At 71.2% G+C, this 57671-nt stretch carries 42 protein-coding genes, 1 other RNA gene and 1 pseudogene (1 of these 44 running past the window's edge); 21 read left to right on the top strand and 23 right to left on the bottom strand.

The window, feature by feature from the left end; genetic code table 11:
* The 5 genes from ssrA to ftsE all read right to left on the bottom strand — a co-directional run.
* Positions 1-136, bottom strand: a transfer-messenger RNA (tmRNA) gene (gene ssrA, locus AQJ54_RS38310); it reaches 251 nt to the left of the window's first position.
* Positions 137-231: 95 nt separating this feature from the next.
* Positions 232-774, bottom strand: coding sequence for an SsrA-binding protein SmpB (gene smpB / locus AQJ54_RS38305; RefSeq protein WP_062031572.1), 543 nt, complete (start codon positions 772-774; stop codon positions 232-234).
* A gap of 114 nt (positions 775-888) precedes the next feature.
* On the bottom strand, positions 889-2061 hold the full coding sequence (locus AQJ54_RS38300) for a S41 family peptidase (RefSeq protein ID WP_211278627.1): 1173 nt from the start codon (positions 2059-2061) through the stop codon (positions 889-891).
* A gap of 68 nt (positions 2062-2129) precedes the next feature.
* Complete coding sequence (gene ftsX / locus AQJ54_RS38295; RefSeq protein WP_062031577.1) at positions 2130-3047, bottom strand: permease-like cell division protein FtsX; 918 nt, start codon at positions 3045-3047, stop codon at positions 2130-2132.
* Between the two features lie 40 nt (positions 3048-3087).
* A complete protein-coding gene (gene ftsE / locus AQJ54_RS38290; RefSeq protein WP_007382424.1) occupies positions 3088-3777 on the bottom strand; it encodes a cell division ATP-binding protein FtsE in 690 nt (229 codons plus the stop codon).
* A 236-nt stretch (positions 3778-4013) separates the two neighbouring features.
* Here ftsE and AQJ54_RS38285 point away from each other — a divergent pair, with 236 nt between their 5' ends.
* Positions 4014-4205: a hypothetical protein gene (locus AQJ54_RS38285; RefSeq protein WP_028809874.1), complete on the top strand. Its 192-nt coding sequence runs from the start codon at positions 4014-4016 to the stop codon at positions 4203-4205.
* A gap of 141 nt (positions 4206-4346) precedes the next feature.
* On the opposite strand, the gene AQJ54_RS38280 is transcribed toward AQJ54_RS38285, so the two are convergent.
* The 4 genes from AQJ54_RS38280 to AQJ54_RS38265 all read right to left on the bottom strand — a co-directional run bounded on the left by AQJ54_RS38280 (position 4347) and on the right by AQJ54_RS38265 (position 9863).
* A complete protein-coding gene (locus AQJ54_RS38280) occupies positions 4347-5000 on the bottom strand; it encodes a hypothetical protein (protein ID WP_062245658.1) in 654 nt (217 codons plus the stop codon).
* Positions 5001-5292: 292 nt separating this feature from the next.
* Positions 5293-6396: a peptide chain release factor 2 gene (prfB, locus tag AQJ54_RS38275; protein ID WP_020139054.1), complete on the bottom strand. Its 1104-nt coding sequence runs from the start codon at positions 6394-6396 to the stop codon at positions 5293-5295.
* Positions 6397-6770: 374 nt separating this feature from the next.
* Complete coding sequence (locus tag AQJ54_RS38270; RefSeq protein ID WP_062245655.1) at positions 6771-8027, bottom strand: serine/threonine-protein kinase; 1257 nt, start codon at positions 8025-8027, stop codon at positions 6771-6773.
* 105 nt (positions 8028-8132) lie between these two features.
* On the bottom strand, positions 8133-9863 hold the full coding sequence (locus AQJ54_RS38265; protein ID WP_062245653.1) for a serine/threonine-protein kinase: 1731 nt from the start codon (positions 9861-9863) through the stop codon (positions 8133-8135).
* Between the two features lie 341 nt (positions 9864-10204).
* Between AQJ54_RS38265 and AQJ54_RS38260 the strand changes: the two genes are divergently transcribed.
* The 5 genes from AQJ54_RS38260 to AQJ54_RS38240 all read left to right on the top strand — a co-directional run bounded on the left by AQJ54_RS38260 (position 10205) and on the right by AQJ54_RS38240 (position 20604).
* Entirely contained in the window at positions 10205-14311 is a 4107-nt protein-coding gene (locus AQJ54_RS38260; protein WP_062245874.1) for an FHA domain-containing protein, read from the top strand.
* Positions 14312-14486: 175 nt separating this feature from the next.
* Positions 14487-15869, top strand: coding sequence for an ABC transporter substrate-binding protein (locus tag AQJ54_RS38255; RefSeq protein WP_062245651.1), 1383 nt, complete (start codon positions 14487-14489; stop codon positions 15867-15869).
* 4 nt (positions 15870-15873) lie between these two features.
* Positions 15874-17217, top strand: a complete 1344-nt coding sequence (locus AQJ54_RS38250) for a carbohydrate ABC transporter permease (protein ID WP_207917496.1) — start codon at positions 15874-15876, stop codon at positions 17215-17217.
* Complete coding sequence (locus tag AQJ54_RS38245; protein WP_062245649.1) at positions 17214-18122, top strand: carbohydrate ABC transporter permease; 909 nt, start codon at positions 17214-17216, stop codon at positions 18120-18122. The genes AQJ54_RS38250 and AQJ54_RS38245 overlap by 4 nt, the downstream gene beginning before the upstream one ends.
* A 139-nt stretch (positions 18123-18261) precedes the next feature.
* Entirely contained in the window at positions 18262-20604 is a 2343-nt protein-coding gene (locus AQJ54_RS38240) for a bifunctional glycosyltransferase/CDP-glycerol:glycerophosphate glycerophosphotransferase (protein WP_062245647.1), read from the top strand.
* 128 nt (positions 20605-20732) lie between these two features.
* Here AQJ54_RS38240 and AQJ54_RS38235 read toward each other — a convergent pair whose 3' ends face one another.
* A complete protein-coding gene (locus AQJ54_RS38235; RefSeq protein ID WP_020139062.1) occupies positions 20733-21146 on the bottom strand; it encodes an organic hydroperoxide resistance protein in 414 nt (137 codons plus the stop codon).
* Positions 21147-21249: 103 nt separating this feature from the next.
* Here AQJ54_RS38235 and AQJ54_RS38230 point away from each other — a divergent pair, with 103 nt between their 5' ends.
* The 4 genes from AQJ54_RS38230 (at position 21250) to AQJ54_RS38215 (ending at position 25419) form a co-directional block, all read left to right on the top strand.
* A complete protein-coding gene (locus AQJ54_RS38230) occupies positions 21250-21729 on the top strand; it encodes a MarR family winged helix-turn-helix transcriptional regulator (RefSeq protein WP_062031601.1) in 480 nt (159 codons plus the stop codon).
* A 114-nt stretch (positions 21730-21843) separates the two neighbouring features.
* Positions 21844-23064, top strand: a complete 1221-nt coding sequence (locus tag AQJ54_RS38225) for a glycosyltransferase 87 family protein (protein WP_169808268.1) — start codon at positions 21844-21846, stop codon at positions 23062-23064.
* A gap of 39 nt (positions 23065-23103) precedes the next feature.
* Entirely contained in the window at positions 23104-24108 is a 1005-nt protein-coding gene (galE, locus tag AQJ54_RS38220; RefSeq protein WP_062245644.1) for a UDP-glucose 4-epimerase GalE, read from the top strand.
* Positions 24109-24327: 219 nt separating this feature from the next.
* Complete coding sequence (locus tag AQJ54_RS38215) at positions 24328-25419, top strand: endonuclease/exonuclease/phosphatase family protein (RefSeq protein ID WP_079070206.1); 1092 nt, start codon at positions 24328-24330, stop codon at positions 25417-25419.
* Positions 25420-25616: 197 nt separating this feature from the next.
* On the opposite strand, the gene AQJ54_RS38210 is transcribed toward AQJ54_RS38215, so the two are convergent.
* Complete coding sequence (locus AQJ54_RS38210) at positions 25617-26255, bottom strand: TetR/AcrR family transcriptional regulator (protein WP_020139067.1); 639 nt, start codon at positions 26253-26255, stop codon at positions 25617-25619.
* Between the two features lie 323 nt (positions 26256-26578).
* On the opposite strand from AQJ54_RS38210, the gene AQJ54_RS38205 reads away from it, so the two are divergent.
* A complete protein-coding gene (locus AQJ54_RS38205) occupies positions 26579-27496 on the top strand; it encodes an ABC transporter permease (protein ID WP_062031609.1) in 918 nt (305 codons plus the stop codon).
* A complete protein-coding gene (locus AQJ54_RS38200) occupies positions 27489-28316 on the top strand; it encodes an ABC transporter ATP-binding protein (protein ID WP_062245640.1) in 828 nt (275 codons plus the stop codon). Before AQJ54_RS38205 ends, AQJ54_RS38200 begins: the two co-directional genes overlap by 8 nt.
* Positions 28317-28387: 71 nt before the next feature.
* Here AQJ54_RS38200 and AQJ54_RS38195 read toward each other — a convergent pair whose 3' ends face one another.
* Entirely contained in the window at positions 28388-33343 is a 4956-nt protein-coding gene (locus AQJ54_RS38195; protein WP_062245638.1) for an NAD-glutamate dehydrogenase, read from the bottom strand.
* Positions 33344-33964: 621 nt separating this feature from the next.
* Between AQJ54_RS38195 and AQJ54_RS38190 the strand changes: the two genes are divergently transcribed.
* On the top strand, positions 33965-34531 hold the full coding sequence (locus AQJ54_RS38190) for a DJ-1/PfpI family protein (protein WP_062245636.1): 567 nt from the start codon (positions 33965-33967) through the stop codon (positions 34529-34531).
* Between the two features lie 337 nt (positions 34532-34868).
* Here the strand turns inward: AQJ54_RS38190 and AQJ54_RS38185 are convergent, their stop codons facing one another.
* A complete protein-coding gene (locus AQJ54_RS38185; protein WP_062031620.1) occupies positions 34869-35534 on the bottom strand; it encodes an HAD family hydrolase in 666 nt (221 codons plus the stop codon).
* A 77-nt stretch (positions 35535-35611) separates the two neighbouring features.
* The gene (locus AQJ54_RS38180; protein ID WP_062245634.1) at positions 35612-36127 is read right to left on the bottom strand and encodes a DUF6912 family protein; all 516 of its coding nucleotides are present in this window, start codon (positions 36125-36127) and stop codon (positions 35612-35614) included.
* A gap of 321 nt (positions 36128-36448) precedes the next feature.
* Between AQJ54_RS38180 and AQJ54_RS38175 the strand changes: the two genes are divergently transcribed.
* On the top strand, positions 36449-37138 hold the full coding sequence (locus AQJ54_RS38175) for an Rv3235 family protein (protein ID WP_062245632.1): 690 nt from the start codon (positions 36449-36451) through the stop codon (positions 37136-37138).
* A 193-nt stretch (positions 37139-37331) separates the two neighbouring features.
* Here the strand turns inward: AQJ54_RS38175 and secA are convergent, their stop codons facing one another.
* Positions 37332-40172 carry a preprotein translocase subunit SecA gene (gene secA, locus AQJ54_RS38170; protein WP_062031628.1) on the bottom strand — a complete coding sequence of 947 codons (2841 nt, stop codon included), beginning with the start codon at positions 40170-40172 and terminating at the stop codon, positions 37332-37334.
* Positions 40173-40443: 271 nt separating this feature from the next.
* On the opposite strand from secA, the gene AQJ54_RS38165 reads away from it, so the two are divergent.
* Both AQJ54_RS38165 and AQJ54_RS38160 read left to right on the top strand, forming a co-directional pair.
* Entirely contained in the window at positions 40444-41016 is a 573-nt protein-coding gene (locus AQJ54_RS38165; RefSeq protein WP_062245631.1) for a GNAT family N-acetyltransferase, read from the top strand.
* 65 nt (positions 41017-41081) lie between these two features.
* Positions 41082-42275 (top strand): winged helix-turn-helix domain-containing protein, encoded by a 1194-nt coding sequence (locus AQJ54_RS38160; protein WP_062245629.1) that lies wholly within the window; start codon positions 41082-41084, stop codon positions 42273-42275.
* Here the strand turns inward: AQJ54_RS38160 and AQJ54_RS38155 are convergent.
* From AQJ54_RS38155 to mtnA, 8 genes and pseudogenes are all read right to left on the bottom strand, one after another.
* Positions 42261-43007 carry a response regulator gene (locus AQJ54_RS38155; RefSeq protein WP_020139078.1) on the bottom strand — a complete coding sequence of 249 codons (747 nt, stop codon included), beginning with the start codon at positions 43005-43007 and terminating at the stop codon, positions 42261-42263. The genes AQJ54_RS38160 and AQJ54_RS38155 overlap by 15 nt on opposite strands.
* A gap of 200 nt (positions 43008-43207) precedes the next feature.
* Complete coding sequence (gene hpf / locus AQJ54_RS38150) at positions 43208-43900, bottom strand: ribosome hibernation-promoting factor, HPF/YfiA family (RefSeq protein ID WP_020139079.1); 693 nt, start codon at positions 43898-43900, stop codon at positions 43208-43210.
* Between the two features lie 311 nt (positions 43901-44211).
* Positions 44212-44346, bottom strand: coding sequence for a hypothetical protein (locus AQJ54_RS47490; protein WP_279389316.1), 135 nt, complete (start codon positions 44344-44346; stop codon positions 44212-44214).
* Positions 44347-44906: 560 nt separating this feature from the next.
* Positions 44907-45564, bottom strand: a pseudogene (locus AQJ54_RS47025) (ComF family protein); the annotation flags it as partial.
* A 329-nt stretch (positions 45565-45893) separates the two neighbouring features.
* Entirely contained in the window at positions 45894-47768 is a 1875-nt protein-coding gene (locus AQJ54_RS38140) for an LpqB family beta-propeller domain-containing protein (RefSeq protein ID WP_062245625.1), read from the bottom strand.
* Complete coding sequence (gene mtrB / locus AQJ54_RS38135; RefSeq protein ID WP_062245623.1) at positions 47758-49824, bottom strand: MtrAB system histidine kinase MtrB; 2067 nt, start codon at positions 49822-49824, stop codon at positions 47758-47760. The genes AQJ54_RS38140 and mtrB overlap by 11 nt, the downstream gene beginning before the upstream one ends.
* 1 nt (position 49825) lies before the next feature.
* On the bottom strand, positions 49826-50515 hold the full coding sequence (gene mtrA, locus AQJ54_RS38130) for a two-component system response regulator MtrA (RefSeq protein WP_187283109.1): 690 nt from the start codon (positions 50513-50515) through the stop codon (positions 49826-49828).
* Between the two features lie 124 nt (positions 50516-50639).
* A complete protein-coding gene (mtnA, locus tag AQJ54_RS38125) occupies positions 50640-51788 on the bottom strand; it encodes an S-methyl-5-thioribose-1-phosphate isomerase (protein ID WP_062031644.1) in 1149 nt (382 codons plus the stop codon).
* Positions 51789-51928: 140 nt separating this feature from the next.
* Between mtnA and AQJ54_RS38120 the strand changes: the two genes are divergently transcribed.
* The 5 genes from AQJ54_RS38120 to AQJ54_RS38100 are packed head-to-tail and all read left to right on the top strand — an operon-like array spanning position 51929 to position 57575.
* Positions 51929-53308, top strand: coding sequence for a DUF7847 domain-containing protein (locus AQJ54_RS38120; protein WP_062245621.1), 1380 nt, complete (start codon positions 51929-51931; stop codon positions 53306-53308).
* 4 nt (positions 53309-53312) lie between these two features.
* Complete coding sequence (locus AQJ54_RS38115) at positions 53313-54077, top strand: DUF4129 domain-containing protein (protein WP_062245619.1); 765 nt, start codon at positions 53313-53315, stop codon at positions 54075-54077.
* Positions 54074-55276, top strand: a complete 1203-nt coding sequence (locus AQJ54_RS38110) for a DUF4350 domain-containing protein (RefSeq protein WP_062245617.1) — start codon at positions 54074-54076, stop codon at positions 55274-55276. The genes AQJ54_RS38115 and AQJ54_RS38110 overlap by 4 nt, the downstream gene beginning before the upstream one ends.
* The gene (locus AQJ54_RS38105; RefSeq protein WP_107121234.1) at positions 55276-56265 is read left to right on the top strand and encodes an AAA family ATPase; all 990 of its coding nucleotides are present in this window, start codon (positions 55276-55278) and stop codon (positions 56263-56265) included. Before AQJ54_RS38110 ends, AQJ54_RS38105 begins: the two co-directional genes overlap by 1 nt.
* Positions 56265-57575, top strand: coding sequence for a DUF58 domain-containing protein (locus tag AQJ54_RS38100; protein WP_062245613.1), 1311 nt, complete (start codon positions 56265-56267; stop codon positions 57573-57575). Before AQJ54_RS38105 ends, AQJ54_RS38100 begins: the two co-directional genes overlap by 1 nt.
* Positions 57576-57671: the final 96 nt, after the last annotated feature.

Genomic DNA, 57671 nt, shown 5'->3' with positions numbered 1-57671 from the left:
GCAGCGAGGGCGAAGGCGCGGGAATCGCTCTTGGAATTGGCGATTATTGGTTGCGACATATGGTTAACGAGATCATTGCCGCTTCCTCGACACGCTTCCCCTGCTTCAACAGCCGCTGTCGAAACCGATCATCCCCATGTTGTGTTTTCAATGCTCACACCCGCGCGGGGTGCGGTACCCATCGTACGTGACCAACGCGCGCCGATGCCACCGTATTCCGGCGGCCTCGCCCTACTGGCCCCGCTGCCTGCGCTTCGCCGCCGCGATCGCCCGGTCCGACTCCCGCCGGTCCTGCTTCTCCCGCAGCGTCTGCCGCTTGTCGTACTCCTTCTTGCCTCGCGCGAGCGCGATCTCGGCCTTCGCGCGGCCGTCCTTGAAGTAGAGGGCGAGGGGCACGATGGTGTGACCCGTCTCCTGCGCCTTCGACTCCAGCTTGTCGATCTCCTCGCGGTGCAGCAGCAGCTTGCGCTTGCGGCGCGCGGAGTGGTTGGTCCAGCTGCCCTGGTGATACTCCGGGATGTGGGCGTTGTGCAGCCACGCCTCGCCCCCGTCGATCTGGACGAAGCCGTCGGTCAGGGAGGTGCGGCCCTCGCGCAGCGACTTGACCTCGGTACCCATGAGCACCAGGCCGGCCTCGTAGGTGTCGATGATCGCGTAGTCGTGCCGGGCCTTCTTGTTCTGGGCGACGATCTTGCGCTTGCCGCCCTTCTCGCCGTCCCTGGCCTTCGCGGCCGCCCCACCCGGCTTGGGCTGGGACTCCTTCGGTACGTACATTCCCTTGCTCATAGTGCTGCCATTTTCGCACTAGTGAGGGGGTGCGGGGCCAGCCCTTAATGACGTGGCCATCGACAATGACGTGGCCGTCGACCGGCAGCCGAACGACGACCTCTAGTCGCCCAATCCCTCGAGCACCGTCTCGGCCTGCCCCAGAGCCCCTTCGTCGGCCTCCAGGTCGGGCGTGATCCCCCGCCCGTCGACCCCCCGCCCCGACGGGGTCCGGTAGTGCCCCACGGTCAGCTCCGCCACGGACCCGTCCGGCAGCCGGGTGGGCATCTGCACCGATCCCTTGCCGAAGGTGCGGGAACCGACCACCACGGCCCGCCCCCGGTCCTGGAGCGCCCCCGTCAGCAGCTCCGCCGCACTCATCGTCCCGCCGTCGACGAGAGCGACCAGCGCCCGGGTCGTGTCCCCACCGGGCTCCGCGTGCAGTGCCTGCTGCGATCCGTCCACGTCATAGGTCGCGACCAGCCCTCCGTCGAGGAAGACGGACGCCGTCGTGACGGCCTCGGTGACCAGGCCGCCGGAATTGCCGCGCAGGTCGAGGACGATCCCGCCGCCGGCCGGAGCGGCCCTCACGGCGTCGCGGACCTCGTCCCCGACACCCTTCGTGAACGAGTCGATCTTGATGAGGGTGATCGAGCCGGCGAGCTCCCGGACGCTGACCGAGTCCGTGGACAGCCGAGCGCGCCGCAGTGTCTCGCTCCACGCGCGTGTGCCGCGCTGAAGGCCCAGCCGGACCATGGTCCCGGCGGCCGCGTCCTGGGCGTCCCCGCGCAGTAAGGAGACCACCTCGGTGACCGGCCGCCCGTCCGCGGAGGTCCCGTCCACGCTGCGCAGCAGATCACCGCGGCGGATCCCGGCGGCGGCCGCGGGCGAGTGGGAGCTCACCCTGGTCACTTCGATACGGCCGTCCTGCTCGCGCCGCGCCCACAGCCCGACGCCGGTGTACTGGCCGGCCAGGGCCTCCTCGAACTCCTCGTACTCGCCACGGGAGTAGACGGCGCCCCAGCGGTCCCCGCTGCGGCTGACGGCGCGCTGGGCGGCCTCCGTGGGGGACTTGCCGTCGGCCATGGCCTCTTCGGCCGCCCTGGCCACGTCCTCGTGGGCCCCCGCGAGCGCGGTCGAACGGGCCGTGTCGGACGAGGACTTCCGGTCACCGCGGTCGCCCTCGGGGAGCGAGCCGGTGGCCGCGCCGGCCACCAGGACGCTCGCGAACACCAATGTCAGGGCGGCCCCGCGGCGGATGCGGCGGGGCTGACAGAACAGGTCACGGCCTGACATGCCGGTGAGTCTAGGACAACGCAAGAGGGCCGCACGGCCGGTTGACCGTACGGCCCTCTTGGCGTGCGTCACACCTTCAGGTACTTGCGCAACGCGAAGAACGCGGCCAATGCGGGCATCAGCACACTCGCGGCGAGGATCAACGGCAGCTTGGTCAGGACGGCGTCCCAGCCCACGAAGTTGATCAGATTCAGCTTGGTGGACAGGGCCATGCCGTGGTCGATCGTGAAGTACCGGCCGACGACCAGGAAGACACAGGCGAGAGCACCGCCGATCGCGCCGGCGACGGCGGCCTCCATGATGAACGGCGCCTGGATGTAGAAGCCGGACGCGCCCACCAGCCGCATGATCCCGGTCTCCCGCCGACGGCTGAACGCCGAGACACGCACGGTGTTGACGATCAGCAGCAGGGCGACGATCAGCATGAGCGCCATGACGCCGAGCGCGGCCCGGTTCATCAGGTTGAGCATGGTGAACAGGTTGTCCAGGATGCCCTTCTGGTCCTGCACGGACTGCACGCCGTCACGCCCATTGAAGGCGGTCGCGATGACCTGGTACTTCTCCGGGTCCTTGAGCTTGATGCGGTACGACTCCTGCATCTGGTCCGGCGTGAGGGAGGCGGCCAGCGGGGAGTCGCCGAACTGCTCCTTGTAGTGCTTGTACGCCTCGTCCTGGGACTCGTGGACGACCGTCTGGACGACCGACATCTTCTTCAGGTCGGAGAGGATGTCCTTCTTCTGGTCCTCGGTGACCGCGCCCTTGGCGCAGTTGGGGTCCGACTCGGCGTCGCTCTTGTTGCAGAGGAAGATCGAGACGTTGACCTTGTCGTACCAGTAGCCCTTCATGGCGCCGACCTGGTCGCTCATCAGGAGCGAACCGCCGAACAGGGCGAGCGACAGGGCGACGGAGACGATGACGGCGAACGTCATCGTCAGGTTGCGACGGAGACCGACACCGATCTCGGAGAGTACGAACTGGGCGCGCATGGCGTCTTCTTCAGGCCTTTCCGGGGACTCTTCGAGGCGGTCAGTGCTGGTAGCCGTAGACGCCGCGTGCCTGGTCGCGGACGAGGCGGCCCTTCTCCAGCTCGATGACGCGCTTGCGCATCTGGTCCACGATGTTCTGGTCGTGCGTCGCCATCAGCACGGTGGTGCCCGTCCGGTTGATCCGGTCGAGCAGCTTCATGATGCCGACGGAGGTCTGCGGGTCGAGGTTGCCGGTGGGCTCGTCGGCGATCAGCAGCTTGGGCCGGTTCACGAAGGCCCGCGCGATGGCCACGCGCTGCTGCTCACCACCGGACAGCTCGCCCGGCATCCGGTCCTCCTTGCCGCCGAGCCCGACGAGGTCGAGCACCTGCGGCACGGACTTGCGGATCTCACCGCGGGACTTGCCGATGACCTCCTGCGCGAAGGCCACGTTCTCGGCGACCGTCTTGTTGGGCAGCAGCCGGAAGTCCTGGAACACCGTCCCCAGCTGGCGGCGCATCTGCGGCACCTTCCAGTTGGAGAGGCGCGCGAGGTCCTTGCCCAGGACGTGCACCTGCCCCTGGCTGGTCCGCTCCTCGCGGAGCACCAACCGCAGGAAGGTGGACTTTCCGGAGCCGGAGGACCCCACGAGGAACACGAACTCGCCCTTCTCCACTTCGAGGGAGACGTCCCTGAGTGCGGGGCGGGTCTGCTTGGGGTAGACCTTGGATACGTTGTCGAATCGGATCACGGATGCACCACGGTAGGCCGGGGGTAGATGAGCGTGACCATACGCGAACCGGGTGTGCGAGCGCAGGCGCCGGTTCGGGTTGCGTATCGGTTGGACTGTTTTGTACCGACCTGGAATGCCTCTCTTCCCCAGCCCACAGGCGGCCACCAGGCGAACCTGGCACAGTGGAGAAGGGAACGTTCTGCGATCCGGGAGCGTTCTTGTGTACGGAACAGTCGGCAAGAAGGGTGACGCGCATGACGTACGACCGCCTGGTGTGCGCAAACTGTGCGGCGCCCGTGAGTGAGGGCCGGTGCCCGGTGTGCCGGGCGAACCGTGAGCGGCTCCAGCAGGAGAACCACTTCGCGGGCCTGAACCCTGTGACCCTGATCGCCCTGCTCGCGGTCCTGATCGCGGCGGTGGCCCTGCTGGCCCACCAGACCGCCTAGCCGGTCCGCGTACGCCCCGTACGAAGACTCCCCCGAGGACCCCTGCACAGACGCACGAAGGGCCCGGAGCGAATACGCTCCGGGCCCTTCGCCGTTCGGCACACGCACCTCAAGCAGCGGTGCGACTACCGGGAGTCACCCTTAGGCGGCAGCGCCACCGCGGCCACCGGCGAGGCGGGGCAGGATGCGGAAGCCGATGCCACCGGCGATCATCGTGGCGGCACCGACGAGCAGGAAGGCGGTCTGACCGGCACCCGTCTCGGCGAGCTCCTTGCCGTTGCCCTGGGCCGACGTGTTGGACGTGGTGTCCGCGCCGGTCTCGGTGAGGGCCGAGGAGCCCTCTTCCTGGGTGGAGGTGCCGGAACCACCGTCGGGGTCGGCGTTGTTGCCGCCGCCACCGGCGTTCCCGTTGCCGTTGCCGTTGCCGTTCCCATTGCCGTTGCCGTTCCCGTTGCCCGGGTCGGTCGGGTCCTCGGTGGGCTCGGTGGGCTCCTCGGTGGGGTCCGTCGGCTCGTCGGTCGGGTCCTGGGTGACCGGCGGTGTGGTCCCCGGGTCCGTCGGCACGTCGGTGCCGGGGTCCGTGGGGAGCTCGGTGCCCGGGTCGGTCGGGATCTCGGTGCCGGGGTCGGTCGGGTCGTCGTCACCGGTGTTCACGCTCGCGCTCACACCGTCGGCGCCCACGCCCACGTTGATCTCCAGCGCGGAAGCAGCGCCGGCGGCCGTCAGCGAGGCACCGGCCGCGATCACGGCACCGGCGGCTATGCGCGCGATCCGGATCCGCGTCTTCTTCGTCATGTGGTTGCTACCCCCAGTAGCTCATCGTCAATGAGGCGGCGCTCGGGGCCGTGATCGACGGAGGAAGGCAGCTGTACTCACATCCCCCGGTTCACATGCGCCCCAGAGATACGCATGCCACGCTTTACCCTTCCCATTTTTCAAAGCATCGTCAAGGCCGTTGCGCGCGCGATGTCCTGGTAAGGGCTCTTTGCCGGGGAAAGCGGTCTGTGAGTGTGATGTAAAACCCAGACATAAAGCAAACTGCCGCCCGTGGGGCGGCAGTTGGGGAGCGGTGGTCAAGTCGACAAAGTTACTTCTCCTGCTGCTTGCGCCAGCGAATTCCGGCTTCGATGAAGCCGTCGATCTCGCCGTTGAACACAGCCTCGGGATTGCCGACCTCGAACTCGGTGCGCAGGTCCTTGACCATCTGGTACGGGTGCAGGACGTACGAACGCATCTGGTTGCCCCAGGAGCTGCCGCCGTCCTTGAGGGCGTCCATCTTGGCCCGCTCCTCCTGGCGCTTGCGCTCCAGCAGCTTCGCCTGGAGGACGTTCATGGCGGTCGCCTTGTTCTGGATCTGCGAGCGCTCGTTCTGGCAGGAGACGACGATGCCGGTGGGCAGGTGGGTCAGGCGCACCGCGGAGTCGGTGGTGTTGACGCCCTGGCCGCCGGGACCGGACGAGCGGTACACGTCCACGCGCAGGTCCGACTCGTCGATCTCGATGTGGTCGGTCTGCTCGACCACGGGGAGGATCTCGACGCCCGCGAAGGAGGTCTGGCGGCGGCCCTGGTTGTCGAAGGGCGAGATGCGCACGAGCCGGTGGGTGCCCTGCTCGACGGAGAGCGTGCCGTAGGCGTACGGCGCCTGCACGGCGAAGGTGGTCGACTTGATGCCGGCCTCTTCCGCGTACGACGTCTCGATGAGCTCGGTCTTGTAGCCCTTCTGCTCCGCCCAGCGCAGGTACATCCGCTGGAGCTTCTCCGCGAAATCGGCGGCGTCGACGCCACCCGCCTCGGCGCGGATGTTGACGAGCGCCTCGCGGGAGTCGTACTCGCCGGACAGGAGGGTGCGCACCTCCATCTCGTCGAGCGCCTTCTTGACGGAGGTGAGCTCCGACTCGGCCTCGGCGAGGGTGTCCGGGTCGTCCTCCTCCTGGGCCATCTCGAACAGCACAGCGAGATCGTCGATCCGGCTGCGCAGCGCGTCGGCCTTCCTGACCTCGGCCTGGAGGTGGGACAGCTTGCTGGTGATCTTCTGCGCCTCGTCCGGGTTGTCCCACAGGGACGGCGCGGCCGCCTGCTCCTCGAGCACGGCGATGTCTGCCCTCAGCTTGTCGAGGTCCAGAACGGCCTCGATCGACTCCATGGTCGAGGAGAGGGACTTGAGCTCTTCGGATACATCGACGACTGCCACGCCCTCCAGCCTAACGTCTGTGGCAACCGACGTAGCTCGTCCCCCGGGACGGGGCGGGCGAGGTGGGGGCCGACTTCCCGGGACGGGGCCGACGAGGTGGGCGCCGAGTCCCCGGGACACGGGAGCGAGGTGGGCGCCGAGTTCCCCAGGGGCACGGGGCGAGGTGGGCGCCGAGTGCCCCTCGCCCGGCGGCGACGCCCCGGGATCGTCCCGGGATGCCGCCGCCCAGACCCCGGCCCCCGCCGCAGCCTCCGCACCACCGCGACCGACCTCGATCGCGCCCCAGGACACGGCCCCGGCCGCCGGAAGGCAAGGCCGACGCCGTCCAGGCCTCGACCCCCGCCACCGCCACCGATCGCGCTCGCCCCGCCCCCTCAGGGCGAGGCAGGCGCCGAGTTCTTCGTGTCCTGTGGTGACGCACCCGCGTCGTCCCCCGACGTGGCCGCCCAGATTCCGACGCCTGCCGCGGCCACCAGCACCACCGCGGCGGCGCCGACGGCAAGTCGGCGGCGGCGGGTGGTGGCCCGGTGGCGGGCGGAGCCAGGCCGCGGTGCGCCGACGGGCCGCGGTACCCGGGCGGTGCCCAGGGCGCCGCCGGCGAGCTCGTCGGGCGCCGGGACCCGCATCGACGTGTGCGTGTCCCGGTTGGAGTCGGTGGGCCTCGCGCCCGGCACCAGGGGGACGGCACCGCGCCGCGCGGGCCGCCCGGAGGACACCGGCTCGCCGGCCGCCGCGGGGGCGGCCGCCTCGCCGTCCTGCTCGTCCTCCGGCTCCGCGTCCGGCTCGTCCACGTCCAGCGGCGGCATCCCGGCCAGCAGCGGCAGCAGCTCCCGCAGCCGGGCGCCCAGCTCGGAGGCGCGCAGCCGGGAGGCCGGGGCCTTCGCCAGGCACTGCACGATGAGCTGCCACAGCTCGTCGGGGATCCCGGGCAGCGGCACCACCGTCTCGGTCACATGGCGCCGCAGCACCGCGCCCGGATGCCCGCCCCCGAACGGGGTGAACCCGGCGAGGAGTTCGTACAGCACGGTGGCGAGGGCGTAGATGTCCACGGAGGCGCGCGGCGGCAGCCCCTCGACGATCTCCGGCGCGAGGTAGTCGGGCGTACCGATGATCTTCGTGGCCCGGGTGCGGCGCGGCGAGTCGATGAGCTTGGCCACGCCGAAGTCGGTCAGCAGGGCCGGGTGCGCGCCACCGGGGCCGAGCGGTCCCTGCATGTCCAGCAGGACGTTCTCCGGCTTCACGTCCCGGTGCACGACCCCGGCCGCGTGCGCGGCGGCCAGTCCGTCGGCGACGTCGGCCACGATCGCCACCGCCGCCTCGGGCGCGAGCCGTTTCTCACGGTCGAGCCGGGTGCGCAGATCGGTGCCCCGGACCAGGTCCATGACGAGCGCGAGGTCGTTGCCGTCGACCACCAGGTCGCGTACGGAGACGACGTGCGGATGCTCCAGACCGAGCAGCGCCGTGCGCTCCTGCACGAACCGGCCGACGAGCTCCTGGTCGGACGCGAGGTCCTCGCGCAGGAGCTTGACGGCGACGGGCCCCTCGGGTCCCTCGCCCAGCCACACCGTGCCGGCGCTGCCCCGCCCCAGGATCTGGTTGGCGGTGTACCGGCTGCCGATCTTCCGTGCCAAGACTGCTCCTACAGACGCGTGTTGTCGCTAAAGCTACGCGTCGCAGGAGCCAACCTTCACCGCGGAGACGGAAATCACCCGCTGGATGTCGACAAATCCCCAGTACTACTGCTGACCTGAGGAGTTTCCGCCCAGATCTCCGATCCACTTGCTCACGGTGTCGACGATGTCGCCGAGCTGCTGCCAGTAGCTCTTGCCGGTGCCGATCCACTCCTGGAGCGGGCTCAGCTCCCAGATCAGCCAGCTCGCCACGAACAGGATGAGGATCGTGAACAGACAGCCCTTGAGGCAGCCCAGACCGGGGATCTTCATCGGGTTGGCGCTGCGCTGCCGCGGCTGCCGGGGCTCGCGCGCGGGGCGCTCGGGCTGCGGCGGGGGCGCGTAGCGCTGCGGCTGCTGCTGTTGCGGGGCGTACTGCTGGCGCTGCTGCGGCTGACGGCCGTACCCGCCCTGGTCGTAGCCGCCCTGGCCGTAACCGCCCTGCGGCGGGCCCTGCTGGGGCCGCTGCTGCCGTTGCGGCGGCTGCTGCGGCTGCGGCCTGGCGACCTGCCGCTGGGGGCGGCGGCGCAGCGGGTCCTCGTCGGGGTCGAGGTACTGCTGGACCTGGGTCTGTTCGTTGCGGTCCCGGGCCGCGCGCAGCTGGTTCTGCCAGGGGTGCGGCTCCTCGGGCCCGCCGGACCGGTGCCCCTGCTGCCCGTACTGCCCCGCCTGCCCGGGCGGCACCGGCGGCATGACGGCGGTCGGGTCGGCCGCGCCGCCCCGGTTGGTCGGGAGTACGGCGGTGGGGTCGGCGGCGCCGACCGGGTTCCCGGCGCCGGTGTGCGGCAGGAAGCTGGTCGCGGCGTTCGGGTCGACGGCACCGGCGCCGTGCGGCAGCACCTGCGTCGGGTCGGCGGCGCCGGGCGTGTCCGGGACGGCCGCCGGGTCCGGGTCGGGCAGCAGCAGCGCGCCGACGTTCTCCGCAGCCGCGATCTGCGCGGAGTTCGCGTGCACCCCGATGCCCTCGGCGACGACCCGGAGCCCGCGCGCGAGGTTCTCGGCGCTGGGGCGGCGGTCCGGGTTCTTGCTCAGGCAACGCTCTATGACGGTCCACAGCGGGTCGGGGACCGTGGAAGGTCGGCGCGGTTCGGCGCTCAGGTGCTGGTGCAGGACCTCCAGGGCGGAGCCGCCGGCGAACGGCGGACGTCCGGTGACCAGCTCGTACAGCAGGATGCCGGCGCCGTAGATGTCGACCGCGGAGGTCTGCGGGCGGCCCTCGGCGGACTCGGGGGCGACGTACGCGGGCGTGCCGACGAACTCCTGGGTCCGGGTCAGGCCCGGGGAGTCGGCGAGGCGGGCGATGCCGAAGTCGGTCAGCAGGGGGTGCATCTGGCCGCCGTACTGGCGCAGCAGCACGTTGGCCGGCTTGAGGTCGCGGTGGACCACGCCGTCGGCGTGGCTCGCGGCGAGCGCGTCGGCGATCTGGGCGGTCAGCAGCGCGGCGCCGACGGGGCTGAAGGGGCCGTTCTCGCGCAGGTAGCGGTGCAGGTCGGGGCCCTCGACGAGGTCCATGACCAGGGCGAGCAGATCGCCCTCGACGACCAGGTCGCGCACCCGCACGATGTTCGGGTGGGTCAGCCTGAGCAGCACGGAGCGCTCGCGCAGGAACCGCATCACGATGTCCGGGTCGCTCGCGAGCTCCTCCTTGAGGACCTTGATCGCGACGGTCTCTCCCGGCTGTCCCGCCACGGCGGCCTCGGCGCCGGCGGTCTCCCGCTGGCGTGCTCGCCAGACGGTCCCCGTGGCACCGCGTCCGAGCGGCTCCTCGAGGAAGTACTTGCTGCCCACCGGCCGCACGTCATGCACTCCCTGCTGCTTGCTGTCGTTCCGACCCACTTCCGACCCACTGTAGTGCCGCACGTCCAAGCACTACGTGAGCGATGCCAAGCACGTTCGAAACAAGGACGCTCCGTCCGGGTCTCCCGGTTGCCGGGCGTTGACGTGACCGATCTCAAGTGATCGTCGGCGCTGCACTGGTCAGGCACTTTTGGGGGCAGAGCTGACCAATCAAGATCACTTGCCCTCGGGCGGCGGGCGTGTTGTCAGTGGCAGGTGCGAGGATGCGTGCAGTACTGGCCGATGGTGCTCGTGCGGGGTGGGGGATGTCCGCGTCCGAGCAGAAGGGACCGCTGACGGCGATGCAGATCCGGCTGACCGTCGTAGACCCGCTGGGCCCGCCCGACCGGGCCCGCGGCCGCGCCGCGAGCTGCGACGTCCTGGTCACCGCTCCCGTCGGCACCGCCCTGGCCGCGGTGGCCGCCGCACTGGCCTCGGCGGTCCCCGGTGAGGCGGGTGCCTCCCGCGCGGGCGAGTCGGAGCGCGGCGGCGGCACCGTCGTGCTGTACGCGGACGGCGAGCGTCTCGACGTCCAGCGCGCCACCCTCGGCGAGCCGCCGCTGATCGACGGCGCCGTGCTGTCCCTGGGCGCCCCCGCGGCCCCCGAACCCCACCCCGAGCTCGACGAGGCGCCGACCCAGCTCCATGTGGTCGCGGGCCCGGACGCGGGCGGTGTCCACCTCCTGCACGGCGGCCAGATCCACATCGGCCGCTCCGTCGACGCCGACGTCCCGCTGGACGACCCCGACGTCTCCCGTCTCCACTGCGCGATCACCGTCGCCGGCGACGGCCGCGTCTCGGTGGCCGACCTCGACTCCACCAACGGCACCGTCCTGGACGGCACCCGCGTGGGCACCCGCCCGGTCCGTTTCCCCCCGGGGGCGCTCTTGAGGATCGGCGAGTCGGTCCTGCGCCTCGCCCCGAGCGGGGGCCGCCGTCTGGGGACGGAACCGGACGGGGAAGGCCATGTGCGGGTGGCCCCCGGGGACACCGGGGAGCGCGGAGGGGCGGACGGCGGGAACGGTCTGGGGCGGGCCGTGCCCGAGAGTGCACCCGGGGCGGGCGAGGCCGGGTACGGCCGGCCCAACGAGCGTCGCGGACGCAGGGTGTCGGCGGCTGCCGCGGGCTCCGCGGCCGGGGCGGGGGCCGCGGTCACGGGGACCGGGGTCTCCGGCGCCAGGGTCGCTGGGGCTGGGGATTCCGGGGCCGGGCTCTCCGGGGCCGGGGACGGGACGAGGGCGCCGCACGCGCGTGAGGGCCGGGACAGCGGCGGGGGCACCCCGTCCAGCCCGTCCCGGCAGCCCGCCGACCGGACCCACCACACCTACGGCTCGGCCGGCTGGGGCGCGTCCGGCGGGAACCCCGGGACCGCGGAGGCGCAGGGCCACGGTCCCGTCGAGCCGCCGGTCGTCGTGCCCGGGCAGGGCGGGGCACCGCGGATCGAGAGCGGGGGTACGAGCGGGACGGCCCCCGGTGGGCGCCCGTGCGGCCCCGCGGGCGCGGCCCCCGGCACCGGTTCCTCGCGTCCCACCGGCTCTGCCGGTTCCGTCGGTGCTCGCCCTGCTGGTCCCGTCGGTGCAGGCTCTGCCGGTTCCGTCGGTGCGGTCGGGGACACCCACGGCGGCCGGACCGGGATCGGTTCCTTCACGGAGGCGTCCGCCGCTTCCGCACCCACCTCGGCGCCCGGCACCGACCAGGAGCCCACCGACACCCCCGACCCCGCCGAACCCGGCACGGGCCGCCGCAAAGGCACCCCGCTGCGCGGCACCGACGTCCCGCAGAGCGGACGCCGGCGTGGCGGGCTCGGCAAGTGGGCGCGGCGGCTGGCCGGCGGCCGGGGCGAGCCCGAGACCACCGCGCAGGACGAGCCGTACGCCGAGGAACCGGCTCCCGCCGCCGCGCCGGCCGTGGCCGCCCAGCTGCCCGAGGTCTGGCCGGACCCCGCCGCCCTGCTGCTGACGGCGCTGGGCCCGGGTGACCGGCTGTGGGAGCGCGGGCCGGGGCACCCCGAGGCGCTCACCGTCCGGCTCGGCACCGCGGACCGGACCGCGCCCGACGGGACGGGGCTGCTGCCCGCCGTCCCGGTCACCGCGGATCTGCGCGAGGTGGGCGCACTGGGTCTCGCCGGTCCGCGCGCGCGGCTGGCCGGGCTGGCCCGCGCGGTGGTGGCCCAACTGGCCGCCCTGCACGCGCCCGAGACCCTGGAGATCGTCCTGATCAGCGCGGACCGTTCCCGGCCCGCGCAGGAGCGCGTCACCGAGTGGTCCTGGCTCGGCTGGCTCCCCCATGTCCGCCCGGGCCACGGCCAGGACTGCCGGCTCCTCCTGGCCCATGACCGCGAACAGGCCGCGGCCCGCACCGACGAACTGCTCCGGCGCCTGGACGACCACCTGGCCGACGCGGAGCCGGCCCCGCCCCGCGGCATGATCCCGGCGGCCCGCTCCGCCGGCTCCCAGGACCCCCTCCGGGGCGCCGCCCGACGCCCCTCCTGGGCCCGTGACGACGCCGAGGGCGACGGGACCGGCGGTTTCCCCGGGCCGTACACCGTGGTCGTCGTGGACGGCGATCCCGGTGGCGCGGATCTGCGCGAGGCGGTGGCCCGGCTGGCCTCGCAGGGCCCGCGGGCCGGTATCCATGTCGTCTGCCTGGCCGAGACGGCCCCCGCCTCTCCGGCCTCGCCCGTGACGGACACCTACGAGGCGGCCTGTGCGGCGGCCCCGACGTTCCGCGAGTGCGGCGCGGTGGGCCTGCTCAGCGGGGACGTGGCGACGGCTCTGCGGCTGATGCGGGTGGCGCGGGCGGGGCTCCCGGCCGCGGCGGGCACGTCATCCGCCCCGCGCGCGGGTGCGGGTGCGGGTGCACCCACCGGCGCCCGGGACGGTCAGGAGACGTACACCGCGCCCGAGAAGCCCGGGAACCTCGAACCCGAGAAGGAGGGCGACCGCCCCCGCCCGGCACCCCGCCGGCTCGGCTCCGACACCACCCACACCGTGCCCCGGCCCACCGACGGCGCCTCCCGGACCCCGGCCCCCGAAGGCCACGGCACCGACACCCTCCACCTCACCGCGGCCCCCACCCCCGTGGGCCACGGCACGGTCGCCGCGGTGGACGCCGTCTCCGCCGCCTGGGCCGAACGGTTCGCCCGGGCGCTGGCCCCGCTGCGCACCGACGGGACCGCCGACGGACGGCACACGCGCGTGTCCTCGCCGCTGCCCCAGTCGGCGCGGCTGCTGGACGAGCTGGGGCTGGCCCGGGCCACCCCGCCGTCGCTGATGACCCGCTGGGCGGACGCGGCCGACGACCCCGAGTCGCTCGGCGGACGTGCCTGGGCCGTGCTCGGCGCGGGCCCGCGCGGGCCGGTCTGTGCCGACCTCGTGGCCGAGGGCCCGCATCTGCTGATCGAGGGACCCGCGGGCAGCGGCCGTACGGAACTGCTGCGGGCCGTCGTCGCCTCACTGGCCGCCGCGGAGCGCCCCGACCGGCTCGGTGTCGTCCTGATGGACGGCCGGGACAGCGTGGGTGCGGGCGGCGGCCACGGCGAGGGACTGCGCGTGTGCACCGACGTACCGCACGTGACCACCCACCTCACCGCCAACGACCCGGTCCGCATGCGGGAGTTCGCGCAGTCCCTGAGCGCCGAGCTGAAGCGGCGCGCGGAACTGCTCGGCCGCTCCGACTTCGCCGGGTGGCACACCGGACGCGAGCTGTCCGGCCGTATGGTCTCCCAGCGCTCGGTGGCGACCCGCGGCCCGTCCGCCGCCAGGGGCGCCACGGCCGCGCTCGGCGCCCCCGGTGAGGCCCCCGCCGACCCGGCCGCCGCCGACCTCGACTCCCCGCCCAGCTCCACCATCCGGCTGCGCCCCGCCGCGGCCCGCCGCCAGGCCGAGGCGGTGCCCCCGCTCCCCCGTCTGGTCGTGGTCGTGGACGACCTCGACGCCCTGGTGTCGCCGCCCCTCGGCTCGCCGGGCCGGCCCGCCGCAGGGTCGGTCATACGCGCGCTGGAGGCGGTGGCCCGCGAGGGCGAGCGGCTGGGCGTCCACCTGGTGGCTGCGACCGGTCCGGGCGGCCGTACGGCGGAGTCGGAACCGGCCCGCCGGGCCACCCTGCGCGTCACCCTGGACCCCCCGGCCACCGGACCGGAGGAGCCGGCCCCCGGACGCGGCCGTCTGACCTGGTCCGACGGCCGGGTGACCGGCTTCCAGGCAGGCCGGGTCACCGGCCGCATCCCGCGTACGGCCACCCAGCGCCCCACGGTCGTGCCCCTGGAGTGGGAGCGCATGGGCGACCCCCCGGCCCGTCGTCCGGTCCGGGAACTGGGCAACGGTCCGACGGACCTCGCTCTGCTCGCCAGTGCATTGGAACGGGCAGCGAGGGAAGTCGCAGCAGCAGAGGTGCCGTCACTGCTTTAGCCGAACGGAGCTGCCTCTCTGCGTCGTATGCCCGCACGCAGCCGTACTGGTCACGAGGCCGCAACGATCGCCTGCTTGACAGCGGACGCGCCCTTGCCGACCCCGTTCTCCCGGCGTAGACCAGTTCGCACGGGACACCCTCTACGTTCGACGAGGAACGAGGAACGGGGACGTGATGCGCAGCACGAGCAGCACAAACCGAAAGCCCAGGGCCGCGAAGACCGCGGCCGCCGCGCTCGCGGCGGCCCTCGCCCTCTCGCTCAGCGCCTGCGGCGGGGACGACGACAAGAGCAGCAGTGACAGCGGTCCGACCGGCGGCACGGCGACCGGCACCGGTGTCACCCTCCCCAAGCTGAACGGCCAGAGCCTCCAGGTCGCCGCCGTGTGGAGCGGCGAGGAGCAGGCCAACTTCAAGAAGGTCCTCGCGGAGTTCGAGAAGCGCACCGGCGCCAAGGTGACCTTCGTACCCGCGCAGGACCCGATCGTGAACTTCCTGGGCTCGAAGATCGCGGGCGGCCAGCCGCCGGACGTGGCGATGCTCCCCCAGCCCGGCGCGATCAAGCAGGCCGTGGACAAGAAGTGGGCCAAACCGCTGGGCGCGGAGGCCAAGGCGGAGCTCGCGAAGAACTACTCGCAGGGCTGGCAGGACATCGGCAAGGTCGGCGGCACCCAGTACGGCGTCTACTACAAGGCCGCCAACAAGTCCCTGATCTGGTACAACGCCAAGGTCTTCGAGAACGCGGGCGCCACCGAGCCGAAGACCTGGGCCGAGCTGCTGACCACCGCGCAGACGGTCTACGACTCGGGCGTGACCCCGTTCTCCGTCGGCGGTGCCGAGGGCTGGACCCTCACCGACTGGTTCGAGAACGTCTACCTCTCCCAGGCGGGCCCCGAGAAGTACGACCAGCTGGCCAAGCACGAGATCAAGTGGACGGACCCGTCCGTGAAGGACGCGCTGGCCACGCTGGGCCAGGTCTGGGGCAAGAAGGACTATGTGGCGGGCGGTGCGAAGGGCGCGCTCCAGACCGACTTCCCGGCCTCGGTGACGCAGGTCTTCACCGGCGGCGACCAGCCCAAGGCGGCCATGGTCTACGAGGGCGACTTCGCGCAGGTCAACATCCAGACCGCCAAGGCGAAGGTCGGTACCGACGCGAAGGTGTTCCCGTTCCCGAAGGCCGGCGACACCGCTCCCGTGGTCTCCGGCGGCGACGCGGCCGTGATCCTGAAGGACTCCAAGGCCGCGCAGGCCCTGGCGACCTTCCTGGCCTCCCCGGACGCGGCGACCATCCAGGCCAAGCTCGGCGGCTACCTCTCGCCGAACAAGAACGTGGACATCTCCTCGTACCCGAACCCGGTGCAGCAGAAGATCGCCAAGGCGCTGATCCAGTCCGGTGACGACTTCCGCTTCGACATGTCCGACCAGGCCCCGCAGGCCTTCGGCGGCACGCCCGGCAAGGGCGAGTGGAAGGCGCTCCAGGACTTCCTGGCCAACCCGAAGGACATCGCGGGCACCCAGGCGAAGCTGGAGGCCGACGCGGCGGCCGCCTACGGGAACTGAGGCGATGACGTCGGCCACGGAGGCAGGGGTCCCACCGGCCCCTGCCTCTCCCAAGTCGCGCAAGAGCGTGACCGGCACGCGCAGGACCGTGGCAGTGCTGTTCCTGCTGCCCGCCCTCGTGCTGCTGGGCGCGCTCGTGGTCTACCCGATCGGGTACTCGCTCGTCCGCAGCTTCTACAACCAGTCCGGCGACGGCTTCGCCGGGTTCGACAACTACAAGGCGCTGTTCACCGACGACGGCATCCTCACCGCCCTGAAGAACAACGTCATCTGGGTGGTGTTCGCGCCGACGATCTCCACCGCGCTCGGTCTGATCTTCGCGGTGCTGACCGAACGGATCCGCTGGGGCACGGCGTTCAAGCTGCTCGTCTTCATGCCGATGGCGATCTCGATGCTCGCGGCGGGCATCATCTTCCGCCTCGTCTACGACCAGGACCCGGACAAGGGGTTCGCGAACGCGGTGTGGGTGGGCGTGCACGACACGTTCGCGCAGTCCTCGTCGTTCCCGAAGGCCCATCCGGGCCGGAACTCCCCGCTGGTGGCACAGGGCGGCGGCTTCGTCACCAAGGCCACGGTCCACACCGGCGGCACGGTCACGCTGCCCCTCGTGGGCGTCGCCCCCGACCAGATGCCCAGCGACGCCAAGAAGGCCGTGGCACCCCAGGCGGACCCGGGCCGGATCACCGGCACCACCTGGCAGGACTTCACCCGCGGCAAGGGCGTCGGCACGCTCGGCGGGGTCGACCCGAGCGAGCTCGGCTACCCCGGCATGAAGATCGAGGCGGTCAAGGACGGCAAGGTCGTCGAGACGGTGAAGGCGGGCGACGACGGCACGTTCTCCTTCTCGGAGAAGGCGAACGGAGCCCAACTCCGCCTGCCCGCGAGCAACTTCAGGGAGGCCTACAACGGGGTCGACTGGCTCGGCCCGTCCTTGGTGACCCCGTCCATCATCGGGTCGTACATCTGGATGTGGGCCGGTTTCGCGATGGTGCTGATCGCCGCGGGGCTCGCGGGCATCCCCCGGGAACTCCTGGAGGCGGCCCGGGTCGACGGCGCGAGCGAGTGGCAGGTCTTCCGCAGGGTCACGGTGCCGCTGCTCGCACCGGTCCTCGCGGTCGTCGTCGTGACCCTGATGATCAACGTCCTGAAGATCTTCGACCTGGTCTACATCATCGCCCCGGGCTCCTCGCGGGACGACGCCAACGTCCTCGCCCTGGAGCTGTACCTGAAGGGCTTCTCCGAGGACCAGCCGGGCATCGCGAGCGCCATCTCGGTGTTCCTGCTGCTGCTCGTCATCCCGGTGATGTGGTTCAACATCCGGCGGCTCCGGCGGGAGGTACGGCGATGACGACCCATGCCGAGAGGCTTCCGGAGACGGCGTCGGCGGGGGACGCGAAGGCGAAGCGGTCCCTGGGCTCACGGCTGGTCGAGCGGGTCAGCGGGGGCGTGATCAGCGTCCTGCTCGTGCTCGTCGGCCTGTTCTGGCTGGTGCCGACGCTCGGTCTGCTGATCTCTTCGCTGCGCGGCCCCGGGGACATCGCCACGAGCGGCTGGTGGACGGTGTTCACCGAGCCGTCCCAGCTCACCCTGGACAGCTACGACAAGCTCCTGCACAACAGCGACATCACCCACTCCATCATCAACACCATCCTGATCACGGTGCCGGCGACGCTCCTGGTGATCGTCATCGGCGCGCTCGCGGGCTACGCGTTCGCGTGGATGGACTTCCCGGGCCGTGACTGGTGGTTCATGGCCGTGGTCGGTCTGCTGGTGGTGCCGGTGCAGGTGGCGCTGATCCCGATCGCCGAACTCTTCGGCAAGATCGGCCTGTTCGGCAACATCTTCGGCGTGGTCCTGTTCCACACGGGCTTCGGACTGCCGTTCGCGGTGTTCCTGCTGCGGAACTTCTTCGCCGAGATCCCACGCGAACTCCTGGAGGCGGCCCGGCTCGACGGGGCGGGTGAACTGCGCCTGTTCGCACGGGTGGTGCTGCCGCTCGGCGCGCCCGCGATCGCGAGCCTGGGCATCTTCCAGTTCCTGTGGGTGTGGAACGACATGCTGATCGCCCTGGTGTTCACGGACGCCGACAGCCAGCCGATCACGGTCGCGCTCCAGACCCAGGTGCGCGCCTTCGCCGCCAACGTCGACATCCTGGCGCCGGGCGCGTTCATCTCGATGGTGATCCCGCTGATCGTGTTCTTCGCGTTCCAGCGGCAGTTCGTGTCCGGAGTGATGGCGGGTGCGGTGAAGTAGCGCGTACGACAGCCGAGTTGGGGGCGGGCCGACACCGGCCCGCCCCCTTCGCGTTCGCCCGAATGCCGTACGGACCGTAACCAAGGGTGCGCACGGTCCGTTCCCGGGCAGAACTCCCGCGCCGACTCTTGGATGTGCCGTGCCCAGGTTCAGTGTCATCGTCCCCGCGTACCAGGTGCAGGCGTATCTGCCCGCCTGCCTGGAGTCGGTGCTGTCGCAGTCGTACGACGATCTGGAGCTGATCGTGGTCGACGACCGCTCCCCGGACGCGTGCGGTGAGATCGCCGACGAGTTCGCGGCGCGTGACGCGCGGGTGCGGACCGTCCGCACGGCCCGCCAAGAAGCCCCTGGGCCGGCCCGCGAGGAGGGACGTGGGGGCGCCCGCGAGGAGGGTCCTGGGGCCGCCGGCGAGGAGGGCCCCGGGCCCGCCCGCAACGCGGGGATCGCCGAGGCCATGGGCGACTACCTGGTCTTCCTCGACGGCGACGACACCCTCACCCCGCACGCGCTGCGGTCGATCGCCGACCGGCTGAAGGAGACGGGCGAGCCGGACGTCCTGGTGCACGGCCACGCGCTCGTGCCGTGGACGGGCGAGATCGTCCGGGACCCGTTCGCGGGCGTGCTCAGCGAGCAGGGTCCGGCGCCGTTCCGCCTGGAGGACCGGCCGGGGATGCTGCGGGTGCGGGCCTCGGCGTGGAACAAGGTGTGCCGCAGGGAGTTCGTCGGGGACGGGGGCTTCGCCTTCCCGCCCGGGCGCCACACGGACCTGGGCTGGAGCTACCCGCTCCTGATGGCGGCCGAGTCGATCGCCACCTTGGAGCGGGTCTGCGTCCACCACCGGCAGCGAAGCGTCCCCGCGACGGCCGGACGGGCGGACTTCGACGTCTTCGATCAGTACGACAGGGTCTTCGGGTACGTCGACGCGCGCCCCGAACTCGCCCAGTGGCGGCCGGTGTTGTTCCGCCGCATGGTGGACGACCTGTGGGCGGTGTTCAGCGGGCGGGGCCGTCTGCCGCGGGACACCCGCGCCGAGTTCCTGCGGCGGGCCCGCGACCACTACCGTGCCCACCGCACCCCGGGTCACCCGGCTCCGGTGAGCTCCCGGCTGCGTCACACCACGATCCGTCGGAACCTGTACCGCACCCACAGGGCCCTGGAACTGGGCCGGTTGCTCGGTCGGCGGATCGCCCGGCCCACCGTACGGCTCGCAACGGCCCTGCGTGCGGCGGCCCTGCGGCTGCACTACCGCGTCCAGCTGCGCCTGCCCATCCGTGCGGACCGTGCCCTGTTCGCCGCGTACGGGGACCGCGGCCACGGCTGCAACCCCGGTGCGCTGGAGGAGGCGTTCCGCACCCTCGCCCCGCACATCCGCACCGCGTGGGTCGCCGCCCCCGAGCACCACCACACGATCCCGACCGCGACCCGGCGCATCACCCCGGACACGGCCGCCTACTGGACGGCGCTCGCCCGCTCCAAGTACCTCGTGCACAACACCGACTTCGACCGCCGCCTGGTCAAGCGCCCGGGCCAGGTCCTCGTGCAGACCCACCACGGCACCCCGCTCAAGCACATGGGCCTGGACCTCCGGGAACGCCCGGCGGCATCACACGAGTTGGACTTCGACGCCCTGCTGCGAGGCGTCGACCAGTGGGACTACGTGCTGTCCCCCAACCGCCACGCCACCCTCACGTGGCAGCGGGTCCACCCCGGCCGCTACACGGTGCTTCCCTACGGCCAGCCCCGCAACGACGTGTTCCAGCGGGCCACTTCGGAGGACGTACGGCGACTGCGCGAGTCGCTCGGCGTGCCCGAGGGCACGGTCGCGATCCTGTACGCGCCCACCCACCGCGACTACCGGCGCACCCAGCACCTCCGTCTCGACCTGGAGCGGCTCCTGCGCCGCCTGGGTCCCGGCTTCGTCGTGCTGGCCCGCGCCCACCACCGGCACGGCGGCCCGCTCGTCCCGGTCCCGACGCCCCGTGTCATCGACGTCAGCGACCATCCGAGCGTGGAGTCCCTGTGCCTGGCCTCGGACGCCCTGGTGACCGACTACTCGTCCCTGATGTTCGACTACGCAGGCCTTGACCGCCCGATCGTGATCCACGCCGACGACCGCGAGGCCTTCGAGGCGGCCCGGGGCACCTACTTCGACCTGCGGTCCTTCGCGCCGGGTGCGATCGCGCGCAGCGAGGACGAGCTGATCGACATCTTCGCCTCCGGCCACTGGCGCGGCTCCCGCTCCACCCAGCTGCGCTCGGCGTTCCGCGAGCGGTTCTGCCCGTACGACGACGGCCGCGCCGCCGAACGGGTCGTACGCCATGTGGTGCTGGGCGAGCCGCAGTCGCCGCCGGCGATCCCGCCGGCGGAGCGCCATCCGGTGCCGTCGGCGGCCGCCGCGGCGGGGCGTGCGCCGCTGACCAGCGTGCCGCGTTCCGCGGCGGAGACGACACGCGCGGAAACGACTGCCGCCGAGACCCTTTAGGAGGGCCCATGCCGTCCAGCGCGACCCGGCCGACGCCGAGCCGGCCGACGACTTGGCGCCCGGCCGGACGGCCGGGCGCCTGAGACACGCCGCTCACTTACCGATCACTCGGCAATCCGAGGACTCGGTCACTCGATGACGAGCTCGACCTCGATGTTGCCGCGGGTGGCGTTGGAGTAGGGGCAGACCTGGTGGGCCGTCTCGACGAGCTTGCGGCCGGTCTCCGCGTCCACGGTGTCGGGCAGCTCGACGCGCAGCGCGACCTTGAGGCCGAAGCCCTCGCCCTGCTTGCCTATGCCGACCTCGGCGGTGACGGCGGCGTCGCTGACGTCCACCTTGGCCTGGCGGCCGACGAGACCGAGGGCACTGCCGAAGCAGGCGGCGTAACCGGCGGCGAACAGCTGCTCGGGGTTGGTGCCCTCTCCGTTGCCGCCCAGCTCCACCGGCGGGGCCAGCTTGAGGTCGATCTTGCCGTCGCTGGAGACGGCACGACCGTCACGGCCGTGGGTGGCGGTGGCGACTGCGGTGTAGAGCGCGTCCATGGAAATCCGTCCCTTGGGGGGTGAGTCCTTGTCGTTGCCACAAGTAGAGCACACAATTCAGTTGTGCACAACTAAATCGCGGGTAAGAGCTACCCTGGAGGACATGACCACGCCCGCGACCGACTGGCTCCGGCTCGACCAGCAGATCTGCTTCTCCCTGCACGCCGCCTCCCGCGCCTTCAACGGCGTCTACCGCGTGATCCTCAAGGACCTCGGGCTCACCTACCCCCAGTACCTGGTGATGCTCGTCCTGTGGGAGCACGGCGACCTGCCGGTGAAGGCGCTCGGCGAACACCTGCGCCTGGACTCCGGCACCCTGTCCCCCCTGCTCAAGCGACTTGAGGCGGCCGGCCTGGTGCGCCGGGAGCGCAGCACGCGCGACGAGCGCTCGGTCGAGGTGCGCCTCACCGACGAGGGCACGGCACTGCGAGAGCACGCGCTCCAGGTGCCCCGCCGGATCGCCGCCGCGACCGGCTGCGACGTCGACGAGATCCGCGACCTGCGCACCCGCCTGGACCAGCTCACCTCGATGCTGGACGCGGCGGCCCAGAGCGAAGCCGCCGGTGACGCGGGCCGCCAGTGACGCGGGCCCTCCGGTGACGCGGGCTTCCGGTGACCGGTGACACTTACCGAAAACTAGCGGCGCTTTAGGGCTTGCGCGGCATATGCCCGCCTACGATCCGCCCTGATGAGCCTGATGAGCCTGATGAGACATCCCCGGGCCGCGTTGGCCGCCGTCTGGTTCGCCACCCGGGCCCTGATGCTGTGGCTGCTCACCCTGCGCGGGTGGGACGCCGTGGGACGCGAGGTCTGGCAGCTCTACCACCACTGGTACGGCGTCCTCGCGCACGGCGCCTACCCCGTGCGCGACACGCTCTGGCAGTACCCGCCGGGCGCGGGACCGCTCCTGCTGTCCCCGGCGCTGCTGCCGGGCTTGACGTACTTCCAGGCCTTCGTCACCCTCACCCTCGCCGCCGACGCGGCCGTCGCCGTCGCACTCACCCGCGCGGGCACCCGCCCCGGCCGTACCCTGCTCGGCGCCTGCGTCTGGATCGGCGGCCTGCCGCTCCTCCTGCACCTCCCGCTCGCCCGCTACGACGTGCAGGTCACCGCCCTCGCGGTGCTCGCCCTGCTGGCGTCGACGCGCTCCACGCGCGCGTGCGGTGCGCTCGCGGCACTCGGCGCCCTGGTCAAGGTGTGGCCGGTCCTGCTGCTCACGGGCCTCCCCCGCGGGCGGGCGACCCGGTCGGCCTGGACCGCGGCCGCGGTGACCGGCACGACGGTGCTCGCGCTCCTGGTGACCCTCTTCGACCACCCCTTCGCGTTCCTGCGCCAGCAGGGCGGCCGGGGCGTGCAGATCGAGTCCTTCGGCGGCACCCTCCTCGCCCTGGCACGGCACGCGGGCTGGCCGGGGAGGGTGCGGTACCGGTACGGGGCGCTGGAGTACACGGGGCCGTACGTCTCCGCGGTCGCGCACGCCTCGCTCGCGCTGACGGTCGTGGCGCTCGGTCTGGTGCTGCTGTGGCGGGCCAGGGCCCGGCGCTGGGGCGAGGCCACGCCGTACGACGCGGCCCTGTCGGCCGTGCTGCTGTTCACCGTGACCAGCCGGGTGATCAGCCCGCAGTACATGATCTGGCTGCTGGGCCTGGCCGCCGTGTGCCTGACGTCCCAGCACACCACCCAGCGCCCGGTCGCCGCGCTGGTCGTGGCGGCTTCGGCGGTCAGCGCCGTGGTGTTCCCGGTCCTGTACGACGAGGTTGCGGCCGCCACCTGGACGGGCTGCGCGCTGATGGTCCTGCGCAACGGACTCCTGGGCGTTGCCGCCGTGCTGTCCTTCATCCGCGTGTGGCGCTCGACGACGGCCCCCCGGCCCCTCGCCGGCGTGCGTACGCCCGAGCCCGAGCGCCTGCTTCACTGATACGCGGACAGGGGTCAACCGACGAGGGGACGGCCGTACATGACCTGGCTGATCACCGGCGGCGCCGGCTACATCGGGGCGCACGTCGTGAGGGCGATGACCGCGGCGGGCGAGCAGGCGGTCGTGTACGACGACCTGTCCACCGGCATCGCCGGGCGGGTGCCGGACGGCGTGCCGCTGGTGGTGGGCTCCACGCTGGACGCCGAACGGGTCGCGCACACCCTCGCCGACCACGAGGTCACGGGGGTGGTCCACCTGGCGGCGAAGAAGCAGGTGGGCGAGTCGGTGGACCGCCCCCTGCACTACTACCGGGAGAACGTCGAGGGCCTGCGCGTCCTCCTGGAGGCGGTGACGACCGCGCGGGTCCCCTCCTTCGTCTTCTCGTCCTCGGCGGCGGTCTACGGCACGCCCGACGTCCCGCTGGTGACCGAGCTGACCCCGTGCGTGCCGATGTCCCCGTACGGCGAGACCAAGCTGGCCGGGGAGTGGCTGGTCCGTGCCACGGGCCGCGCGACGGGCCTGTCCACGGCGTCCCTGCGCTACTTCAACGTGGCGGGCGCGGCGGCCCCCGAGCTGGCCGACACGGGCGTGTTCAACCTGATCCCGATGGTCTTCGAGAAGCTCACGGAGAACGCCGCCCCCCGCATCTTCGGCGACGACTACGACACCCCCGACGGCACCTGTGTGCGCGACTACATCCACGTCAGCGACCTCGCCGAGGCCCATGTGGCCGCCGCGCGCGCCCTCCAGTCCTCCCCCGGCCGCGACCTCACCGTCAACATCGGGCGCGGCGAGGGCGTCTCCGTGCGCGAGATGATCGACCGCATCAACGCCCTCACCGGATACGACCGTCCCCCGGCCGTCGCCCCCCGCCGCCCCGGTGATCCGGCCCTGGTCGTGGCCTCCTGCGACCTGGCGGCGACCGAACTCGGCTGGAAGGCCAAGCACGACGTCCAGGACATGATCACTTCGGCCTGGGAGGGATGGGTGCGGCTGCATCCGGGGGCGGGCCGGGCGCCGTCCGGGCGGGGACCGGCTACCTAACTGAAGGGCGCCGGTTCTTGGAGGGTGGCGGGGACCGGCTCATTGGCGGGCGCGGCCGTCGAGGGCAGCCGGTCGCTGAGGCCGGGCGGCCCATCCACGGTCCCCACTACGCTCGACCACCCACGACACGCCGGCGTCGGAGCCACGAACCGGCACATGTCCTCCGCGTATCGAAAATCGCATACGCGCCGGCAACACCCGCCCGTCTTCACTTCCGGTATGTCCCGAACCGAGCCCCCAGCAGCACCAGCCACGCCCGGTCGGGTTCGCCGACTGTTCGACGAGGTCAGGCCGGCCGTCATAGCGGCGAAGCGGCGACGGCCCGCGAGCGGATCCCGACCCGGCCCGTGGCGACGCGGCCCCGTCCTCACGGTGTGCGCGCTGCTGCTCGGGCTGCTGCTGCCGCTGCACGGGACGCTCACGGACCGCGCCGGCCTCGGCAGTCTGGTGGAGACCTTCCTGCCCTGGTTCGGCCTGCTCGTGCCGGTACTGCTGGCCGGCGCCCTGCTGCGGCGCTCCGCCGCCGCGCTCGTCGCGCTGCTGCTGCCGGTCACGATGTGGCTGCACCTCTTCGGCGGGCTGCTCGGCGACCGGTCCCAGGCGGGCGGTGACCTCACCGTGGTCAGCCACAACGTCGCCGCGGAGAACCGTGATCCGGCCGGCACCGCCCGCGAACTGGCCGCCTCCGGCGCGGATCTTCTCGCACTGGAGGAGCTCACCGACCAGGCCAGGGGCACGTACGAGAAGGCGCTCGCGAAGGCGTACCCGCACCACGTCGTGCGGGGCACGGTCGGGCTGTGGAGCAGGCTGCCGCTGTCGGACACCCGGTCGGTCGACGTCCTGCGGGGCATGGCCGGACCGCTGGCCGAGACACTGCGGCCCGAGGACATGCCGGTGGAACCGCCCCGTGCGCTGCGCACCACGGTGGCCACCGAAAAGGGGCCCCTGGCGGTGTACGTGGCACATCTGGGGTCCGTGCGGGTGACGGCCGGGTCCGGTTTCTGGACGGACTCGCGGGACGCGGGCGCGACCAAGCTCGCCGCGGCCGTCGCCGCCAGGCACGACAAGCGGGTCCTGGTGCTCGGTGACTTCAACGGCACCACGGACGACCGGGCCTTCAAGGGACTCACCTCACGGCTGCGCTCGGCTCAGGAGGTGGCAGGGGCCGGGTTCGGCTTCAGCTGGCCCGCGAGCTTCCCGGTCGCGCGGATCGACCAGATCCTGGTCCGCGGGGTCGAGCCGAGGAGCGCGTGGCTGCTGCCGGCGACGGGGAGCGACCATCTGCCGGTGGCGGCACGGATCAGTTGGTGACGGCCCGGGCGACACCCCGCCCCCCTTGACTGGTCGTACGTCCTCTTGACCGGTCGCGTCCTCGCTCGAAACAGCACCGGCGCCGGCCCACGTCCACACCGCCCGGCGCTACTCGGTCCACACCGCCGGGCGCTACGGCTTCACGTCCCGGCCGCTCACCTCGAACGTGGAGACACGGGACACCCGGCGCAGCCCCCTCAGAGCGCCTTCAGCGCCTCCGTGGTCGCGTGTGCCAGCGCCGCGAGGTAGCCCTTCGGCAGCTTCGGGCTGCGGATCACCACGGATCGCCAGTACAGGGGGCCCGAGATCAGGTCGAGGGCCAGTTCGTCGTTGAGGCCAGGCCGGATCTCGCCGCGCTGCTCCGCCGCCACGATGATCTTGCTGGCGACGCCCTCCTGACCCTTCTGCAAGGCGTTCTGGAGGGCTTCGGCGATCTCGGGGTTACGGGCCGCCTCGGCCTGGAGGTCCGGGAGGATCTGCGAGGCCACGGGATGCCGCAGCGCCCTCGACGTGACCTCGTACAGCATCCGCAGGTCGTCCTGGAGCGAGCCCGTGTCCGGCACCGGCAGGCCCATCACCGCGATCTCCGAGACGACGTCGAGGACCAGGTGCAGCTTGGAACGCCAGCGGCGGTAGACCGCGGTCTTGCCGACGCCCGCGCGGCGCGCGATGCCCTCGATCGACATCCGCGCGTACCCGACGGCCGCGAGCTCCTCGAAGACGGCCGCCCGAATGGCTTCCGTCACATCCTCGCGGAGAACGGCGGCTCCGGCCGGAGCACGGCGGCGCGGACGGGTCTGCGGCGCGTCGGCGTTGGTCGTCATGCGGACCAGCATAGGGCGTAGCGACGAAACGGTCTCGTTCCGACGCGGGACGTCACAACGAAACGGTTGCGTCCCAACGGGCGAGGTCACAACGAAACGGTTGCGTCCCAACGGGCGAGGTCACGACGAAACGGTTGCGTCCCCACGCGCGAGGTGACGACGAAACGGTTGCGTTCCGACGCTCACTCGTCCTACGCTCACGTTGCGACGATACGGTCCCGTCCCGACGTAAGAGAACGTAAAGAGTCACGTAAGAAAACATCGGCCGGACCCACCCGCCGCACAAGAACCACGCACCGACGCACCACCCCACCCCCCGAGTGAAAGCAGCGGATGTGAGCCAGGTCCTCGACACACCGCCCCCCACAGCGGCCCCGGCCGACGGCGACCTCGCGGCCCTTGCCGCCCGGCACGGCCTCGCGGTCAGCGGTGCCCGTCCCTCCCTGCCCGTGTACGTCCGAGAGCTGTGGGCGCGGCGGCACTTCATCACCGCGTTCGCCACCGCCAAGCTCACCGCGCAGTACAGCCAGGCGAAGCTGGGCCAGGTCTGGCAGGTGATGAACCCCCTGCTGAACGCGGCGGTCTACTTCTTCATCTTCGGTGTTCTGCTGGGCACCAAGAAGGGCGTGCCGGACTACATCCCGTTCCTGGTGACGGGCGTGTTCATCTGGACGTTCACCCAGAGCTCGATCCTGGCGGGCACCCGCGCCATCTCGGGCAACCTGGGCCTGGTGCGGGCGCTGCACTTCCCGCGGGCCGCGCTCCCGATCTCGTTCTGCCTCCAGCAGCTCCAGCAGCTGCTGTTCTCGATGGGCGCACTGGTCGTCATCCTGCTCTGCTTCGGCGTGCCGGTCAGCGCGTCCTGGCTGCTGGCGATCCCGGCGCTGGTCCTCCAGTTCACCTTCAACGCCGGCGTCTCCATGGTCATGGCGCGGATGGGCGCCAAGACGCCCGACATCGCCCAGCTGATGCCGTTCATCCTGCGCACGTGGATGTACGTCTCCGGCGTGATGTGGAGCATCGACAAGCTGGCCAAGGGCCACCACGACTGGCCGCACTGGGTGGTCCCGGTCCTCCAGGCCAACCCGGCCGCCGTCTACATCGACCTGATGCGCTACGCCCTGATCGACAGCTTCCACTCCAGCCAGCTGCCGCATCACGTGTGGCCGATCGCGACGGGCTGGGCGCTGCTCGCCGGCATCGGCGGCTTCATCTACTTCTGGAAGGCTGAGGAGACCTACGGCCGTGGCTGACATCGAGAACGAGCTGATCCCCACCGTCGTCGTGGACGGCGTCGACATCGTCTACCGCGTCAACGGCACCGGCGCCGGCAAGGGCTCCGCCACCGCCGCCCTCAACCGCATGCTGCGCAAGGGCCAGGCCGAGAAGGCGGCGGGCGTCCGCAAGGTGCACGCCGTCAAGAACGTCTCCTTCGTCGCGTACAAGGGCGAGGCCATCGGCCTGATCGGCACCAACGGCTCCGGCAAGTCGACCCTGCTCAAAGCGGTCGCGGGCCTGCTCCCGGTGGAGAACGGCCGCATCTACACCGACGGCCAGCCCTCTCTCCTCGGCGTCAACGCGGCCCTGATGAACGACCTCACCGGCGAGCGCAACGTCTACCTCGGCGGCCTCGCCATGGGCATGTCCCGCGAGCAGGTCAGGGACCGCTACCAGGAGATCGTCGACTTCTCCGGCATCAACGAGAAGGGCGACTTCATCACCCTCCCGATGCGCACCTACTCCTCCGGCATGGCGGCCCGCCTGCGCTTCTCCATCGCCGCCGCCAAGGACCACGACGTGCTGCTGATCGACGAGGCGCTCGCGACCGGCGACCGCTCCTTCCAGAAGCGTTCCGAGGACCGAATCCGCGAACTGCGCAAGCACGCGGGCACGGTGTTCCTGGTCAGCCACAGCAACAAGTCCATCCGCGACACCTGCGACCGCGTCCTGTGGCTGGAGCGCGGCGAACTGCGCATGGACGGCCCCACCGAGGAAGTCCTGGCGGCCTACGAGGACTTCACGGGCGGCCCGGACAAGGACAGAGCCAAGCCGCAGCCGCCGGTCGCGGCCTGACACCGGCACGACACCGGCACGGCGAAGGCGCCCGGGACGTCACCGTCCCGGGCGCCTTCGCCGTCGTACGCCTACGAGTGCTGGCGCAGCAGCGTCCTCATCGTGCGCATCGCCACCGAGAGGTTGGCGAGGTCGAAGGAGTCCGAGCCCTGGATCTCCTCCAGGGTGACGCGCGCCCGGCCGAGGATGGCGGAGTTCTTCTCCTCCCAGGCCTTGAAGCGCTGTTCGGGGGTCGAGGTGCCGTTGCCCACCGCGAGCACGTCGGCCGTCAGCGCCGAGTGGGCCGCGTAGAGGTCCTCGCGGATCGACGCGCGGGCCATGGACTGCCAGCGGTCGGCGCGCGGGAGCTCGATGATGCGGTCCATGAGCTGGGTGATGTGGAGGCGGTCGGCGAGGTCGTAGTACACCTCGGCGACATCCATCGGGTCCCGGCCCATGCGGTCGGCCACCGAGACGATGTCCAGCGCCGGGAAGGCGGAGGAGAACCCGGCCACGCGCGTGGCGAGTTCGTCCGGGACACCGGCGCCGGTCAGCTCGTCGTAGATCTTCTGGTACCACTCCAGGTCCGCGCCCCGCAGCAGCTTCGGCAGCTGCGACCACACCAGTTCGACGCGGTCGCCGAAGAACTCGACGGTCTCGGCGAGCTGGAGCGGCTGCGGCCGGTTGTTGAGCAGCCAGCGCGTGCCGCGTTCGACGAGGCGCCGCGAGTGCAGCCGGATCCGGGTCTGCACGGCGGCCTCGACCCGGTTGTCGAGCGCCTCGACGCCGTCCCACACCACGCCGGAGCGGAAGATGGCGCGGGCCACGGTCTGCGCCCGGACGATCTCCTCCAGGGAGGCGCCGGTCTCCTCGCGCAGGCGGTGCAGATAGGTCGTACCGCCGGTGTTGACGGTGTCGTTGACCAGGACGGTCGTGGTGATCTCGCGGTGCAGCGGGTGGCTGTCGATGTGCTCGGAGAACTGATCGCGCAGCGCGGTCGGGAAGTACGCGTGCAGCAGAGTGCGCAGGTACGGGTCGTCCGGCAGGTCGGTGTGCAGCAGTTCGTCGGCGACCGTGATCTTCGTGTACGCCAGCAGGACGGCGGTCTCCGGGCCGGTCAGGCCCTGTCCCTGGGCGAGGCGTTCGCGGATCTGGCGGTCGGTGGGCAGGAACTCCAGGGCCCGGTCGAGGTGGCCCTCGCGCACCAGGTGCTTCATGAAGCGCTGCTGGGCGTGGAGCATGTCCTTGGACTGGGCGAGCGCGTTGGCGATGGCGGTGTTCTGCGCGTAGTTGTTGCGCAGCACCAGGCGGCCGACCTCGTCGGTCATCTCGGCGAGCAGCTTGTTGCGCTGCTTGACCGTCATGTCGCCTTCGGTGACCAGGCCGTTGAGCAGGATCTTGATGTTCACCTCGTGGTCGGAGGTGTCCACACCGGCGCTGTTGTCGATGGCGTCGGTGTTGATCTTGCCGCCGTGCAGCGCGAACTCGATGCGGCCGAGCTGGGTCAGGCCCAGGTTGCCGCCCTCTCCGACGACCTTGACGCGCAGGTCGGCGCCGTCGACGCGGATCGGGTCGTTGGCCTTGTCGCCGACGTCCGCGTGGGTCTCGGTGGAGGCCTTCACATAGGTGCCGATGCCGCCGTTCCACAGCAGGTCCACCGGCGCCTGGAGGATCGCCCTCATCAGGTCGGCCGGGGTCATCTTGGTGACCTTGTCCTCGATGCCGAGGGCCTCGCGGATGTGGGCGTTGACCGGGATGGACTTGGCGGTCCGGGGGAAGACGCCGCCGCCGGTCGAGATCAGGTCGGCGTTGTAGTCGGCCCAGCTCGACCTCGGCAGCTCGAAGACGCGGCGGCGCTCGGCGTAGGAGGTGGCCGCGTCGGGCTTCGGGTCGATGAAGATGTGCCGGTGGTCGAAGGCGGCGACCAGGCGGATGTGCTCGGAGAGCAGCATGCCGTTGCCGAACACGTCACCGGACATGTCACCGATGCCGACCACGGTGAAGTCCTCGGACTGGGTGTCGAGGTCCAGTTCGCGGAAGTGCCGCTTGACGGACTCCCAGGCACCGCGGGCGGTGATGCCCATGCCCTTGTGGTCGTAGCCGGCCGAGCCGCCGGAGGCGAAGGCGTCGCCGAGCCAGAAGTTGTACGACTCCGCGACCCCGTTGGCGATGTCGGAGAAGGTGGCGGTGCCCTTGTCGGCGGCGACGACCAGGTAGGTGTCGTCCTCGTCGTGCCGGACGACGTCGGCGGGCGGGACGACCTCACCGGCGACCATGTTGTCGGTGATGTCGAGCAGCGCCGAGATGAACGTCTTGTAGCTGCCGATGCCCTCGGCCAGCCACGCGTCCCGGTCCACGCTCGGGTCCGGCAGCTGCTTGGCGACGAAGCCGCCCTTGGCGCCGACCGGCACGATGACGGTGTTCTTCACCATCTGCGCCTTGACCAGGCCGAGGATCTCGGTGCGGAAGTCCTCCCGCCGGTCGGACCAGCGCAGACCACCGCGCGCGACCTTGCCGAAGCGCAGGTGCACGCCCTCGACGCGCGGCGAGTAGACCCAGATCTCGAAGGCCGGGCGCGGGGCCGGCAGGTCCGGAATGGCCTGCGGGTCGAACTTCATGGAGACGTAGTCGTGCGGCTTGCCGCCCGCGGCCTCCTGGAAGAAGTTGGTGCGCAGGGTCGCCTTGATGACGGTCAGGAAGGACCTGAGGATCCGGTCCTCGTCCAGGCTCGCGACCTGGTCGAGCGCCGCGTCGAGCTCCTCCAGGAGAGCGTCCACCAGCTCGTGACCGGCGCGCTGGCGGTCCGGCGACATCCGCGCCTCGAACAGCGAGACGAGCAGCCGGGTGGTGTGGACGTTGTGGCGGAGGGTGTCCTCCATGTAGTCCTGCGAGAAGGTCGAACCGGCCTGGCGCAGGTACTTGGCGTACGCCCGCAGCACCATCGCCTGACGCCAGCCGAGCCCGGCGCTCAGCACCAGGGCGTTGAAGCCGTCGTTCTCCGCCTTGCCGGTCCAGGTGGCGGCGAACGCCTCCTGGAAGCGCTCGCGGCCGTCGTCGCCGTGGTAGTCGCCGCCGTTCTGCGACGTGGGCATGCGCAGACCGAAGTCGTAGATCCAGGCGACACTGCGGTCCGCGCACCGCAGTTCGTACGGCCGCTCGTCGGTGACCTCGACACCGAGCCGGGTCAGCACCGGAAGCACCGCGGACAGGGAGATCGCGTCGCCCTTGCGGTAGATCTTGAAGCGGCGCTCCTCGGGGGCGGCGCCGACCGGCTCGTACAGGCTCAGGGCGAAGTCGTGGTCCTGGTCCTCGGCGAGCTTCTCGATGTGGACGAGGTCGGCGACCGCGGAGCGCGGGGTGTGGTCGGCCTTGTAGCCCTCGGGGAAGGCGTTGCCGTAGTGGCGGATCAGCTCCGCGGCACGCTCCTCGCCGAGCTCGGCGTTGAGCGCCTCGGCGAAACCGTCGGCCCAGGAGCGGGCGGCCTCGACCAGACGGGCCTCGATGCGCTCCTTGTCGCTGTCACTGAGCTGCGGCAGCTCGGTGCCCTGCGGGACACGGACCACGAAGTGCAGCCGGGACAGGATCGACTCGGTGTTCCAGGCGGTGAAGTCGACGCTGATGCCGTCGAGTTCCTCCTTGAGGATGTCGATGATCCTCAGGCGCACGCCGGTGGTGTAGCGGTCGCGGGGGAGGTAGACGAGGGCCGAGTAGTAGCGGCCGTACTCGTCCTGCCGCAGGTACAGGCGCAGCCGGCGCCGCTCCTGGAGGTACAGGACGGAGGTCGCGATGGACTCCAGCTCGTCGGCGGGGGTCTGGAAGAGCTCGTCGCGCGGGTAGGTCTCCAGGATCTGGAGCAGGTCCCGGCCGTCGTGGCTGTTGGGCGAGAACCCGGCCCGCTCCAGCACTTCGTCCACCTTGCGCCGGATGACCGGAACCCGGCGCACCGATTCGGTGTAGGCGGCGGAGGAGAACAGACCGAGGAACCGCCGCTCGCCGACGACATTGCCGTCCGCGTCGAACTTCTTGACGCCGATGTAGTCGAGGTACGACGGCCGGTGCACGGTCGCCCGGCTGTTGGCCTTGGTCAGCACGAGCAGGTTGTGCTCACGGGCCTTGGCGCGGGCGTCGGCGGGCAGCCGCTCGAAGGACGGGGAGACCGGGTGGCCCTCCTCCCCGGCGTGGTGCGGGTCGGAGCGCAGGATGCCGAGGCCGGTGCCGGGCACGGCCGCGAGGGAGTCGTCCTCGCGCAGCTGGTACTCGCGGTAGCCGAGGAAGGTGAAGTGGTCGGCGGCCAGCCAGCGCAGCAGCTCGCGGGCCTCCTCGATCTCGCTGTCGCGCAGATCGGTGGCGACGGGCTCGGCGGGCAGCTCGTCGGCCATCCGCAGGGCCGCATCCCGCATCTTCTCCCAGTCCTCGACGGCTTCGCGGACGTCGGAGAGCACGCGCAGCAGGTCGTTGGTGATCTGCTTCAGGTCGGAGCGGTCGGTCTCACGGTCGATCTCGACGTGGATCCAGGACTCGGTGTGCGCGTCGTGCGGGAGATCCTGGGCGGCCGGCGGGACGGTGAGGATCTCGATCAGCTTGCCGGTGAGGTCGCGGCGGACGACGACCTGGGGGTGGATCACGACATGGATGCCGCGCCCCTGCCGGGTCAGCTCGTTGGTGACGGAGTCGACGAGGAAGGGCATGTCGTCGGTGACGACCTCGACGACGGAGTGGGTGCACGTCCACCCGTTCTCCTCCACCGTCGGCGTGTGGACCCGCACATTGGCCGTACCCTGCGGGCGCGTCTCGCCCAGCCGGTAGTGGGAGAGCGCGGCGCCGTAGACGTCGATCGGGTCGCGGCCGGTGAGGTCTTCCGGGGCGGTGTGCAGGTAGTAGCGCTGGAGGAACGAGAGCACGGTCTCGCTGTCCGGGGTGTCCGGGGTGCGGGGAGTGTCCTCGTCGGTCGTCCCAGTCGGTAGGTGCCCCCCGACCGGGCTGTTCTCAGCTACCCGTGCAGCCCTTTCGAGCAGCTCGGCCTTTGCTTCGTCCAGCTTGGTCTGCATTGTCCTCTGACTCCTGTCGCGCGCCGTTGCGTGACGTAGAAGGAAGTACGGTCTCTTCTCCTGCGGCTCGACGCCACGGCCCGGGGTCTCCGGTCTGCTCCGACGCTATGCCGCAGGGTGAGATGAGCGGGGGGATATCAGCCATTCTCGACACGCTCGACAGGTGTGACGCTGCTCTCTGCCGCGTCGCTGACGAGGGTGTAAGCGGCGTCATGAGGGTCCCTACGACCCCGTCCCGCCCGCGCGGACCAGCGGCCGCCGCCCGGCCACGGAGATGTTCCGTGCACACCGGGCGCAGGGCGGGAGCCACAGCGCCCCCGCGAACTATCGCGCTGATCACGCCACCAAGGCTATCGCTCCTTACAGGGGGGTCGTCATGAGCCGTATGTGTACAAAACCGGGGGTGGAAGTTTGACAGTCTGCACAGGGGCGGAAGGGGCGAAGCCGTCGTAACAGGACACGCCGTCCGACGGGCCGTCCGACGTCCAGCCGGCCGTCGGCCGCTCCCCTGAAACGGGACGCGAGCCCGTCCTCCGCTATCCGCCGCTCCGGCGTGGGCCCCCACCCCCCGATGCCGCGCACCCCCTTGGCAAGCTCGCTTCCTGGATGCACGTTGCCGACATGACAGCCAAAATCCTGATCGTCACCGGCGACGCGGCGGAGTCACTGGAGGTGCTGTACCCCTACCAGCGGCTCCGCGAGGAGGGCTACGACGTCCACATCGCGGCTCCCGCCCGCAAGCAGCTCCGGTTCGTCGTCCACGACTTCGAGCCAGGCTTCGACACCTACACCGAGAAGCCGGGGTACACCTGGCCCGCCGACCTGGCTTTCGCCGAGGTCGACGCCGGTCGGTACGCCGCCCTCGTCATCCCCGGCGGCCGGGCCCCGGAGTACCTCCGCAACGACCCCGAACTCCGCAAGATCCTCAAGTCCTTCTTCGACGCGGACAAGCCGGTCGCCCAGATCTGCCACGGCCCCCTGCTCACCGCCGCGGTCGACGGCCTGCGCGGCCGCCGCGTGACGGCGTACCCGGCCCTGGAACCCGACATGCAGTCCGCCGGCGCGGCTTTCCAGGACGCCGAGGTGGTGGTCGACGGCACCCTGATCTCCTCCCGAGCCTGGCCGGACCACTCGGCATGGATGAGGGAGTTCCTACGAGTCCTCAGGGCGAAGGCACCGGTGACGTAGGGGAGTTGAGGTCAGCGGAGGACAGAGCGGCACCCCATCGCCGTAACGGCGGGCAGTCGTGCCGCTCAAGGCTCAAGGCACGGGAGATCGCAACGGCAACCCATCGCCGTAGCTGCGGGCAGTCGTGCCAGTGGAGGCACGGGAGAGCACAGCGGCAACCCCACTCCGTAGCTGCGGGCAGTCGTGCCGCTGGGGCGGCACGGGTGGGCGCAGCGGCACCCGCCCAGCGGCGGCGAGCGAAACCCACCCCCGGCCCACGGCACCCCGAGCACAGCTCAGACACCGGCACCGGCACACCCGGCACCCGCACCGGCATCACCGCCCCGGCACCCACCCGTCACGCCGCTATTCGCTCCGCCTCCGCGACCGCCTCCGCCAAGGTGTCCACCACCGGCACCCCCACCCCCTCAAGGCTGGCCCTGCTGTGCGACCCCCCGGTGTACAGCACGGCCCGCGCCCCCACCCGCATCGCCGCCACAGCATCATCCGCGGCATCCCCGATCACCACGGTCCGAGCCGCCTCCACCCCCACCAGCGCGGCGAGGTGCCGCTCCATGTGCTCCGCCTTGCTGCCCCCCGAAGGCCCGGTCCGCCCGTCCACCCGCAGGAAGTGCGCCTCGATCCCGAACCCGCGCACCAACGGCACCAGTTCGTCGTGCACGTACATGCTGAGGATCGACTGGCTGCGCCCGGCCGCTCCCCACCCCGTCAGCAGCTCCACCGCCCCGTCGGTCAGCCGGCACGCCACCCGGTGCTCGGCGTAGTACCGATGGAAGGTCTCGTCCATGACCTCCCACTCGGCATCGGTGGGCAGCCGCCCCAGCAACCGCTCGTAGAACTTCGGCACCGGCACGCAGTACAGCGCCCGGTACTGCTCCATCGTGATCGGCGCCAGCCCCAGCTCGCCGAACGCCGCGTTCGTCGCCCCGATGATCGCGTCATTGTCGTGGAACAGCGTGCCGTTCCAGTCCCAGACGATGTGCGCCCCTGTCAGCTTCCCCATGCCAAAAACGTACCCGCCCCCACTGACAATCAAGAGACCAGCAGGTCACAGCGGGTAGAACCGGCCGGAGAACAAGCTCAGCCGCCCCATCCGACCAGGTGGGGAATCTCCTGCGTCGCGTACCACAGCAGCTCGTGGTCCTCGGCCCCGTCCACGACGAACTGCGCGTCGTCGTCCCCGCCGTCCGCCGCCGGCAGCGCGTCCACGGCGGCGGTGACGTCCTCCTCCGCGTCGTCCGAGTCGACGTGGACCGCGGCGGCCTTGGCGAGCTTCACCGGCCCGGCGACCCGCACCTCACCGAGCGCCGTGGGGTCCAGCGCCCGGTCGGGGTCGGCGACCGCCGCCCCGTCGGCCACGTCGACGGCCACCACGACCCGGCGCCGCACGGCCCCGGCGTCCGCCGCGAGCAGCCGCAGCGAGGCGAGCGCGGCCCGGCTCAGCGCCGCGTACTCCAGTTCCTCGATGTCGTCGGAGAGGTACCACTCACGCAGAGCGGGCGTGACGGCGTAGGCGAGGAGCGGCTCGGCCCCCAGCTCACCCGTCTTGTACGCCTCGGCGAGACCGGGGAGGGTCAGGGGGACGTAGACGCGCATGGCTGGCCGCTTTCGTGGTCGGAGAACGTGGTCGAAGGACGCGGTCGGAGGGGCTCCGCGAAGGCCTTCAGGATACGTGCGGGCGTCCCCTTTCGAGTCCCTGCCCGGACTCCGTGAGGCGTCCACGCCCGTCCCGAAATTCACCCGGCCCACCCCCGGGATCATGGGCCTCCACCCCCTCGCATCACCCTGATAGGTGAAGATTCCGGCCGTCCGACCCGGCTCTCGGCTTCCTTGCCGTCGTGGCCCGCGGCCCCGTACAAGATCCCCAAGCACGAAGTTACCGCCCGGTACTTTCCGGGCTCGCAGAACGGGGATCCCATGAACAAGGTCATGACCAGGGCCCAGCACCGCTCCGGCACCCGCCCGCCGGCCCGCCACGACTCCCGCCGCCCCGCCGGCAGCCCACCGCGCACCCCCGGCGGCAGCACCCCCGGTACGTCCCCGGGCGACGGCCGCCCACCGGGCTCCCCCGGCAACGGCACCCGTCCCCGCACGAGGCCCACGGACAGCCGCCCCCAGGGCACCCCCACCCGAACCGGCACGCCGACCACGACCCGCCTTACCGCCACTCCGGACACGGCCTCCGATGCCACCCCGGACGTCCCCACGGACCTCATCCCTCTCGTTCCGCCCCAGACCCCCCGCCGACCCCACGCCCCCGTCCCCCGGCCCCGCCCCACCGATCTCTTCGCCGACCTCCTCCTCGCCGTCCTGAGCGGTCAGCGCCCCGTCCACTCGATGCTCCGGCACACCGCGGGCCGCGCCTACGACGAACTGGCCTGGCTCGCCGAACGCGGTCCCCTGCGCACCCGCGGCTCCCGCCCCGTCGTCCGCGACATCGGCTACTACGTGCCCCGCCAGGGCGCCGTGGAGGCCTTCGCCCGCATCGGGGCCGGCGACCAGCTGCGCGCCATGGCCTTCCGCCTGGAACAGGGCCAGGACCTGCGCTGGCGCTGCACCGCGGTCGAACTGGGCGGTCCCCGAGCCCCACGCCCCGACGACGACTGACGAATCCGCGGAGAAACCCGGTCCGAGAAGCCCTTGCAGGCACCCATGGGCCCCGCTGTCCCCGGCAGCCGCCCCCCTCGCGCCCACCGCACGCCCATCGCATGCCCACCGCACGCCGAAGGGCCGGGCACCCTCAGGTGACCCGGCCCTTCCACCGCCCCAGCGCCCCAGGGCGCCGCGGCGTCAGACAGAACTACTTCTTGCGCCGCCCCCGGCCACGGGACTGCTTCCTGCGCTCCGCGCGCGTGAGGCCGTCCGCCTCGGAGCGCACCGGCTCGTCGTCGTCGGCGAACTCGCCCTCGACGACACCGCCCTCGCCGTCCACGGTCGGCGCGGAGAAGTGCAGGTCCCGGCGCTGCGGAGCGTCGAGTCCCTTGGCCCGGATCTCCGGACGCGCACCGGCCTGCGCGGGCACCGCGTCCTTCTTGTCGAGCGACGGCGCGGCGTCCTCGACCGGGACCTCCTCGACCTGCTGCTCGACCTGGACCTCCAGGTTGAACAGGTAGCCGACGGACTCCTCCTTGATGCCCTCCATCATGGCGGTGAACATGTCGAAGCCCTCGCGCTGGTACTCGACCAGCGGGTCCTTCTGGGCCATCGCGCGCAGGCCGATGCCCTCCTGGAGGTAGTCCATCTCGTAGAGGTGCTCGCGCCACTTGCGGTCCAGGACCGACAGCACGACCCGGCGCTCCAGCTCACGCATGATCTCGGAGCCGAGCTGCGCCTCACGCGCCTCGTACTGCTCGTGGATGTCGTCCTTGATGGACTCGGAGATGTACTCGGCGGTCAGACCCGCGCGGTCGCCCGCCGCGTCCTCCAGCTCCTCGACAGTGATCTTCACCGGGTAGAGCTGCTTGAACGCGCCCCACAGCCGGTCGAGGTCCCAGTCCTCGGCGAAGCCCTCGGCGGTCTCCGCCGCGACGTACGCGTCGATGGTGTCGTCCATGAAGTGGAAGATCTGCTCCTGGAGGTCCTCGCCCTCCAGGACGCGGCGGCGCTCGCCGTAGATGACCTCGCGCTGCCGGTTCAGGACCTCGTCGTACTTCAGGACGTTCTTGCGGGTCTCGAAGTTCTGCTGCTCGACCTGCGACTGGGCGGACGCGATCGCGCGCGTGACCATCTTGTTCTCGATCGGCACGTCGTCGGGGACGTTCGCCATCGACATCACGCGCTCGACCATCTGGGCCTTGAACAGGCGCATCAGGTCGTCACCGAGGGAGAGGTAGAAGCGGGACTCGCCCGGGTCGCCCTGACGGCCGGAACGACCGCGCAGCTGGTTGTCGATACGGCGCGACTCGTGCCGCTCGGTGCCGAGCACGTAGAGGCCGCCGAGTGCCTCGACCTCTTCCTTCTCGGCCTTGACGGCCTGCTCGGCCTTCTCCAGGGCGGCCGGCAGAGCGGCGGCCCACTCCTCGATGTGCTCCTCGGGGTCGAGACCGCGCTGACGCAGTTCGGCCTCGGCGAGGTCCTCGGGGTTGCCCCCGAGCTTGATGTCGGTACCGCGGCCGGCCATGTTCGTGGCGACGGTGACGGCGCCCCTGCGGCCGGCCTGGGCGACGATCGTCGCCTCCCGGTCGTGCTGCTTCGCGTTCAGCACCTCGTGCTGGACGCCTCGCTTGGACAGCTGCTGCGAGAGGTACTCGGACTTCTCGACCGAGGTCGTGCCGACCAGGATCGGCTGGCCCTTCTCGTGCTTCTCGACGATGTCGTCGACGACCGCCTCGAACTTCGCGACCTCGGTGCGGTAGATCAGGTCCGACTGGTCCTTGCGGATCATCGGCCGGTTCGTCGGGATGGGCACCACGCCGAGCTTGTAGATCTGGTGGAACTCGGCGGCCTCGGTCATCGCCGTACCGGTCATGCCGCACAGACCGGGCTGTTCCTTGCCGTTGTGGTCGTGACGCTTGTAGAGGCGGAAGAAGTTCTGGAGGGTGATCGTGGCAAGGGTCTGGTTCTCGTCCTTGATGTCCACCCCTTCCTTCGCCTCGATCGCCTGGTGCATGCCCTCGTTGTAGCGGCGGCCGGCGAGGATACGGCCGGTGTGCTCGTCGACGATCATGACCTCGCCGTCCATGACGACGTAGTCCTTGTCCTTCTTGAAGAGCTCCTTCGCCTTGATGGCGTTGTTCAGGTAGCCCACCAGAGGGGTGTTCACCGACTCGTAGAGGTTGTCGATGCCCAGCCAGTCCTCGACCTTGCTGACGCCGGACTCGTGGATGGCGACCGTGCGCTTCTTCTCGTCGACCTCGTAGTCGCCGGTCTCCTCGATGCCCTTGAGGGGGTTGCCCGCCTCGCCCTTCTTCAGGCGCAGGACCAGCTTGGCGAAGTCGCCGTACCACTTGGTGGCCTGGTCGGCCGGGCCGGAGATGATCAGCGGCGTACGGGCCTCGTCGACGAGGATGGAGTCGACCTCGTCGACGATGGCGAAGTTGTGGCCGCGCTGGACGAGTTCGTCCTGGGACCACGCCATGTTGTCGCGCAGGTAGTCGAAGCCGAACTCGTTGTTCGTGCCGTAGGTGATGTCGCACGCGTACTGCTCACGGCGCTGGGCCGGCGTCATGTTGGCGAGGATGCAACCGACGGTCAGGCCCAGGAACTTGTGGACGCGGCCCATCATCTCGGAGTCGCGCTCGGCCAGGTAGTCGTTGACCGTGATGAGGTGGACGCCCTTGCCGGAGATCGCGTTCAGGTACGCGGGCAGGGTGCCGACGAGGGTCTTGCCCTCACCGGTCTTCATCTCGGCGACATAGCCGAGATGCAGGGCGGCGCCGCCCATGATCTGCACGTCGTAGTGACGCTGTCCGAGGGCGCGCTTGGCACCTTCGCGCACGGTGGCGAACGCCTCGGGCATCAGGTCGTCCAGGCTCTCACCGTCGGCGTACCGCTGCTTGTACTCCTCGGTGAGGGCACGCAGCTCGGCGTCGGAGAGGTCGACGAAGTCCTCTTCGATGGAGTTGACCTGGTCCGCGATGCGGTGCAGCTTGCGCAGGATCTTGCCTTCGCCTGCACGCATGATCTTCGAGAGGACGGACACGGGGGTTGGTCTCCTTGCCGGTCGGGCCTGGGACGGTCGGTTTCCATTTCACTTACTGAGCAACGGCCATCGTATGCGAGGACACCGCCAGGCCGGGAGGCCTGCCGGGTACGCCGACTGTCAGCATCTTCAAATCTGCTTCAAAGGTGACAACGGACGAGCAACGCCGATGGTGCCGCGTCCCGCTCACGAATTGCGCGAATTGTGACGGCCCGCTCACTCACAGCAAAACTGATGGCGCCTTCACCGAACACCTGAGCAGAATCAGTCGATGGACCCCGTCACCCTCACCACCGACCGCCTGCTGCTGCGCACGCCCGGCCCGCAGGACACCGAGACCGTGTTCACCGCCGTCCAGGATCCCGACATCCTGCGCTGGACGACCATCCCCTCGCCGTACCTGCCCGAGCACGCCCAGGGCTTCACCGAGCAGCTGGTCCCGCAGGGCTGGGCGAACGGCACGATGTTCACCTGGGGTCTCTTCCTCCCCGAAGGGGAGGACCTGGTGGGCATGCTGGGTCTGACCATGCGGGGGCAGGCCACGGCCGAGATCGGCTACTGGGCCGTCAAGGAGCACCGCGGCAAGGGCTACGTCACCGAGGCCGTCCTCGCCGCCTCCCGCTGGGCCGTCACCGAGCTGTCCGTCGACCGCGTGGAGTGGCGCGCCGAAGTGGGCAACGAGCCCTCGCGCGCGGTGGCCGAGCGCGCCGGCTTCGTCGTCGAGGGCGTCATGCGCTCCGGCATCGCCCACCAGGGCATCCGCCGGGACTGCTGGCTCGGCGCACTGCTCCCCTCCGACCTGGGCCTGCCGTCGACCGCCCAGTACCTGCCGGCGCCCCGGTAACGCCTGTCCCGACAAATGCGCAGGTCACCTCGGACTGTCAGTGCCTGCCTCTATCGTTCGGACCCATGACGACCCCGCGTCCCACCACCGACCTCTCGGCCGACGAGGCCCGTCGTATCGCGCTGCGTGCCCAGGGCTTCCTCGGCTCTCCCGACCGGCGGGCCGGAGTCCGCGGCGTCCTCCGCCACCTGGGCGCGGTCCAGCTCGACACCATCTCGGTCCTGGCCCGCTCCCACGAGCTGATCCCGTACGCCCGTCTCGGCGCGGTGGGCCGCAGAACGGTGGAGGACGCCTACTGGACCACCGCGCCCCCCGGCGCGGCGCAGCCGCGCCCCCACGCCTTCGAGTACTGGTCGCACGCGGCCTGCATCCTCCCCATCGAGGAATGGCCCCACTTCGCCTTCCGTCGCCGCGCCTACCGGTCCCGCCCGCACTGGAACCACCAGCTCCCGGAAGGCACCTACGACCAGGTCGTCAAGCAGCTCCGCACCGAAGGCCCCCTCACCGCCACGGAGTTGGGCGGCGCGAAGCGGACCAGCGAGTGGTGGGACTGGTCCGGCACCAAGGTCGCCGTCGAACGCGCCCTGATGTACGGCGAGGTGGTCTGCGTGGAGCGCCGCGGCTGGAAGCGGGTGTACGACCTCGCCGAGCGTGCCGTCCCCGCCGACCTGCTCCATGACGAGCTGGACGACACCGAGTGCGTGCGCCGCCTGGTCCGTCTCGCCGGGCAGTCCCTGGGGGTCGGCACCCGTGCGGACATCGCCGACTACCACCGCCTGAAGGGCGAGCAGGTCGACGCGGTGATCGCCGACTCCGGCCTGGTACCGGTGACCGTCGAGGGCTGGGGCAAGCCGGCCTGGGCCGACCCCGCGGCCCTGGAGACGCCTCCGCGCGGCCGCCACCGCACCACCCTGCTGTCCCCGTTCGACTCCCTGATCTGGGAACGCGCGCGTACGGAGCGGATCTTCGGCTTCACCCACCGCCTGGAGGCCTACGTCCCCAAGCCCAAGCGGATTCACGGCTACTTCGCGATGCCGGTACTGGCAGGTGGCCGTCTGGTCGGCCGCGTGGACCCGGCCCGCGAGGGCGGCACGCTGGTGGCCCGGCAGGTCACGCTGGACGGCCCGAAGGCGGTCCCGGCGGTGGCGCAGGCCCTGGTCGAGGCGGCGAGCTGGGTGGACTGCACGGACGTACGTGTGGAGCGGGTGGACGCTCCGGAGCTCCGCGAGCCCCTCGTGAAGGCGCTAGCGGATCTCTAGGATCTTCTCGCGCATCGCGTAGACGACGGCCTCCATCCTGGAGTGCAGCTGAAGCTTCTCCAGGATGTTGCGCACATGGTTCTTCACGGTGTTCTCGGAGATGAACAACTCCTTGGCGATGTCACGGTTGTTCATCCCGGTGGCGACGAGCTTGAGGACTTCCAGCTCCCGGTCGGTCAGCCGCGGCGCGGGCACCAGCCGCCGCTCGTCGGTCCGCTGGATCATCGACTTGAACTCGGTGAGCAGCTTCGACGCCATGGAGGGGCTGATCTGCGACTGCCCGTCGGCCACCGCGCGGATCGCGGTGGCGACCTCGTCCGTGGAGATCTCCTTGAGGAGGTATCCGGTCGCACCGGCCTTGATCGCGTCGTAGAGGTCGGCTTCCTCGTCACTGATCGTCAGCATGATGATCTTCGCGCTGGGTGCCACCTCCTTGATGGAGGTGCAGGCCTCGATGCCGCCTCGCTTGGGCATCCGCACGTCCATCAGAACGATGTCCGGCAGCAGGTCGGCGGCCTTGTCGACGGCCTCCGCGCCATCGCCCGCCTCGCCGACGACCTGGATGTCCTCCTCGGCCGCCAGCACGATCTCCAGTCCCCGCCGGAAGAGCGCATGGTCGTCCACGACCAGGACCCGGATGGGTTCCTTGCGTGGTGAGCCCGCGTCCGCGCCCATGTCGTCGACGCCGTCGTCGGCGCCCTCGCCGCGCAGCGGTCCGAAGCTGTCCGCCATCGTTCCTCCCCCTGAAGGCTGTGGCTGGTTCGTGCCATCGCCAACCCAAGGCAACGACCCACCGGTTGGGCCGGTACGGCCATGATTTCATGCCCGGACGACAGTGAGATGACAGAGCGAGGCGCGAAACGGTCGCACGCGGGTGCCCCTGGGGGCGCACACGCGCTCCAGGGGCACCCGTCAGCTGTCATCCGGGAGGGTCAGCTCCCCGTCGTGCCACCGGGCGCGGGAGAGTGTGCCCGGGCGACCATCGGGTCCGTGCTCAGGTGGATGACGCCGTAGTCGTATGCGTGCCGCCGGTAGACGACACTCGGTTCCTTGGTCTCGGAGTCGACGAACAGATAGAAGTCGTGCCCGACCAGTTCCATCTCGTAGAGCGCCTGGTCGAGAGTCATCGGGGAGGCGACATGGGTCTTCTCGCGGACGATCAGGGGGCCTTCGCCCTTGATCTCCAGCGAGCCGATCCTCTTGGTGGGTACGCCCTCCGGCTCGTCCTCGTGCACGGGGTGACCGTTGCCGTTGAGGGTCGCCGCGTCCGGAACGTGGTCCGGGACCTCGGCCGCCGTGAGCCGGCGTGCGCCGCGCCGCGTGTGGCGCTTGTCGTGCTGCTTGCGCAGCCTGGCGTCCAGCTTCTCCGCTGCCAGGTCGAGTGCCGCGTACGGGTCGCTGGCTGCCGCTTCCGCCCGGATCACCGGACCGCGGGAGCGGAGCGTGATCTCCACTCGGTCACAACGGTCGGCCTGTCGGGGGTTCGGCTCCTTGGACACCTCGACGTCGAGGCTGATCACCTTGCCATCGAGCTTCTGGATCTTCTCCAGCTTCAGCTTCTCGGCCACGTGCTTGCGGAACCGCTCGGGCACCTCGGTCTTGCGGCCCTTGACGACGATGTCCACGCAGAACTCCGTTCCCGGATCGCTCCGCCTCGATGCGGAGCATCTCCCTTTTGCACCAAGCTCCGGTGAGCCCCGGAACCTCGGACTCGGTGACTTCCACCTCCTCCCCCGCGGGCAAGATCTCCATTCCACCGGCGCGGGTGATGATGGAAATCCCGCGGCACGGCATTCGGATTAGTGAGGTGTGGCCTGCGCCTTTCTCTCACAACCGAACATATCTCGCCCGGACGGATGTCGTCACCCTCTACCGCGGCGTACCTCCGTTCAGGTGAATTGGTCCTCTCACAACCTGCAACGATGCAACTTGACAGTCAGTTCCGGTTTATCTCGGAGGAATCCGGCGAGGCCGCGACCACAGCCGCGCAGATCAGGTCACGGACGCCACCGGCGCCCGCCGCCCCCTGGCAGCGCTCCCGGGCCGTGTCCTCCTCGGTCCCTGCGATCATCCGGTCCCTCATGCCTTCCCGTGTTGCGGCCGTGTACACGACGCTCTCCCCGTCACTCCCGCATCCACCCACTCCCCGCACCTTGCGAGCCCCACCAGGTCCCTGCGACCGTCCCCTGTGGCTCCCGCCTGCCCCCGGTTGCCCCGGAGCAAGCCACGCACTTGTCTCCGACCGCCGCGACTCCGTCGGCCCTTGGTCAGCCCGCTCATCCGTCGCCCCCTGCCCGTGACCATCCCGCGCGTCCCTCGCCGCCCTGGCCCGCTCACGCCAGCCGTCAATGGCCGCCTGCGCGTCGGCGCTCCACCTCTCCGACTCCGACTGCCGGCGACCGGCCTCCGCCCTCGACTCGGGCTGCCGCAGCCCGCCGAGCCCGCCCCGCTGGGCAGGTCCTCCGCCCACCCCCTGTTGCCGTTGATCACGGCGTCCGGCCGCCATCTGTTCATCACGAGACCAAGCCTGTTGGCCACGAGGCCCGGCCCTCCCCTCGCAAGCCCTGAGTCCGCGGTGCTCCCCACGAACCCCGGCCCCCGCACCGAGGTGCCCCCGGTGTTCCCCCTCCCTCGCCTCCCGTACCGCCCGAGCCGCCTCCGCCAAGGTCGCCCCCGTCGTCATCAGGTCGTCGACCAGCACGACCAGTCCTTCGGACAGCAGCCGTCCGCCGCCCGGCACCACGGTCAGCGCACCGGCGAGGTTGTCCATCCGCTGCCGGGAGTTGAGCCCCGACTGGTCGGCCACGCCCCGCCGCTGCCGCAGTACGGCCACCACGCGCGCCGGCATCCCCGCCCGCCGCAGTTCTCCCGCCGCCGCGAGGGCGATCCGCCGGGCCGGGTCATGTCCCCGGGCCCGCACGGCCCGCCGCGCGGACGGCACAGGGACCAACAGCACGCGCCCCCAGGCCGCTCCCTCGTCGCCCGTCTCACGAACCTCCCGCACCCCCGCCCACACGGCTCCCGCCAATGCCGAACCGAGCGGCCCCGCGAGCCCCAGAGCGCCCCGCTCCTTGTGCGCCAACAGCACCGCCCGCACCGCATCCGCATACCGAGCCGCCGCATGCACGGCCGGCAGTCCGGGCGGCTCCGGCACCGGTCGCACCCGGCGCGGTGCGGCCCCGTCCAGGGCGGCACGGCACTCAGGACAGAGCGCCGTGCGAGGCCTCCCGCAGCCTCCGCACTCGGCCGGCAGCACCAGATCGGTGAGGTCCTGCCACCACCCCCGCATGCCCACCACTGTGCCAACACGGGGGCCGGCCGACCACCCCTGTGGATAACCCCCTGTGGAAAACCCCGCCGCTTACCCGAACAGCAGTTCCCACATCAAATACCGACCCCATACAACGAATTGCTTCGGCCCCCGAGGACCAGTGCCTCGAATCCGCACCGCCACGCTCGATAAGACCCGAAAGGAAAAGCGGCCACCCCCACCAGGGCCTCCCCCGGCAAAAGCAACCGCTCCCTACAACACGCTCCGCGAACGAGCGACGTCATCGTGACCCGTCACCGATGCCCGTCACCGTGGCCGGTCACCACGCCGCCGTCACCACGCCCCCGTCACCCCGGATAAACCGGCGCCGTCCCGTCCGCATCCACCTTCTGCCACTGCGCCCCCGACGGCAGCCGTACGATCCCGTCCTCCGAGTACGCGGCCAACGGCACATCGTCGTCCTCCGAGGCGGCGACCTCCTTCACACCCGTCAGCGCGGCCGGCGGCGGCCCCTCGGGCGTGGACCCGTCGACCTGGACGTACCGCGTCTGCTGCACTCCGCCCTGCTCCCGCCCGACCACCACGAGCCTGCTGTCGCCGGCCCAGGACATGGTCGTGACCTCCTCCAGATCCGGCGTGGTGGAGCGCAGTTCCCGCACCGAGACGCTCCGCGCGTCGCCGATCTTTCCCTCGCGCTCGATCCGCCCGACGTACAGCGACTGCTTGCCGCCCTTCTGCACGACGAGCGCGATCCGCACCCCGTCCGCCGCCACCCGCAGGTCCTTGATCCGCCCGTCGAGCCCGGGAGTCTCCACCTTCAGCGGTTTGCCCGCGCCCTCCTTGAATAGCAGCAGCCGCGGATCGGCGGGATTCCGGTCTGCCACCCACAGGTCGCCCTCGATGTCCCAACTCGGCGTGGTCAGCCGGTCCTCGGCCGCCTTGCCCGTGCTGACCAGCACCGGGTCCCCGAGCGACCCGCCCGACACCAGCGATCCGACGTACAGCGACCTGCCGTCGAGAGAGACACCGGCGGCCATGTGCTCGTCGCGCGAGACGGCCACCGACCGCAGGTCCTTGTCACCGTCGCCGAGCGCCCCGGGCACGGGCACCGGCTCCGCCTTCGCGTCGCCGCTGTCCGGAACCGCGGGCATCCGTACCAGCCGGTGCTCACCGTTCACGAAGTACAGGGACGCCGGCTTCTCCACCGAGCCGCGCTGGGCGACGCCGTTGGCATCGTCCCCGTCGGCGGAGCACAACGGCCTGCGGTCGGCCTGTAGTTCGACCGTGTCCACGGCCGGCGCGAGGTTCTGCAAGGTGAACAGCAGCTGAGCCGCCATGGCCCGGCACCGGTCCGAACTGACGTGCCCAGCCTTGTCGTTGAGCGGCACGGTCAGCGCGCCCCGGTCGTCGGGGGTCAGCGACGAGGTCCCCTTCTGGAGGGCGGTGCCCGTGGGAAAGCTCGTCCTGACGACGGGGTCGAGCCACCGCGTCGGCCCGTTGAGCAGCGAGCGCACCACCTGCGTCACGGGATCCACCCGCTCACGCACGTACACCGGGTCGGCGACGGCCACCGTCTGCGGAACGGCCAGCGCCTTGGCCTCCGAGGCGAAGTAGTACTTGTTGACGGCCACGTAGTTGCGCTGGAAGTCCGACTTCCCCATGACGACACCCTGGGGAGGGGTGTCGATCCGCCACTGCTTGGTCTTCTTGTCCTGCACCAGGTGCACGGTCTCCCGGTACTGACCGGAGGTCGGCGCGTACGACTGCTGCGCGTCCACGACGGCCACCTTGGTGCCGATCAGCGTGAACCAGGTGCCGTCGGCCTGCTCCCGGTCGGCGGGCCGCACTATGTCGGCGCCGGGCCCGTCGTCGAGCACCGTGGTGGAAAGGCCCGGCTCCCACTTCTTCTGCGCGGCCGGGGTCAGATACTTGCGGGCCGTCTCGTAGTTGGGATCGTCGCTGGTCAGCGCCTCGAGAAAGCCCTGCACGATGTCGGTCGGCTCGGCGTCCTCCTGCGGCGGCATCGCGAAGACCCGCACCGGCGTGTCCTGCCGGGGCGTGGAGTCCACCCCGCGCAGATCACCGCTGTCCGGCATGGAGGCGCACCCCGCCAGAAGTACGACCCCGCACGCGGCGTACGCCACCGCGCGCCCCGGCGTGCGCCGGCCGCTCCCGCGCTGACCGATCCCGCGCCCGCCGCTCCCTTCGCGGTCAGCGTCCACGGAAGGCCTCCCCCTGCTGTTCGTACGACTCCTGCGAGCCGTCGTTCGAACGGCTCGCGCCCTCACCGCCCTCCGCGGTGGACGTGCCGTCCTGCCGCCGCCCGTTCGCCGCGGGCCGCGGCACCACGCGCGAGCCGTTGCCGGGCAGCGCGGTCGGGTCGGCTGTGGGTGTCGCGGCACCCGTCCGCGGCGTTATCGGATCCCGCGAGGTCACCTGGCCGGTCTTCGGCTGGACCGGCACGGTGGCCGCCTTGTCCGCGCCCCCGCGCGGCAGCCCGGCGTCGTCCAGTCCACGGTTGCGTCGCGAGTCCTTGGGTTCCAGCGGTATCGGCGAGCCCCTGAGCGGCTCGTCGGCCGTCCTGGGCAGCGTCAGCCGGAACTGCGAACCGCCGCCCGGCTCACCCCACGCCTGCAACCAGCCGCCGTGCAGCCGCGCGTCCTCCAGGGCGATGGACAGCCCGAGGCCCGTCCCGCCGGTGGTACGCGCGCGTGCCGGGTCGGCCCGCCAGAAGCGGCTGAACACGCGCGTGGCCTCGCCGGGCTTGAGTCCGACGCCGTAGTCGCGCACGGCGACCGCGACCGCCCCGCCGGCCGCGGCCAGCTTGACGAGGACGTCCTTGCCCTCGCCGTGCTCGACGGCGTTGACGACGAGGTTGCGCAGCACCCGCTCGACGCGCCGGGCGTCGGCCTCCGCGACGACGGGCTGCTGGTCGCCGAGCACCCGGATCGTCGTACCCTTGCGCTCGGCGAGCGGCTCGGCCCCGCCGACCACCCGCCGCACGACCTCCCTGAGGTCTATGGGCTCGGCCTCCAGGGCCGCCGCGCCCGCGTCGAAGCGACTGATCTCCAGCAGATCCGCGAGCAGCGTCTCGAACCGGTCCAGCTGGTCCGCGAGCAGTTCCGCCGACCGCGCGGTCATCGGGTCGAAGTCCTCACGCGCGTCATGGATGACGTCCGCGGCCATCCGTACGGTCGTCAGCGGCGTCCGCAGCTCGTGCGACACGTCCGACACGAACCGCCGCTGCATCCGCGACAGGTCCTCCAGCTGCTGGATCTTCAGCTGGAGGTTCTGCGCCATCTTGTTGAAGGCCTCACCGAGACGCGCGATGTCGTCCTCACCGGTGACCTTCATGCGCTCCTGGAGCCGCCCGGCGGACAACCGCTCCGCGATCCCGGCCGCCATCCGCACCGGCGTGACGACCTGGCGCACCACGAGCCAGGCGATGGCTCCGAGGAGTACGACGACGAAGAGCCCGGCGGTCGCCAGGGTGCCCTTGACCAGGCTGAGCGACTTCTCCTCCTGGGTGAGCGGGAAGAGGTAGTACAGCTGGTACGGGTCGCCGTTCGGGTCGTTGACCTGCTTGCCGATGACGAGGGCCGGCTGGGACTCCTCGCCGGTGTCGTAGGTGATGCGGGTGTAGCTCTGGGCGGCGGTCGTGCTCTGGTCGACCTTCGTGCGCAGTGCCTCGGGCACGCTGGCCGTCGGGTCGACATCGCCGGAGGCGCGCGGTCCGCGCCCGCTGCCGCTGTCGCCGCCCACGGGCAGGGTGACCACGTCGAAGGCGCCCTGGCCGCCGCTGGAGAGCGAGTAGACGAGGTTGCTCATCCACTCGATGACGAACTGGTCGGACTGGTCGTCGGCCGCCGTGGCCGCGTCGTCGGTCCCGGCGCCCGCCTCGTCCGCCTTCTGCTTGGCCACCGCGAACCCGCCGGTGGCCTGGCTCTGCGAGGCCTTGACCTTGGCGTCGAGCAGGCCGTTGCGCACCTGTCCGATGACGACGAAGCCCAGCAGCAGCACCACACCGAGCGACATCAGCAGGGTCGTCGCGACGACCTTGAGCTGGATGTTGCGCCGCCACAGCCGCATCACGGGCAGCAGCGGCCGCCGCACCCAGCGCATGAACAGCCTCAGGACCGGGCTGCCCTGGACTCCGCCCTGAAGCAGCCCGCCCTCGAGGAAGCGTCCCCAGCGGGAACCCGCCGGCTTCCGCCCGACAGGCCGCCCCGCACTCGCCCCGGTCCGCCCGGGTGACGAAGCGGCACTGTCTCCGGACATGTCAGCTGGGCCCTGCCTTGTAACCCACACCACGGACGGTCACCACGATCTCCGGCCGCTCCGGGTCCTTCTCGACCTTGGAGCGCAGCCGCTGTACATGCACGTTGACGAGCCGGGTGTCGGCGGCGTGCCGATAGCCCCACACCTGCTCGAGCAGCACCTCACGCGTGAACACCTGCCACGGCTTGCGCGCGAGCGCGACCAGCAGGTCGAACTCCAGCGGCGTCAGCGCGATCGACTGCCCGTCCCGCTTCACGGAGTGCCCGGCCACGTCGATGACCAGGTCCCCGATGGCGAGCTGCTCGGGCGCCGGCTCCTCCGACCTCCGCAGCCGCGCCCGGATGCGGGCCACGAGCTCCTTCGGCTTGAACGGCTTCACGATGTAGTCGTCGGCACCGGACTCCAGTCCCACGACGACATCGACGGTGTCGCTCTTGGCCGTCAGCATCACGATCGGCACCCCGGACTCCGCCCTGATCAGGCGGCACACCTCGATGCCGTCCCGACCGGGCAGCATCAGGTCCAGCAGCACCAGATCCGGCTTGGCCTCACGGAACGCGGCCAGCGCCTTGTCGCCGTCGGCTACGAAAGACGGCTCAAAACCTTCACCACGCAGCACGATGCCCAGCATCTCGGCAAGTGCGGTGTCGTCGTCGACGACAAGGACTCGTCCCTTCATAAACGACATCATCCCATTCTCGTAACAGTGACCGGGGCGCTGGTGAGGGAGGTCACTGACCTGTGACGATAGTCGTATGGGGTCGCTACTGTCTGCGCTTCGCGCCTCGGCGGACCGGGTCGCCCCCGTTCCTCGATCAGCTGATCGTCATCTGCCGGGACCTGGCACACAGCTCAGCAAGGGCCTCAGCCGTCACCGGCGACACCACACCCTCCTCCGTGACGATCGCCGTCACCAGCTCCGGCGGTGTCACATCGAAGGCCGGGTTGTACGCCTGAGTACCCAGCGGGGCCACCGGAATCCCGCCGCCCGCGCCACCTCCCGCCACCGGGACCTGGGGCGCCGCGATCTCGGTGACCTCGTGCCCGGCCCGCTGCTCGACCTCGATGGACGCGCCGTCCGGCGTGTCCGGATCCACCGTGGTCAGCGGTGCCACCACGATGAACGGCACATGGTGATACCGCGCGAGCACCGCGAGCGGATAGCTCCCCACCTTGTTCGCCACCGAGCCGTCGGCCGCGATCCGGTCCGCACCGATCAGCACCGCGTCCACCTCCCCGGCCGCGAACAGCGAGCCCGCCGCGTTGTCGGTCAGCAGGGTGTACGCCATCCCGCTGCGCGCCGCCTCGTACGCCGTCAGCCGGGCGCCCTGGAGCAGCGGACGGGTCTCGTCGACCCACAGCCGCCGCAGCCGCCCCGCCCGGTGCGCCGCGAGAGCCACCGCGAACGCCGTACCCTCGCCGCCAGAGACCAGCGATCCGGTGTTGCAGTGCGTCAGGATCCGGTGCCCGCCGCCCGGAAGCAGCTCGTCCAGCAGCGTCAGCCCACGCTCGGCCATCGCCGAGCTGGCCGCCGCGTCCTCCTGGTGCAGCGCCCGCGCAGCCGCCAGCACCGCTCCGGCCGCCTGCTTCTCATCGCCGCTCCTGGCGAGCTCCGCCCGGTGCGCGGCCTGCGCCCTGCGCACCCCGACCGCCAGGTTCACCGCGGTGGGACGCGCCCCGGCCAGCACGGTCGCCGCCTCGTCCACGTCGTACCCGCGCGCGGCGGCGAGCGCGACCCCATAAGCCCCCGCGATCCCGAGCAGCGGCGCCCCGCGCACGGCGAGCGACCTGATCGCCTCCACCAGCGCGGACGCGTCCGTGCAGACCAGTTCGACCTCCTCGGCCGGCAGTCTCGTCTGGTCGAGAAGCACCAGTACAGGACCTTCGGGTGGCTCTTCCCAGCGGATCGCCGGTATCTCGGTGGGCTTGCTGTCCTCGCCGGTTTGCGCGTACTGATCAGCCATGCCGTCAGTGTGCCCCTTGTCCGGCGGAGTATTGAAGGCGTGCAGCCCCTACCGCGGCTGGCCCTTCGCCGAGCACCCCATGACACGATGACTGCCAACCTGCCGCCGCGACCGCGGACGGGCACCGTGAAGGAGCGACGATGAAAGACACTCCGGGCTGGGCCTCGCCCGGATCCGCCCCGTCCGACGGGCACGAGCCCGGCACGTCCGGCCCCACCGAGCCCACCGACGCGAAGCCCGCCGAGACGGCTGCCCCCGACGGCAGCGCGCAGCCGACCGCGGCCTCCGACCCGGCGCAGCCCACGCAGCAGCCGTCGGACACCTCGCAGGACGCCGGCGCGAAGTGGTCCCAGGAACAGCCGCCGGCCGCCCAGTGGTCTGCCCCCACCGGCCCCACCGCTCCGGGCCAGGCCCCTCCCCCGCCTCCCGCCCCCGGCGGCTGGGGATCCCAGCCGCCTGCCGGCCCGGCCCAGGGCCCGGGCTGGGGCGGCGGCTACGCCGGTCACCCCGGATACGGCGGCTGGGGCGGCCCCCCGCCCGCGGCCAAGCCCGGCGTGATCCCCCTGCGCCCGCTCGGCGTGGGCGAGATCCTCGACGGCGCGGTCTCCACCATGCGCACCTACTGGCGCACCGTCCTCGGCATCTCGCTGACCGTCGCGGTCGTGACCCAGGTCCTGGTCATCCTGCTCCAGGGTTTCGTCCTCGACGACAACGCCGGCTCCGAGGCCCTCAGCGACCCGAGCGCCAGCGCCGACGAGGTGACGCGCGCCCTGGGCGAGACCATGGTCAGCACCACGGTCGTCTTCCTGATCTCCCTGATCGGCACGGTCGTCGCCACCGCACTGCTCACCACGGTCACCAGCCGGGCCGTGCTCGGCCGCCCCGTCACCACCGGTGAGGCCTGGCGGGACGCCCGCCCGCAGGTGCCCAGGCTGTTCGGTCTGATCTTCCTGCTGCTGCTCATCACCTTCGGCGTGTTGGCGGTCGGCGCGCTGCCCGGCATCCTCGTGGGCGTCGCGGGCTCCAAGGGCGGCGGAATCGCCCTCGCCGTCCTGGGCATCCTCGGCGCGAGTGTCGTGGCCCTGTGGCTGATGATCCGCTTCTCGCTGGCCTCGCCCGCGCTGATGCTGGAGAAGCAGACCATCGTGAAGTCGATGAGCCGCTCCACGAAGCTGGTCCGCGGCTCCTGGTGGCGGGTCCTCGGCATCCAGCTGCTGGCCGGGATCATCGCGAACATCGTCGCGGCGATCGTCGTCCTCCCCTTCACCTTCCTCGCCGCGGCCCTGAGCGGCGACGGCGTCGGCGGCTTCGTCAACGGCACCGGCGACCTCGGCTGGACGTTCCTGATCATCAGCGGCATCGGCTCGGTGATCGGCTCCATGATCACCTTCCCGATCTCGGCGGGCGTCACCGTGCTCCTCTACATCGACCAGCGCATCCGCCGCGAGGCCCTCGACCTCGAACTGGCCCGCGCGGCCGGTGTGCAGGGCTACAGCACCGGCGCCACTCCCGGGAGCTGATGAGGTGAACCTGCCGGGGGGAGTGCTCACTTCGCTGCGCGCCGGAAACGGCTCCGTGCTGTTCCTGGCACGGTCCGGCGACGAACCACCGCTGACGACCCCGCGCGACCCCGCGCGGGATGCCGCCCGCCGCGAGCTGGCCAAGCGGATGTACCACGAGAACGACCCCAGCTGGTTCCAACGTGCCCTCAACGCCTTCTGGGACTGGGTGAGCAAGCTGTTCGACACCGCCTCGTCCGCGACACCGGGAGGTGCGCTCGGCCTGGTCGTCGTCATCACCGTCGTCCTCCTGGTCGCCGGCGCCCTGTGGTGGCGCCTGGGCACCCCCCGCCGCGGTCCCAGCTCCTCCGCCGCCCTGTTCGACGACCGCCCCCGCAGCGCCGCCGACCACCGCGCGGCCGCCGAGGCCCACGCCGCCCAGGGCCACTGGAACCAGGCCGTCCAGGAACGCATGCGCGCCATCGTCCGCTCCCTGGAGGAACGCGCTCTCCTCGACATCCGTCCCGGCCGCACCGCCGACGAGGCCGCCGCGGAAGCGGGCCGCGCCCTGCCCTCCCACACCGACCGACTGCGCTCCGCGGCCCGAGACTTCGACGACGTCACATACGGCGGCCGGTCCGCGACCGAGCCGTCGTACCACCGCATCGCCGACCTAGACCGCGACCTGGAACGCACCAAGCCGGTACTCGCGCAGACCGCGAGCGGCACGAACACCGCGCACACCAGCCACAGCGCGGACCAGCACGCCCGCCACGGAGCCGCCGAATGACCACCGAGGCCACGCTCCCGTCCACCTCGGCCTCGCCCACCACGCGCCAGGTGTGGACCCGCGCGCGGGGCGTCGTCCTCGCTGTCGTGCTTCTCGTCGTCGCGGCCGTCGTGATCGCGGCGATCCGCTCCACCGAACGCCACGGCAGCCTCGACCCCCGCTCCGCCGACCCCTTCGGCAGCCGGGCCGTCGCCGAACTCCTCGCCGACCGGGGCGTCGACACCCGCGTCGTCACCACCCTGGACGAGGCCCGCGCCGCCACCGGCCCCGACACCACCCTCCTCGTCGCCGTACCCGACCTCCTGACGCACCGCCAGCAGAGCCAACTGCACTCCGCCACCGCCGACTCCGACGGCCGGACGATCCTCGTCGCACCCGGCAGCTGGTCCGTAGAGCGCCTGGCACCCGGCGTCGTGGCGGACCCCGCCACCAGCCTCGACTCGACGCTCTCCCCCGACTGCGCCCTCCCGGCCGCCCGACGCGCGGGCACCGCCGACACCGGCGGCATCCGCTACACCGTCACCCACCCCGGCAACGACGAGTGCTACCCCAGCGACCGCCTGCCCACCCTGGTGCGCGTCCCGGCGGCTTCCGGGGACGGCGACACCGTCGTGCTCGGCGCGCCCGACATCCTCTACAACGACACCCTCGACAAGCAGGGCAACGCCTCGCTCGCCCTGCAACTCCTCGGCTCCCGCCCCCATCTGGTCTGGTACCTCCCCTCGCTCTCCGACTCCTCCGCCGCCGACCCGGATGCGGAAAAGGGCTTCCTCGACCTGCTCCCCTCGGGCTGGCTCTGGGGCACGCTCCAGCTCTTCTTCGCGGCAGCCCTCGCCGCCCTGTGGAGGGCACGCCGACTCGGCCCCCTCGTGCCCGAGAAACTCCCCGTGGCGATCCGCGCCTCCGAAACCGTCGAAGGCCGCGCCCGCCTCTACCGCAAGGCGGCCGCCCGCGACCGCGCGGCCACCGCTCTTCGCTCCACCACCCGCACCCGCCTCGCCCCCCTCGTCGGCGTCCCCGTCACCCAGGCGCACGCGCCCGAAGCCCTGCTCCCCGCCCTGTCCGCCCACCTCCGCGCCGAAGGCGACGGACAGCCCCTGCACTCCCTGCTCTTCGGCCCGCCGCCCAGCGACGACGCAGCCCTCATCTCCCTCGCCGACCAACTCGACGCCCTCGAAAGAGAGGTACGCCGTTCATGATGGACCCGACCACTGACAACGCCGGGACCACCGGGGACCCGGACACCGCCCGGGCCTCCCTGGAAGCCCTGCGCGCCGAGATCGCCAAAGCCGTGGTCGGCCAGGACCCCGCCGTGACCGGTCTCGTCGTCGCCCTCCTCTGCCGCGGACACGTACTACTGGAAGGAGTCCCTGGGGTCGCCAAAACGTTGCTCGTCCGCGCCCTCGCATCCGCACTGGAACTCGACACCAAGCGCGTCCAGTTCACCCCCGACCTCATGCCGAGCGACGTAACGGGCTCCCTGGTCTACGACACCCGTACCGCCGAGTTCTCCTTCCAGCCCGGCCCGGTCTTCACCAACCTCCTCCTGGCCGACGAGATCAACCGCACCCCGCCCAAGACCCAGTCGTCCCTCCTGGAGGCCATGGAGGAGCGCCAGGTCACGGTCGACGGCACCCCCCGCCTCCTCCCCGACCCGTTCCTGGTCGCCGCGACCCAGAACCCGGTGGAGTACGAGGGCACCTACCCCCTCCCCGAAGCCCAGCTGGACCGTTTCCTCCTCAAGCTGACGATCCCGCTCCCCTCCCGCCAGGACGAGATCGACGTCCTCACCCGCCACGCCGAGGGCTTCAACCCCCGCGACCTCAAGGCCGCCGGCGTACGTCCCGTAGCGGGCCCGGCCGACCTCGAAGCCGCACGCGCGGCGGTCGCCAAGACCACGGTCTCCCCCGAGATCACCGCCTACGTCGTCGACATCTGCCGCGCCACCCGCGAGTCCCCGTCCCTCACCCTGGGCGTCTCCCCGCGCGGCGCCACGGCCCTCCTGGCCACCTCGCGCGCGTGGGCATGGCTCACCGGCCGCGACTACGTCATCCCCGACGACGTGAAGGCCCTGGCCCTCCCCACCCTCCGCCACCGCGTCCAACTCCGCCCGGAGGCCGAGATGGAAGGCGTCACTCCGGACTCCGTCATCAACGCGATCCTCGCCCACGTCCCGGTCCCCCGCTGATGGCCCTCACCGGACGAGCCGCCCTCGTAGCAGCCCTGGGCTCCCTGCCCATCGGCATCTGGGAGCCCAGCTGGACAGGCATCCTCGCGGTCAACGCCCCCTTGGCGGTTGCCTGCGCCTGCGACTTCGCGCTCGCCGCTCCCGTACGACGACTGGGCCTGACCCGCTCCGGCGACACCTCCGCCCGCCTGGGCGAGACGGCCGACGTCACGCTCACCGTCACCAACCCGTCCGGCCGCCCCCTCCGCGCCCACATCCGCGACGCCTGGCCCCCGAGCAGCTGGCAGCCGGGCACCGAGGTGGAAGCCTCCCGCCACCACCTCACGGTCCCCGCCGGCGAACGCCGCCGCGTCACCACACGCCTACGCCCCACCCGCCGCGGCGACCGCCAGGCCGACCGGGTCACGATCCGCTCCTACGGCCCCCTCCGGCTGTTCTCCCGCCAGGGCACCCACAAGGTCCCCTGGACAGTCCGTGTGCTGCCCCCGTTCACCAGCCGCAAGCACCTGCCCTCCAAGCTGGCCCGCCTGCGCGAACTCGACGGCCGCACAAGCGTTCTCACCCGCGGCGAAGGCACGGAGTTCGACAGCCTGCGCGAGTACGTCCCGGGCGACGACACCCGCTCCATCGACTGGCGAGCCACAGCCCGCCAAAGCGCCGTCGCCGTACGCACCTGGCGCCCCGAACGCGACCGCCACATCCTCCTGGTCCTCGACACCGGCCGCACTTCAGCAGGCCGAGTCGGCGATGCCCCCCGCCTCGACGCCTCCATGGACGCGGCCCTGCTCCTGGCCGCCCTTGCCTCCCGCGCCGGCGACCGCGTGGACCTGCTCGCCTACGACCGCGGAGTACGCGCCCTGGTTCAGGGCCGCACGGCAAAGGACCTGCTTCCCTCCTTGGTCAACGCGATGGCACCCCTCGAACCAGAACTCGTCGAAACCAACGCCCGAGGCCTCACAGCCACAGCTCTTCGTACGGCACCTCGCCGCTCCCTGGTCGTGCTGCTCACGAGCCTGGACGCCGCACCGATCGAGGAGGGGCTGCTTCCGCTCCTCCCTCAGCTCACACAGCGCCACACCGTTCTTCTGGCTTCGGTGGCGGACCCCCACATCGCCCGCATGGCCACCGCCCGTGGAAACGCGGAGGCGATCTACGAAGCCGCTGCCGCAGCCCAGGCCCAGACGGAACGTCAGCGCACTGCTGAGCAACTCCGTCGGCACGGGGTGACTGTCGTCGACGCAACGCCCGACGACCTAGCGCCGGCCCTGGCAGACGCGTATCTGGCCCTGAAGGCTGCGGGACGCCTGTAAACAAAGAAAGGGGGCGCAAGGCGCCCCCTTTGAAAAACAGCATGCTAAACGCAGAAAGGCCCACACCATAAGGTGTGGGCCTTTCTATCAAAAGGA

The sequence above is a fragment of the Streptomyces griseorubiginosus genome (assembly GCF_001514195.1).
GTDB lineage: Bacteria > Actinomycetota > Actinomycetes > Streptomycetales > Streptomycetaceae > Streptomyces > Streptomyces griseorubiginosus.
This window is presented reverse-complemented; position numbering and strand designations above follow the sequence as displayed.

Bases quoted from the DNA above. Each gene is read 5' to 3' on its own strand.
- smpB (WP_062031572.1), bottom strand. From the start codon at position 774: ATGTACGTACCGAAGGAGTCCCAGCCCAAGCCGGGTGGGGCGGCCGCG.
- AQJ54_RS38300 (WP_211278627.1), bottom strand. From the start codon at position 2,061: ATGTCAGGCCGTGACCTGTTCTGTCAGCCCCGCCGCATCCGCCGCGGG.
- ftsX (WP_062031577.1), bottom strand. From the start codon at position 3,047: ATGCGCGCCCAGTTCGTACTCTCCGAGATCGGTGTCGGTCTCCGTCGC.
- AQJ54_RS38285 (WP_028809874.1), top strand. From the start codon at position 4,014: ATGACGTACGACCGCCTGGTGTGCGCAAACTGTGCGGCGCCCGTGAGT.
- AQJ54_RS38280 (WP_062245658.1), bottom strand. From the start codon at position 5,000: ATGACGAAGAAGACGCGGATCCGGATCGCGCGCATAGCCGCCGGTGCC.
- AQJ54_RS38260 (WP_062245874.1), top strand. From the start codon at position 10,205: ATGCAGATCCGGCTGACCGTCGTAGACCCGCTGGGCCCGCCCGACCGG.
- AQJ54_RS38255 (WP_062245651.1), top strand. From the start codon at position 14,487: ATGCGCAGCACGAGCAGCACAAACCGAAAGCCCAGGGCCGCGAAGACC.
- AQJ54_RS38250 (WP_207917496.1), top strand. From the start codon at position 15,874: ATGACGTCGGCCACGGAGGCAGGGGTCCCACCGGCCCCTGCCTCTCCC.
- AQJ54_RS38245 (WP_062245649.1), top strand. From the start codon at position 17,214: ATGACGACCCATGCCGAGAGGCTTCCGGAGACGGCGTCGGCGGGGGAC.
- AQJ54_RS38235 (WP_020139062.1), bottom strand. From the start codon at position 21,146: ATGGACGCGCTCTACACCGCAGTCGCCACCGCCACCCACGGCCGTGAC.
- AQJ54_RS38230 (WP_062031601.1), top strand. From the start codon at position 21,250: ATGACCACGCCCGCGACCGACTGGCTCCGGCTCGACCAGCAGATCTGC.
- AQJ54_RS38225 (WP_169808268.1), top strand. From the start codon at position 21,844: ATGAGCCTGATGAGACATCCCCGGGCCGCGTTGGCCGCCGTCTGGTTC.
- galE (WP_062245644.1), top strand. From the start codon at position 23,104: ATGACCTGGCTGATCACCGGCGGCGCCGGCTACATCGGGGCGCACGTC.
- AQJ54_RS38215 (WP_079070206.1), top strand. From the start codon at position 24,328: ATGTCCCGAACCGAGCCCCCAGCAGCACCAGCCACGCCCGGTCGGGTT.
- AQJ54_RS38210 (WP_020139067.1), bottom strand. From the start codon at position 26,255: ATGCTGGTCCGCATGACGACCAACGCCGACGCGCCGCAGACCCGTCCG.
- AQJ54_RS38195 (WP_062245638.1), bottom strand. From the start codon at position 33,343: ATGCAGACCAAGCTGGACGAAGCAAAGGCCGAGCTGCTCGAAAGGGCT.
- AQJ54_RS38190 (WP_062245636.1), top strand. From the start codon at position 33,965: ATGACAGCCAAAATCCTGATCGTCACCGGCGACGCGGCGGAGTCACTG.
- AQJ54_RS38185 (WP_062031620.1), bottom strand. From the start codon at position 35,534: ATGGGGAAGCTGACAGGGGCGCACATCGTCTGGGACTGGAACGGCACG.
- AQJ54_RS38180 (WP_062245634.1), bottom strand. From the start codon at position 36,127: ATGCGCGTCTACGTCCCCCTGACCCTCCCCGGTCTCGCCGAGGCGTAC.
- AQJ54_RS38175 (WP_062245632.1), top strand. From the start codon at position 36,449: ATGAACAAGGTCATGACCAGGGCCCAGCACCGCTCCGGCACCCGCCCG.
- AQJ54_RS38165 (WP_062245631.1), top strand. From the start codon at position 40,444: ATGGACCCCGTCACCCTCACCACCGACCGCCTGCTGCTGCGCACGCCC.
- AQJ54_RS38160 (WP_062245629.1), top strand. From the start codon at position 41,082: ATGACGACCCCGCGTCCCACCACCGACCTCTCGGCCGACGAGGCCCGT.
- AQJ54_RS38155 (WP_020139078.1), bottom strand. From the start codon at position 43,007: ATGGCGGACAGCTTCGGACCGCTGCGCGGCGAGGGCGCCGACGACGGC.
- AQJ54_RS47490 (WP_279389316.1), bottom strand. From the start codon at position 44,346: ATGATCGCAGGGACCGAGGAGGACACGGCCCGGGAGCGCTGCCAGGGG.
- mtrB (WP_062245623.1), bottom strand. From the start codon at position 49,824: ATGTCCGGAGACAGTGCCGCTTCGTCACCCGGGCGGACCGGGGCGAGT.
- mtrA (WP_187283109.1), bottom strand. From the start codon at position 50,515: ATGATGTCGTTTATGAAGGGACGAGTCCTTGTCGTCGACGACGACACC.
- mtnA (WP_062031644.1), bottom strand. From the start codon at position 51,788: ATGGCTGATCAGTACGCGCAAACCGGCGAGGACAGCAAGCCCACCGAG.
- AQJ54_RS38120 (WP_062245621.1), top strand. From the start codon at position 51,929: ATGAAAGACACTCCGGGCTGGGCCTCGCCCGGATCCGCCCCGTCCGAC.
- AQJ54_RS38110 (WP_062245617.1), top strand. From the start codon at position 54,074: ATGACCACCGAGGCCACGCTCCCGTCCACCTCGGCCTCGCCCACCACG.
- AQJ54_RS38105 (WP_107121234.1), top strand. From the start codon at position 55,276: ATGGACCCGACCACTGACAACGCCGGGACCACCGGGGACCCGGACACC.
- AQJ54_RS38100 (WP_062245613.1), top strand. From the start codon at position 56,265: ATGGCCCTCACCGGACGAGCCGCCCTCGTAGCAGCCCTGGGCTCCCTG.